The organism is Dyadobacter sp. AC419 (assembly GCF_979253085.1).
This window is the reverse complement of sequence record NZ_CEEDCD010000015.1, coordinates 398,015-455,103: the sequence shown is the minus strand read 5'-3', so window position 1 is coordinate 455,103 and position 57,089 is coordinate 398,015. Positions and strand designations below refer to the sequence as shown.

The window sequence follows — 57,089 nt, the reverse complement described above, 5'->3', positions numbered from 1 at the left end:
GGTTACACTTGTTTCATGATCCGGCACGATCCCACTCTTTTGCAAATTATAACAATGCAGCTGCACATCTGGCACTGGGCGCAGCTTTGGAAAATGCTTCACTCAAAGCCCGTCAGCTGGGATATTCGCCTGTAATAGCACTTTTTCCGCAAACATCAAATCTTGATTTAATAGCCTCAATAGATTTAGTCCAGACAAACGGAGAAGCACCATACATTGATTCCGAACTGGCCAATTTCATTGAAACGCGCGCAACCAATCGCTATCCCGGCATTCCTTACACATTGCACGAAACGGAGCTTAATTCGCTGCGCAATGCTGTCCAAAGTGTTGAAGGTGCTGAGGTGATTTTTATCCAACAAAAAGAGCAGCTTGCTGAAATGGGCCGCATTGTTGGTGCCGCGGAGCTGCTGCTTTTGCTAAATGAGGCGGGACATCAGGAGTTTTTTGAACGTAATACACGCTGGCCGGGCGACGCAGAAAGTGAGTTTGGGGACGGATATGCGATTCAATCCATCGTGACTTCGCCGCAGCAAATGGCCATTTTGAGCATATTAAAAGACAAGAAAATTGCACGCACACTACGTGCCGTTGGTGGCGGAAATGCGCTGGCAGAAGCCACTCGGGCAAGCATTGCTAATGCTTCCTGCATTGCGGTTGTGACCGTGCAGCCATCAAAAAACGAATATTTTGAAGGAGGAATTGCTTCGCAAAGACTTTGGCTGCGTGTAGAGCAGCTCGGTCTGGTCGGGCAACCCGTTACCACGCCACTGGTGCTTTTCGAGCGATTGGCCATCGGCGAAGGACTCGATGAGAACGAGATAGCAAAGCTGACAAGCTTAAAGCATGACTTTGAACACATTATAACGCAGCATAATCATAAGAACAAAGCAGTTTTCCTCCTTAAAATCAATAAATCTGAAATGCCCGCAGCAAAATCAAAGCGCCTTCCATTAAATGAAACTCTGTTTATAGTAAACGAAACAATTTAATGGTAGCAAAAATCAAGGCATACAAAGCCCCTGAAGATGTAGAAACCAGTTACCGGTATATCGACGAACACAGGAAAGTATTGGAGGCTTACGGCGTAAAACAAGTCACTTCCGCGAGCCACGACTGGTTAAATGATGAAAACACTTACGTGATCATTGTGGAATCAGAGGATGGTGAAAAAATCTTTGGTGGCGGCAGGATCCAGGTCCGCAACCATAAGATGCAGCTGCCCCTCGAAGGTGCGATCGCCAAAAAGGACGAGCGTATTTACAGTTACGTCGACAATCTGAAAGACAAGAAAATCGCTGAGTTCTGCGGCTTGTTTAATTCCAAAGAAGTGGCCGGTTATGGCATCGGAAGCATCTTTCTGGGTAGGATCGGCGTTGCAATTACTTCTCAAGTGGGTGTAGATCGATTACTAGCTTTGTGCTCACCACCCACATTAAGGCAATGCCTGCGGATCGGTTTTGACATCATCCGTGACCTCGGGAATAACGGGACATTTTATTATCCGAAAGAAGGCCTTATTGCTACGGCGATCATTGTGGATGACCTTAACGGCTTGCCTAATGCACACGAAGATGAGCGGAGCCGGATTTTCAATCTGCGTGAAGAACCCGTGCAATTTGCAGTCGAAAAAGGGCCTAAGGGTGAAATAGCATTACATTACAATCTCGACATGAAGATTCAGACTTTATGAGGTTTTTTACGCAGTTATTCATTTTCTTTTTATTGTCTACGCAGCTGGTTCGCAGCATGCCCGTGGATTTTCACGAAGGATCGGTAATCATTGGTAAACAACTTGAAATCCTCGAAGACCCGACTAATGCGCTTACATTTGAACAGGTCAGAGGATCAGAAAAGTTTGTCAAGAGCAATGATGACACGCCTAATATGGGCCTGAGCCAGTCTACATTCTGGATACGCTTTTCAATTGTCAACAAATCTTCCCGCCCTGCACTTTTTCTCAACTTGCGCACCCGCTCATTCACACCTGCGAGCTGTTTGAAATCACTGGTTCCTACGTCAAAACAGAGAAATATCTCGAAGACGCACCTTTTGACGACCGCAATATCAAGCATCAGAACCTGGTTTTTAACCTGAACATTACGCCCGGCGATCACAAAGATTATTATCTGAAAGTGAAGGGTTACAATCAGGTCATCCTGCCGATGATCATCCGTGATCAGGAAAACTTCTTCGAATCGGCGCAAATTGGCGAGACGATCAATGGAATTTTTGCTGGAATCATCATTGTAATGGTGCTTTACAACATTTTCATCTTTTTCTCCACTGGCGACAAAAGCTATCTTTTCTACGTGCTTTACGTATTATTCGTCGGCTCGGCGCAGACTGCGCTCTCGGGTTATGGATTTAAATACATCTGGCCTTACGCGCCAAGTTTCAATTCCGTTGCGACCATTTACTTTTCCGGGCTGGCAGGAATATGTGCCATGTTGTTTGTTAAAAACTTCTTGCAGCTCGACGAAAAGTGGCCTCCCGGAATTATAATAATAAATGTTATAATTATCCTTTATTCTTCGACAGGAATATTAAATTTGCTGGGCTTTGAATTGCTGAGCTTTCGCGCCGTGGACATTTCAGGAGCAGTTGGTGCGATCGGCCTTTTTATAATCGGATTAAAATTATCCAAGGAAAATTATCGGCCGGCCAAACTATTTCTTACGGCCTGGACGCTCTTTTTAATCGGGCTTTTTTTATTAGTGCTTCGTAATATCAATGTTTTGCCTTATAATGTGTTTACAACGTACACCATGCAGTTCGGTTCAATTGCAGAAGTAGTTTTACTATCGATTGCATTGGCTGACAAAATCAATATTTTCAAGCGGGACCGGGAAGAATCGCAAGCGCAGGCGCTGCGGATTTCGCTGGAAAACGAGAAGATCATTATGGAGCAAAATACATTTCTGGAAAAGAGCGTCAACGAGCGCACGGCAGAACTGCAGTTTGCAAACACTGAACTTAATGTTACACTAAACAAACTGAAAGACACACAAACACAGTTACTTGACTCTGAAAAAATGGCTTCGCTCGGTCAGTTGACGGCTGGCATCGCGCATGAGATCAATAATCCGATCAACTTTGTGAGCTCCAACATCAGGCCATTGCGGAGAGATATTGACGACGTGCTTGAAATTCTGGACTCTTACAACGAAATCGAAAGCATCGAATCCATTGACGGCATTCAAAGGAAGATTAAGGAAATTGAGAAGTTAAAAGAAGAGCTTGACCTTGATTACATTAAAACCGAACTCGGCACATTGCTGAAAGGCATGGAAGATGGAGCCAGCCGGACGGTTGAAATCGTGAAAGGATTAAAAATATTTTCCCGGGTGGATGAATCGGACCTTAATGTCGTCAACATTAATGAAGGAATCGAGTCGACACTCATTATATTGAATTATCAAATGGGCAATTCGATACGTTTGGTAAAAGAGCTTGGAAACATTCCGAGTATTGAGTGTTTCGCAGGCAAACTTAACCAGGTATTTATGAACATACTCAACAATTCAATATATGCCTTGTTGAAACATAAGTCGGAGGACAAAACGCCGACCATTTGGGTCAAATCCTGGTTGCGCGATCCCGACAACATTTCAATTTCCATCAAAGACAACGGCCCGGGCATGTCGCCGGAGGTCAGGGCTAAGATCTTTGAGCCATTCTTCACAACCAAACAGGTTGGCGACGGCACGGGACTTGGCTTATCTATAGTGTTCAAAATCATTGAAGTGCATAGCGGAAATATCCAGGTCAACACCGAAGTAGGCCAGGGAACAGAATTTTTAATCACACTACCAGTAAAACAAAAGGCTCGCCCTATCCAGGAATTCAATGAGTGATAAACCCATAACCATTCTGTACATTGACGACGAGGAGCATAACCTGCACTCGTTCAAAGCTTCGTTCAGGAAGCAGTACAGTATTACAGTAACCTCGTCAGTTGTAGAAGCAGAGGAAATTTTAGAGAAAAATGATTTTTGCATTATTCTGGCAGATCAGCGCATGCCGATCATGACCGGCGTGCAGTTTTTCGAAAAAATCAGAACAAAATACCCCGAAACCGATCCGCATTCTTATCACCGGGCATACGGACATCAGCGCGGCCATTGACGCCATCAACAAAGGCGAAGTTTTCAGGTTTATTGACAAGCCTTGGGATTACAATTACGTCGAAAATGCCATTGCGCATGCTTACGAAATTTACAAAACGCGGGAGGATCTCAAACAGCGTAATGTAGAGTTGCAAAAAGCCAATGAAGAGCTCGACAAGTTCGTTTACAGCGCATCGCACGATCTCAGGGCGCCGTTAATGTCGGTGCTGGGCATTGTGAATCTTGCCTTGCTGGAAGAGGATATTCAGTCACAAAATCGAATATCTGGAACTCATCCGGCAGTCTGTAAAAAAGCTGGATACGTTTATCATTAATATTATCGATTATTACAAAAACGCGCGTGGCGTGCCTGTGGTTACCGAGATTAACTTTGAAGAACTCGTAACAGAAGTGCAGGCTACGATCCAATATCTTCCCGAATATGGGAATCTGAAAATGACCACGGACATTGACCAATCGGGGATTTTCCAATCCGATGTGATGAAGCTGCGGATCATCTTCAATAATTTGATCAACAATGCCATTAAGTTTCAGGACAAGTCGAAACCCGGTCAGTTCGTTCATTTGACCATAAAATCGACTCCTGAGCATGCCACAATCATTGTTGAAGACAACGGAACCGGCATTAAAGATTCGGATCAGGATAAGATTTTCAAAATGTTCTACCGGGCCGGCGCAACCAACAGCGGATCAGGGATCGGCCTGTATATCGTGCACGAAGCGATAGCCAAGTTGGGTGGTGATATTAAAGTCTCGTCGAAGATTGGAGAAGGAAGTATTTTTGAAGTCAACATACCTTCTATTCATAAATAATAGTTATGAAGCCACTTCTACATTTCTTCTTAATAGATGATAGCGCTTTTGATCTATTCATATACGAAAAACTCCTTATCAAAAGCGGCATCACCACCTCGGTGAAGACCTTTAATTCGGCGCGCGATGCGCTCAAACATCTCATGAACCAGGGAGCCAGCCTGCCCGACAGCGTTATCCTTCTGGATTTGCAGATGCCGGATATGAACGGATTCGAATTCATCGACGAATTCGACAGCCTGCCTCAAATGCTGCAAGACAAAATCCGCATTTTCATGCTTTCCTCCACCATTGACACCCGTGACATTGACAAGGCAAAAGCCAGTCAGCACATCATTGACCTCCTCCCCAAGCCGCTCGAAATCGCCAATCTGAAAAAGAAACTGGGAATTTAAAACTATCATTTTACCAATGTGTGCTGCTCGTCTTAACAGGTGATTATGCCCTTAATTGCGCGCTTTGCATCATCCGGTGACACTGGAACAGATTTTTTACGGAGCCGGGGCCCAATTTCAAGCAGATCGAAAATGTGCCCGTCAGGCACATAGGGCAACTTTCCGTTATTGGTTAATTCCCACTTTGTCCAAAAATGTAACAATTTTTGTATGGTTTGATACACAACAGGCATAATGTTGGGAAAATACCGCCACACCCTATAATCTTTTATATTATTATTATAACATTTTTAATAATTATAAATTTTCCAGTAATGCGGGTACAGGTTTAATACATTTAAAAACCAAAAATTGTCGTAACCTTAACATCCCTTAATTGATGAAAACTGATAGCAAAACTCTGTCTGAGATCTTAAAGTTGCACGCGGAATACGTTAGAGAGGTGGAATTCAGTGGCATTAAGCCGTTGTCTATGGAGATTTACAAGACGAATTCTAACAATTTTGTACGCTGGATCAAAGACGAATTCAACCCGGGTAGCAAGTTGCGCAAGGGCGTTTTGAGTTAATTTAGCCGAAAAACAGGACATTCATACTCAACGTTTAGCCAAACTTACAACTACCAGAAGACGCGTTCTTCTGGTAGTTTTTTTATAGCCCAATTTTCCCTATGTTTGAATTAAGTTAACTGATCAAATACAATGATACTTTCAATCCTGAACCTGTTTAAAGGACGCTTTTCAAAAGAATCCATTAGTGAAGCAAAATCAAGCGACAAAAGAATGTCGCGGCAGGAAGCGCTGCAGCAAATGCGCAACATTGCCAGCCGACGTCCGGAAGACAAAAAATAGTTAACAGCCCTGCCCGTAGTAAGCATCTTTCCCGTGCTTACGGAAATAATGCTTGTCACACAGACTTTGTTTAATCGCCTCGCAAGACGGATTGATTGTTAACGTGAGATATGCCATTTTTGCAATTTCTTCTAAAACAATGGAATTGTAAATGGCCTTCGCGGGATCCTTTCCCCACGTAAATGGCCCGTGACAAGCCACAAGCACCATTTCCGTCTCTTCATAACTCAGATTTGCAGCAGCAAAAAGATCCAAAATCTGATTGCCCGTCTCCAATTCATAATCCCTTTCGATCATTTCGTCGGACATTACTGCCGTCACCGGCACTGAGGTTGTAAGGTGGTCGGCATGTGTTGTTCCGAGATTTGGAATGGGCTTAATCGCCTGCGCCCAGGCCACCGCATAAGTGGAATGCGTGTGACAAACGCCACCAATGGACGGAAAACTTTTGTACAGAAGCGTATGCGTTTTTGTATCCGACGACGGCCGCATGGCTCCTTCTACAACCTGGTTTTCAAGGTCTAAAATCACAATGTCCTCCACCCGCAGCCTGTGGTAAGGCACGCCGCTTGGTTTAATGCCAATAACGCCCGCATCCCGGTCAATTCCGCTTACATTGCCAAATGTGACAATGGCCAGATTTTCGCGCGGAATCTCCATATTGGCTTCATAAACCTGCTCTTTCAGATAAGTGTATTTTGACATGCGCTTTTATTTATACGAAGCCTCGCTCCATCTCAATTCATTTTTCAATTGCCTTAATGACGTATTTTTGTCGATTACAACCAATTCAACACCGGTCATTTCAGCAAACATTTCAATGTGATCCGTTGTCAGGTTCTGGCTGTAAACCGTATGATGCGCGCCGCCTGCATAGATCCACGCCGCACAACCCGTCGCCATATCAGGTGCAGGTTTCCATAACACGCGGGCAACAGGCAGCTTAGGAAGTGGTTCCGTAACGGCAACTGCCTCCACTTCATTGACCAAAAGCCGGAAACGGTTGCCCATATCAATGAGTGACACATTAATAGCCGGGCCGGCAGGCGCATCAAACACCAGTCGGACAGGATCTTCTTTTCCGCCAATTCCTAGCGGATGGATTTCGCAAGATGGCTTGGACGCGGCAATGGTCGGACAAATTTCAAGCATATGCGAGCCCAGCACGAGATTATTAGAAGGGTCAAAATGATATGTATAATCTTCCATGAAAGAATTTCCTCCCTTCAAACCGCTTCCCATCACTTTCAGCGCCCGCACCATCGCAGACGTCTTCCAGTCGCCCTCACCCGCATAACCATAACCCGCGGCCATCATTCGCTGCGACCCGATCCCGGGAAGCTGCTTCATGCCGTGTAAGTCTTCAAAAGTGTTGGTGTAACCCTTGAAATTGCCGTCCACAAGGAAATGTTTCAATCCCAGCTCAATGCGTGCCGCATCCCGAAGCGCCTCATGCCGCTCCTCCCCTTTCCGAATGCCCGCAGCCAGTTCATATTGCGCTCCATATTCATCGATCAGCCTGCCAACTTCCTCATCAGAAACCTGATTGATCACCGCCACAAGGTCACCCACAGCATGCGTATTGACCGAAAACCCGAAAGTCATTTCGGCTGCGACTTTGTCTCCATCCGTCACAGCAACTTCACGCATATTATCACCAAAGCGAACAAATTTGGCACCTTTCATGTCGTGCCGTGCGGCTGCCACGCGGCTCCATTGTGCAAGATCATTGATTACGTGTTCTTGCTGCCAATGTCCCACCACCACTTTCCTGTTAAGCCGCATGCGCGTCATCATAAATCCAAATTCCCTGTCGCCGTGCGCAGATTGGTTCAGATTCATGAAATCCATATCAATGTCCGCCCACGGAATGTCGCGGTTATATTGGGTGTGCAAATGCAGCAATGGTTTCTGCATGATCTGCAAGCCGCGGATCCACATTTTTGCAGGTGAAAAAGTATGCATCCAGGCAACAATGCCAATGCAGTTTTCCGTAACATTGGCATCCTGCATAATGTTAAAAATCTCGCCCGAGGATTTTACAACAGGCTTGAAAACCGTGCGAACTGGCATTTGAGCCGCATCATTGAAATGCCTGCTGATGATTTGCGCGTGTTCCGCCACCTGCCGCAATGTATCGGCTCCATATAAATCCTGGCTTCCTGTTACAAACCAGATTTCAAATTGTTTTAAATCAACCATTATGCGAAGGAAAATTGAGGCAAAAAGCTGTTTTCCAGAAAAGCCCCTGATTGTAAATATTTTTGATATAATGTATGATAAACAGCCGCCTGCGCCGGTCTGGGCGTGTAAACTGCGTCAAATCCCGAACTCATCGCTTCCTGCGCTTCGGGTAATGTCTGATAAATTCCGGATGCAACAGCCGCAAACATGGCCGCACCCAATGCGCAAGCCTGTTCCGATGCGGCGACTTTTATCGGCATATTGAGCACATCAGCCAATGTTTGCATGACAAAAGGCGACTTTTTCGCAACGCCGCCAATGGCAATCACCTGATTAATGGGGACGCCTTCATGCCGGAATCTTTCAACAATGCTTTTCGAGCCGTAAGCGGTTGCTTCAACCAATGCTTTGAAAATGCGAACGTGATCGCTGGCAAGGTTAAGACCGAGAATTGCCCCTTTTAATGTGTGCTTTGCATCCGGCGTTCTGCGACCGTTGAGCCAGTCGATGGCAATGATATCATGCTCGGTAACCGGTAATCTTTCAGCTTGTTTTGCTAAATGCGGGATCAGGTTCCGCGACATTTCCTGCGCCGCTTCTTCACCCAAAAGTGTTCGCACCGGCTCAATGATCAGCTTGGCAAACCATGCATAAATGTCTCCAAATGCAGATTGCCCGGCCTCCATGCCCAGCATTCCCGGAATAATGGAGCCGTCGACTTGTCCGCAGATTCCTTTGATCAGCAAATGTCCAGCCTCTTCATTTGGTGCGATTAGCATGTCGCAAGTAGAAGTGCCAATCACTTTGCACAAGGAATAAGGCTCAATCAGCGCACCGACCGCGCCCATATGCGCATCAAATGCACCCACCCCGATCACAACATTGTCGGGAACGCCTAATTTTTTCGCCCACTCGCCTGAAATGATGCCCATCGGTGCGTCAGAAGTTTCGGTTTCTGAAAACAACTGTTCGCGAATGCCGTCGAGAAGCGGATCGAGGTTTGCTAAAAACTCGTTGGGAGGCAATCCATCAAAATCCTGATGCCATAATGCTTTATGACCAGCCGCGCAGCGCGATCTTTTCAATGTCAGCGGATCGGTGTTTCCGGTTAGTTCCGGCGGAGATCCAATCACAATGTTCCACCCAAGAAAATGCCTTTTCACGCACTTCCGGATCCACGCGCAATGTTCTCAGTATTTTGGCCCAAAACCACTCCGAAGAATATATTCCGCCCACATATTTGGTGTAATCCGTCGAAAGGCTGTGCGCGAGCTCATTGATTTGCTCCGCCTCCGCATTGGCCGTATGATCCTTCCAAAGGATAAACATGCCGTTCGGATTTTCGGCGAATTCAGGCAGCAGTGAAAGTGGTGTTCACTTTCGATCCACGGCCACAGGCGTGGAGCCCGTAGTGTCAATGGAAATTCCGCGCACATTCTGGCGCGCATGGTACCCGGCTTTTTCCAATGCCTCGGTAACTGCTCCTTCCAGCCCTTCCAGATAGTCGAGCGGATGCTGGCGGAACTGGGAAAGCGACGCGTCGCAATATTTGCCTTGCTTCCATCGACTGTATTCCCTGACCGCCGTGCCAACCTGTTCGCCGCTTTGGGCATGCACCACAAACGCCCGCACCGAATCTGTCCCAAAATCAATTCCAATAACGTAGTCTTCTTTCATCGTGGATAGGATAAGATCAAGGCAATGATATGTTTTATTTCATTAATCAACCAACAAATATAATTTAATTTACTTCTAGTGTTAACTTGACACAATTAAAAATCGAGATATTTATCAAAACTATTCGCCTCAAAACAGGCATACATTATTGACTAAAATTCCCGCAATTAACCTAGGATTGCTTCATACTGTCAGGCATAAAATTCCAGAATGAATGAAATTTTTCCTTATAACGAACCTGATCCAGCTTATATAATGTCGCTTTTTTAGTTGTGCTGTTGCTGTTTTTTCTGCCAGTATCAATGAGTAAACCGGTGGAAAGCAGTTTGCGGCTGAAATTGCGCCGGTCCAGCGGAATGTTGTAAATGGCTTCGTAAAGTTTTTGGAGTTGCGGAATGGTGAAAAGTTCAGGAAGCAGCTCGAATCCGATCGGGTGCAATGCTGCTTTGTATTTTAAATGTTCAATGGCCTTGCAAACCATCTCCTCATGGTCAAATATCAATGCTGGCCTGTTTTCGAGCGTGATCCACGATGCATTATGGGTTCTTACCGCTTCGGAATCGTGGTCATCGATCTCAATCAATGCAAAGAAAACGACAGAAACGGTTCGTTCGGCCGGGTCCCGTTTTACTTTCCCGTACGTTTCGAGCTGTTCCACATAAATGTCTTTCAGGCCGGTGAGGTCGTATAAAATCCGTGCGGCGCCATCGGCAAGATCTTCCTCAGCATTCAGAAAGCCGCCCATAAGCGACCATTTTCCTTTTTCCGGCTCAAAATTACGTTTGATCAGCAGAAGCTTAATGTCCTTTCCGTCAAACCCAAAAATGATGCAATCGATCGCCAGCAGAATGCGGGAAGCCTGCGGATAATTATTCATTAAGATGTTATTGTGGCCGTATGTAATAAATGGTCTTAAAGGAACTACTAGTTACAAAAAATCCTGCGAACGGGAATACTTTAAATTATTATTAAGAAAAGTAAAAAAAAGAACGAGATTACTTAATCTGCTAAAAGAGTTAATCAGCAAATTATATCCGATTTTTACCGACTCTTTCAATGAGGCATCCAAGTTGTTAATGGAAAATCTTCGTTATGAACGCCATATATACAGACTGTTCCGATGAAAATATCCTTACGCTGATTCGCGAGCACGACGATCAGCTTGCTTTCGCTGCCTTGTATGACCGTTACTTTAATGTCCTTTTCAATTATGCTTACGGTAAGGTTAACGATCGCTTTTCTGCCCAGGAAATTGTTCAGGAGCTGTTTGTAAATCTTTGGAATAAAAGGCATCAGCTTGAAATCACCTGCTGTCGCTCATTCCTTTTTTCCATTGCCAAAAAGCAGGTCATTTCTTTTTACCGCAAAGAATTTACCCGAAAACAACATTATGAGCAATGGGAAACAATGCAGCTCCGCGTCACGGATTCTTCGGACCAGCCAACGCTGACGGCCGACCTGCAAAACCGTTATGAACAAGGGCTGCATTTGCTGTCTCCCAAATGTCAGGAAGTGTTTGTGCTCAGCCGCCAGGGCGTTTCCAATAAGCAAATCGGAAGCCAGCTGGCCATTGCGGAGAAAACCGTGGAGCAGCACATTTCCAAAGCCATACGCATTTTAAAGACCCATCTTAAAGAGCACATTGTGTCTGCGCTCATCTTTTTTTCAGTTTTTTAAAATTATTTTCCCTGCCTGCTAAGGGTTACGTTTCCGGCGCACGACTTAAAGTCAGATCCCATACTTTAAGCGATGAAGGCACCCGGAATTTCCCCTGTTTTACTTGAAAAATATCTTCTTGATCAATGCACTGACGCGGAAAAAGAGGAGGTTGAGGCTTGGTATGCCGCATTAAAAGGTGAACAGGAATATCTGGAAAGCCTGCCGGAGCCGGAACAGGCACTTTTAAAAGACGCTACGTTTGAAAATATCAAAACGGGGCTTGGTATGCAGGATGAGACGCCGGTCAGGAGCTTTCCGTGGCGCTGGATTTCGGGTATAGCAGCTTCCATTGTCATTGCGGCGGGAGTTTATTTCAATTATCCTTCCAAACAAAATCACGCGGTTTCGGTCGTTGAACAAATCCAGCAAAAAAAGCCGTCGGAGGTTGTCCATTTTGTAAATCAGGAGCGTAAAATCATCACGCATTTGCTTCCGGACGAGAGTTCGATCACCATGCATCCGCAAGCTTCCGTCACATATCCGGCAAAATTTGATGCAGACCAGCGCCTGGTTACCTTTTCAGGGGAAGGTTTTTTCAACATTAAAAAAGATAAAAAACGGCCATTCCTTATCCAGAGCGGCGAAATGGTCATCAAAGTGCTGGGAACGAGCTTTAATGTAAAAGCAGCAACGACAAACAAACTTTTCCAGGTTGATGTCGTGACGGGAAGTGTGGAAGTAACCACGCCGGATAGTGAAGCAAAACCACAGCAGATTATCCTGAAACCACAGGAGCAGGCACTTTTCGAAACAGATTCCAAACGCCTGACTTCCAAACAAATAACGACGCATGCAAAAAAGGAAATCTACGAACCGGCAACAGTCACATTTGAGCAAACACCTTTGAATCAAGTAATTGACCAGCTTGAAAAACGCTTTAATGTGCAAATAAGCCTTAGCGACCCGGCGGCGGCCTCGTGCAGTGTCTCAGGCAATTTTGAATCGCAGCCTTTTACCGCAATCCTTGAAATGCTATGCACAACGCTCGAAGCTTCTTACACCATTTCGGACAACAACATTCTATTAAAAGCAACGCCATGTGAATGATCATTATATGAAACACCCATCTGTTCCGCCATGAAAAAACCGGGAGTGTACCACCACCCCCGGTTCAAGATTCCATCCCTTTTGCATCGTACCACCGAATTAAAGGGATTTTTTACCCAACAGTGCTTAACCATCAGACAATCAAAATTATGCAAAAAACAGTACGTAACAAGCCCGTTAACTGGCGAATGATTATGCGCATTGGATTGCTTCAATGGCTTTTTGTTGCCTCACTGGCAGGCAGCAGCTTTGCAAAAGAGAGTTCCGCCCAGTCGATCCTGAGCAAGGATATGACGATCAGCCTGAAAAATGTTTCCCTTAAAGAAGCATTGGATGAAATTCAGGAAAAAGTAGATGCCAAATTTGTTTACAGCAGCAGGGTTTCCCTCAAAGAAAATGTAAGCATTGAGGCAAAACATCAAAAACTGTCGCAGGTGCTCGACCAGCTTCTGGTGCCGCGTGGCATCAATTATCGCCTCATCAACGGACAGATCGTGCTCGCGAGAGGTAAGGCATTGAAGGAAGAAAGCAACATTCCGGACCTGGAAGAAAAGCTGCAAAATTACATTCTGCCCGTCGAGATCAATGTAAAAGGAACGGTCACTTCCTCGGATGGCCAGGGCACATTGCCGGGTGTCAGCGTGGTTTTGAAAGGCAGTTCAACCGGAACAACCACAGACGGAAACGGAAACTTCGACCTCGTCGTCCCCAATGTTGAATCCGTGCTTGTGTTCAGTTTTGTGGGTTATATATCGCAGGAAATTGTGGTAGGCAACCGCTCGACGGTCAACGTAACGCTTGCGGCTGACAACAAGGCTTTGGAAGAACTGGTTGTAGTGGGTTACGGCACGCAAAAGCGCGTAAACCTGACCGGTTCGGTTACGCAAATTCAATCCAAGGAGCTGGAAAACAGGCCCTTGAATAACATGTCGCAGATTTTGCAGGGAATGGTTCCTAATCTGAACATTACATTCGGAACGGGACAGCCGGGGCAGGGCGGTAACCTCAATGTGCGGGGAGAAACGTCCATCAACGGCGGCGGTCCGCTGGTGCTCGTGGATGGGATTCCAGGCGACATTAACCGGATCAATCCCAATGATGTGGAATCGGTTTCTGTGTTAAAAGATGCGGCCGCTTCGGCCATTTATGGTGCCCGCGGAGCTTTCGGGGTGATTTTGGTAACCACAAAAAGTGCCAAAAACGGCAAAACAAGCGTAAGTTACAGCAACAACTTCGGCTGGTCCACGCCAACTGTCAGCACGGATTTCCTGACCAACGGCTACGATCACACGCGGATCAATGACGAAGCTTTCAAGCGTGCGACGGGAAACACTTACACGCGTTACTCGGAAGAAGATTATGCGGAGCTGGAAAAACGCCGTTATGATAAAACCGAGAATCCCGAACGTCCGTGGACGGTTGTGAAGAATGTAAATGGCAAAGACATTTACAACTATTACGGCAATTACGACTGGTGGAACACGGTTTTCAAGCAAACTGAACCGTCGATGCAGCATAACATCAGCCTTTCGGGCGGAACGGACAAAGTGAATTATTTCTTGTCGGGCTCGGCGTTTCAAAAGGATGGGATTATGCGGATCAACACGGACCGTTTCAATTCCTACACATTAAGAACCAAGGTCAATGCGCAGCTTACGCCCTGGCTGAAAGTGAGCAACAACACCCAATATTTCGATTCACGATACAAATATCCGGGTCTGGAAGGTGGTGCGAATGCGAACTTTGCAGCAATCACGGTGCATGCGCTTCCTGCTTATGCACCTCGCAATCCGGATGGAACAGCAACTTATAACACGCTAAAAAACAACTATTCAATCGGTGATGGATTGTTTGCAAACCTGCTGAAAGGCGTTGCCGGCGGCGAGAAGAAAGTGCATGAGCTGACGACCATTAACTCGGTTACCATTGATTTTACCAAAACCTGGAATTTCGTTGCCAATCACTCCTACTCGTTCTACATTACCGACGACTGGTATCGCTCGGCGGTTGCGCAATATTCGATCCAGCCTGGGATTTTGGCCACCGTTCCGAATTACAACACGGACCAGCTGAGAAAAACATTCTGGTTTGACCCGATGAATGTGATCAATGTTTTCAGCTCATTTAACAAAACAATGGGCAAGCATTATCTGGGTGTAACGGCTGGGATCAACTACGAATCTAAAAAACATCAGGTGCTTTTTGGTGCGCGCAGAAACTTGCTTTCAGAGGATATCAACGATCTGAACCTCGGAACGGGTGAGCAGCTTGTCTCGGGCGGATCTTATGAATATTCGCTGTTTGGAGCGTTTTTCAGGGCCAATTACGATTACATGGGCAAATATTTGTTCGAGATCAATGGCCGTTATGACGGAACTTCCCGCTTCGGTGCGGGCCGGCGTTACGGGTTTTTCCCATCGGTTTCAGCAGGATGGCGGTTGAGTGAAGAGCAGTTTTTTGAATCAGCAAAGAATGTGGTTAACAACCTGAAAATCCGCGCTTCTTACGGAACGCTCGGCAATCAGCTTCCACCGAATTTCAACAACAACCCTTCTTCCGCGAGCTTTTACCCATACATTTCCATTATGCCAACGGCGCTTTCGAGCTGGATAACGAATGGCCAGAAACTCTCTTATGTGGACAGTCCTAACCCGATTTCAGCTGGCCTGACCTGGGAATCGGCAACGACTTCGAACATTGGATTGGATGCGGATCTCTTGAAAAACCGCCTTAACATTGCCTTTGACGCATATATTAGAAAAACAACGGATATGCTGATTCCCGGCAAAGTGCTTCCGTCTGTTTATGGCGCAACGGTGCCGACAGAAAATGCGGGTGACCTGAGAACGAAGGGTTTTGAAATCTCCGTTGCTTGGCGCGACCAGTTCAAACTTGCCGGAAAAACATTCGCTTACAATGCGACATTCATGCTGTCCGACTACACGGCGAAGATTACGAAATACGACAACCCGAACAAGATCTTGTCGAGCCGCTATGAAGGCCAGACGCTTGGTGAAATGTGGGGTTACTCCATCGATGGCTATTTCAAAACCAATGATGAGGCGCAGGCATACACAGTTGACCAGACTTTGGTGAACAAACAACGCCTCAGCGCGCCGGGCGAATGGAGCAAGTTACAAGCCGGTGACCTCAAATTTCTGGATTTAAATGGTGACGGAAAAATCTCCGAAGGCGCGAACACATTTGCCGATCACGGCGATTTGAAAGTGATCGGGAACACGAATCCGCGCTTCCGTTACGGCGTAAATCTGGGTGCATCGTGGGGAGCATTTGATTTTTCAGCGCTCGCGCAAGGCATTTTGAGGCGGAACTGGTATCCGGGAGCCAATGCAGATAAATTCTGGGGCCCGTATTCTCGTCCATACTATTCATTTATTCCTGAAAATTTCGAGGACGATATCTGGACGCCTGAAAATACGGACGCATATTTTCCACTTTTGAGAGGTTATACGGCGCTGAATGGCGGCGGCGACCTCAATGCCCGCAACGACCGCTACATTCAGAATGTGGGTTATCTGAGATTGAAAAATGTAGTGCTCGGTTACACGATCCCGGAGAACATTACGAAAAAGGTCCGCATTCCAAGAGCGCGAATTTATGTAAGTGGTGAAAACCTGCTGACTTACACGCCGTTGCGCACCAAATACATTGATCCTGAACAGTTTGATGGCGATTTTACAAATGGCAGAACTTACCCGCTTTCCAAAACTTACTCTGCGGGTTTGAGCATCAATTTCTAATTCGTTTTTCAAAACATTAAAACTAAAACAATGAAAAAGCTCATATATATCCTGACGCTGGCAATCGGGCTTGCGTCATGCGACCTCGACCGGCTGCCGCTTGATGCCATTTCTCCGGAAACATTTTTCAAAACCGAAAACGACCTTTTGCTTTACACCAACTCATTTTATAACATGCTGCCCAGCGCAGAAGATGTGTACAACGAAGACGTAGATAATGTGGTCAAAAACAGCTTGCGCGACGAATTGCAAGGAACACGCATTGTGCCCACGAGCGGTGGCGGATGGGGCTGGGGAAATTTGCGGAACATTAATTATTTCCTTGCCAATTCGGGCAAAGTTCCTGACCAAAAGGCCGTTGCGAAATACAATGCTGTTGCCCGCTTCTTTCGCGCCTACTTTTATTTTTCAATGGTTAAGAGGTTCGGCGATGTGCCCTGGTATAGCAGCACCATTGAAGTGGAAGACGAAGATTTATTAACCAAACCACGCGATCCGCGCACATTGGTGATGGATTCCGTGATGGCCGACATTGACTACGCCATTGCAAATCTGGAAGGAACACGACAGGTTAGCACCATTACAAAATGGACTGCATTGGCTTTGAAATCTCGCATTGGACTGTATGAAGGCACATTTCGCAAATATCACCCGGAATTCAACCTGCCCGAGTCAGAGCGGTTTCTCGATGCCTGTATTTCGGCGTCTGAGGATTTGATGAAAAACAGCGGTTACACCATTTACAAATCAACACCGAAAACGGCTTATCAAATGTTCTTCGCGGCAGATAATGCCATTGCGGAAGAAGTGATTTTAGCACGAGATTTCAGTGATGCCTTGCAGGTTTATCACAACCTCAATTACTACACCATGACGGCTTCCTATGGCAAGCCGGGACTTGAAAAGAAGCTGGTTAACAGTTATTTAATGGCTGACGGAACGCGTTTCACCGACATGAAGGGTTATGAAACGATGCAGTTTTACGACGAAGTGCAGAACCGCGATCCGCGCTTATCGCAAACCATTCGCACCCCGGGATACACGCGCATTGGCGAGTCGACGCCTTTGGTTCCGGAATTTGGTGCAACGGTTACGGGTTACCAACTGATCAAATTCGTTTCCGAGCCGAAGTGGGACACATTTGGCAAAGACATTACGGACATGCCGATTTTCCGATATGCCGAAGTCCTGCTCAATTTTGCCGAAGCCAAAGCAGAAAAAGGCACATTAACGCAAGCCGATCTCGATATTTCGACCAAACTAACCCGCGACCGTGTGGGCATGGTGAACATTAATATGGCCAGTGCAAATGCGAAACCGGATCCTTATCAGGCGGCGCAATACACGAAACTATCCGGCAAAAACACAGGCGTAATCCTCGAAATTCGCCGCGAAAGACGCATTGAACTGGTGATGGAAAACTTCTTCCGCTGGGACGACATTATCCGCTGGAAAGAAGGCCAGTTGCTGACCAAAGTTTTCAAAGGAATGTATTTTCCTGGCCCCGGAAATTATGATCTGGACAAAAACGGAAAGGTGGATCTGGTTATTTACGAAGGCACTAAGCCTAATGTTCCAGGCGCTCAATTATTGAAACTGGGCAGTGACATTCTGCTTGAAAATGGAAATAAAGGCGGAAATATCGTTGTAAACGGGCATATCAACAAGAAGTTTGATGAGAGCCGCGATTATCTCTATCCGATTCCAAAACAAGAAATGTTGCTCAACACGGAACTCACCCAAAATCCTAACTGGGAGTAATTTCAATCCGCATTCTATTCCTAAACCCATAAAAAATGCTTTCAGACAGAAGATCGTTTCTTGAAAAAATGTCGCAGATCGGAGCGCTCAGCCTCCTGCCCTTTTCAGCGGCGCAAGCTGGCGATGCCATTGATTCCATTGAGGATAAAAATCATTTTGTTGCGGGCCCTTATTTGCAAAACATGGGCACCAATGAAGTGACGGTCATGTGGATTACGCACAAAAATTGTTTCAGCTGGGTCGAGTATGGCGCCGGCACTTATACGAGCAAGCGTGAATTTGGCTACAACAATGGTTTGATCGAAGCCAATAACCGCATTAATAAGGTCACATTAACGGGCCTTAATGCCGGAACGGAGCACAAATACAAGATCGTTTCAACGGAGATCACCGGTTATAAAGGCTCCAAAGTTGAGTTTGGCGAAACCATTACAAGTCCCATGTTCGGCTTCAAAACACCGGCTGAAAACGAGGAAGAATTCAAAATGGTGATCTTCAATGACATCCACGATCGTCCACAAATTATCCCGCAACTGCTTTACAGACACGGTTATACAGGCAATGTGCGCGATTACGATTTTGTGGTTTTCAATGGCGATTGCTTTGACTGGGTTACCGAGGAAAGTCAGATGGTTGACCACCTCATTAAACCTGCGACCGACATTTTTGCGTCCGAAATTCCGTTTATCCTGACACAGGGAAATCATGAATGCCGGGGCAGCTTTTCGCGCCATATTCCGGCCTATTATGCTTATCCCGAAAACAAATTCTATTACGCATTTACCCGCGGACCCGTGCGGTTTGTAATCCTAGATTCTGGCGAAGATAAGACGGATGACAGCGTGGAATATGGCGGGCTTTCGGCATTTGACCGTTATCGGGAAGTGCAGAAAAAGTGGCTCGAAAAAGAAGTTGAATCACCCGATTTCAAAAAGGCTGATTTCCGGATTGTGCTCATCCACATTTCGCCTTACCACTCGGGCGACTGGCACGGCACATTGCATTGCCGCGAGCATTTCGGGCCTGTTTTGAACAAAGCGAAAATTGATTTACAGATATCTGGCCACACGCATCGCTATGCCACGCACGAGCCCGACGCGACGCACAATTATCCCATCGTGATCGGCGGCGGACCACTCGAAGGCAAGCGGACATTGATCAAGCTGCACGCAACCAAAAAGCAGCTCGACCTGAAAATGGTCCGGGACGACGGCGAGATTGTAGGCAAATTTTTGCTTCCAAAACGGAAACAATAGCATAATGTCAAAAACACTATATTCGGGCCAATATTCAATAAACGCTTACAGAATGAAACGAATCCTTTTAGCACTTTCTTCACTTTTAGTATTATCGCAAAGTACGTTTGCACAAAAAAATACGATTAATGTTGCCTCTTATAACCTGCGCTACAACACGGCTAATGACGGCGTAAATGCCTGGCCTAACCGCAAGGAGAACGTGAAAGCGCTGATCCGGTTTCATGAATTTGACATCTTTGGTGTGCAGGAAGCATTGATCGGCCAACTTAAAGATGTTGCTGAATTACCAGAATTTGCTTTCTACGGCAAAGGCCGTGATGATGGTAAGGAAGGTGGAGAGCATTCTGCTATTTTTTATAAAAAAGACCGTTTTAAATTGTTGCAGTCGGGTGATTTCTGGCTCAGCGAAACGCCTGACAAACCGGGAAAAGGATGGGATGCGACTTGTTGTAACCGGATCTCTTCGTGGGGCAAATTCCAGGATCTTCAAAGCAAAAAAGAATTCTACTTTTTCAACGTCCACTTCGATCACCAGGGCGTGGAAGCGCGCAGACAATCGGGACATTTGATGGTTAAAAAGATCAAGGAAATCGCAGGAAAATCGACCGTAATCTTAACTGGTGACTTTAATTCAACCCCGGATACGGAACAAATGAAAACGATTCAAGGCTTGTTGAGCGACACGCATGAAGTTACAAAACAACCTCCATACGGTCCGGAAGGCACATTCAACAGTTTCAAGTTTGATGCGGCGATGGACAAGCGGATTGATTACATTTTTGTCAGCAAAAACATTGACGTCTTGAAATACGGTGTGCTCACGGATGCAAAAGAACAGCGCTATCCATCTGATCACCAGCCTGTTTTGGTAAAAATAGAGATCAAATAAGATTGCTGTCAAATGTTTTTCGGCGATCGGCTTCAAACAAGTTTTGATTTGCGTTTCAATATGAAGGATTAACAAATTTTCGTTAATTTAACTGCAAGGAAACCAATCAATTGTCTGAGGCCGATCGCTAACTTTTTTACAATGACCAAATATTTGCTGCTTACCCTTTCGGTGTTAGCGCTTTCGTTCTCTTCTTTTGGTCAGATCATCAGCATTAAAATCGTTAATCCGGATGGATTGAAGGGTCGGAAAGCAATTCTGCTGACCCGTGAAAAGGGTTTCGCTGCCACGGTGCATTCATTGAAATTGGGTCAGGATAGTGTCAACTTGCAAATGGACAGGGATCTTGTTCCGAACTTGTATCAAATGCAGGTTTCCCAATTGAAAGGGTCGCTTTTCTTCTTCCTGGAACCAGGCATTCGCATTCAACTGGACACCACAGATCTTTCCAAATCACACGTTAGCAACTCAAAAAGCAATGCGGAATGGCAATTGTTTTGGCAAAACATTCAAAAACCTTCCGACGACAGGCTTCAAATTTACGCCGCAGGCGAAGCACGCGCAAGAAAGAAAACCCAGGCGGACAGCATCGATTACTGGCGCGGATTACAATCCCTCGAAAGGCTTGATTTGCAAACTAGAACAAGCACTTTCATCCTCGATCACCGCGACTCATTTGTAAGTCTTTATCTCCTCAAAATCAACTGGTACGCACTCAAAGATCAAGGCATTTTTGAAAAGCTGGACCCTGTTTTAGCCCGCCACAGGACATACAAATTTTTAAAAGCGAAGACAAGAGGAAATAGTTAGCATTCACGATTAACAACATTCCGTTATGAAGATTTCTGCAACGTTACAAAGCAGCTTTGAGCAACACACCATTGTCGTGAAAACGGATGATAATGCAAAAGAAATGCACATTGCACCGAAATCGTCGGGTTATGGCTCGTCGTTAAACGGTGGTGAAATATTGATGGTTGCACTGGCGACCTGCTTCTGCAACGACATTTACAGAGAAGCCGCCAAAAGACAAATCGAAGTCAAAAGCGTCGAAGTAGAATTCCACTCCGACTTCGGCAGCGACGGAGAACCCGGCACCAATTTCCGCTACAAAGCCCAAGTAGATTCCACCGCCTCCCCCAAAGAAATCCAAGACCTAATCCACTACACCGATCAAATCGCCGAGATTCATAACACATTAAGAAAGGGCGTGAATGTGACACTGGAAGGGTGATTTAGGGATGTGGGATTTTCACGAAAGCAATGTGATTTTCAAGCTTGTGGCTTTCTGCAAATATTTGAAATCGGAATGATTGAATGTATAAAGCTCATCGCAATAGGACTCAGCGATGGCAGTATGAAGACAATCATTTACATTTTGATAACCGATCGTTTTGGCGAGATAACACGCCCTTTTAAAAGAACTTAGCTCATATCCAATGGGATTTGCTTGCAGAAAGACATCAAGTTTTTCGGTTATAATGTCATTCCTGACTTTAAGCTTGGCAAGGACAAATGAAACTTCCTGAAGGGATAATAAGGAAATAAAAAATCGCTGTTCCCTTGTCGCTTTTTGATACAGACTTGTTGCAAGCTGGTGCTTTGTTTCGTCCTGAACAACCAAATAGTTGATCAAGACATCCGAATCGAAGTAGATCATAGATTTACTTCATCATTCAAACCAGAGAGGTCAATATCCGGACTGACGCGAATAGGCGGATATTTTTGCTGCAAAGCCTCAGATTTTAGGAATAACTTGTACTGATCCTGATCCGCAGGCGTCTCCAATTGAACTGTTAATGTCACAGGATCGCTTGCTTTGAACATTGTCCTGATAGATTCAAGCAGATTCACATTAATATCGCCCGCTTTAATATGATAGGTTGTTTGCATAGGTGTGTATGATTTGAGATTAACATTTTTCAAATATAATAACATTTCACAACCCAGCAATATACTTCTGCCCGCCCAGATATCGCATTTGTCTTACGATTTGGCCGGTTCTTTTGTTTACGTACCCTGATGGGTTTTTGATTGAGAATCGGACGGGGTTGGGTAAAACGGCTGCTATGCGGGCGGATTCGTAGCGGGAAAGTTCTGCGGCGGATTTCTTGTAATAACGTTGGGATGCCGCTTCGACGCCGAAGGTCATTTTACCCATTTCGGCTACATTGAGATAAACTTCCAGAATCCGCTCTTTATCCCAGATCAACTCGATCAAAACCGTGAAATAAGCTTCCAAGCCTTTGCGGATAAAGCTCCTCCCATGCCACAAAAACACGTTTTTTGCCACTTGCTGTGAGATTGTACTCGCTCCGCGCGCACGCTTGCGCTTCTCTGTGACCGCATTATAAATCTGGTCAAAATCAAAACCCCAGTGTTTCGGAAAGTTCTGATCCTCAGATGCGACTACGGCCAGCGCAACTTCCTTCGAAATGTTCTCATAAGGCTCCCAGTCGTGATGGATTTCTGTGTCCTCGTCCTGCCGGAATGCTTCAATTTTTCTTGACAACATATAAGGCGTAACCCACACGGGTAAGAACTTCAAAATCAGCACCCAAATGATTGAAACAGCAAAAAAAGCAATGAGAAATCTAAGCGCAATGAATTGCAAACGGCGGAGCATAAAACTTTTTTACTTCTAATAACGAGACCAACAAACCAAATCAGCGTACAAAGAACAGAAACTAATCAGGTTTAGACAAAGAAAATAATGGTCATCACATTAAATATTTCTACACGCACCAACTCCCAAAACCTATGAATGAAGATATCCTGAGTTTTATATGGCGATTCCAATATTTCGCTTCCGTGAACCTGCAAACAGACGAAGGCTCGGCTTTGACCATCATGCGGACGGGATTTCGAAACGGCAATGCCGGTCCCGATTTTTCGGAAGCGAGGGTTGTGATCGATCATGTGCAGTGGATCGGCAATGTGGAAATTCATGTAAAATCGTCTGATTGGAGCGCTCATAACCATGAGAAAGATTCCGCTTATGAGACCGTTGTGCTGCATGTTGTCTGGGAAAATGACCGGCCCGTTATCAGGCTGGATGGGACGCTGCTTCCGACATTATCGCTCAAAAACATTGTGACAAATTCTGTTTTGCAGCGTTATCAGCTTTTGCAGGACCAGACAGAATCAATTCCTTGTGCGGCGATGTTTGCAGAGATTGCGGACATTCACAAGTTCAGCATGCTGGATCGCGTCTTACTTGAAAGACTTGATAAAAAGGCAGCGCAGGTGATGCATTTATTCGAGAGAAATAACAGCGATTGGGAAGAAACCACCTATCAATGGCTTGGAAAGCACTTTGGTTTTAAACAAAATGACGCAGCTTTTACCAGATTGACTGACATTGTAAACTGGCGCACAATCCGAAGGCAACACGGTAAGTTAATACAAATAGAAGCACTTCTGTTTGGCTGCGCAGGCCTGTTACCAGCAACCTCCGACGATATTTACATCACCCAATTGCGAACCGAATTTCAGTTTTTGAGTGCCAAATATGGGCTGAAAGGAAAAGAAATGAACGGCCATGAATGGAAGAATTTGCGCATGAGGCCGGCTGGCTTTCCAACGATCCGGATTGCGCAGTTCGCGGCAATGTTAAGCAAAACCACAAGTCTATTTTCAGAAATAGTCTCCGCCCCTGCTTTCGCCGATCTGAAAGCATTGTTCCAAGCCAGGCAGTCGGAATATTGGCAATCGCATTATTTGTTTGAAAAAGAATCCAATTCAAAGGTGCCATTTTTAGGAAAAGATGCTGCGAATTTGCTCATTATCAACGCCGCAGTCCCGCTCCTTGTCGCATATGCAAAGCATCGGCAGCAACCCGATATGCTGGAAAAGGCAATTGCCTGGTTGTCAGAAATTAATGCAGAAAATAATAAGATTACCCGGGAATGGGAGATTTTGGGAATAAAAGTGAAGACAGCCGCTGATTCGCAGGCACTTATCGAATGGTATAACAATTACTGTACACTCCGGAAGTGCCTGGAATGTACAGTTGGCGGAGCGCTGGTGCGCACGCCGTCAGCCTTTGACCAGGTTGACGCCCGTAAGCAGGAAAACGGTCCCGACTAAAAACGGAACAACCGATTCCCATTTAGAGACAGTAAGTCCTAAAACCGGTTTGTCAGATAAAAATGCAATGCACGCAAACAGCAGCACAGATATGCCAAGAATGGTTAAAAGTGCGCCGAAAAAGCGTTTAAATTGAGTATTGTTTTCCATTTAAAAATAATATGAGGGACAAATTATGATTGTAAAGTTAAACCCATTTTTTCGCCCTCTTTCACCATGTAAGCAAATGCAGGCTCGATTTCATTCGGAATAATGCCTTCCAGAATGGCTTCACGAATGATTTCTTTGATAATGCCGACTTCCTTGGCAGGTTTCAAGCCGAAAGCTTTCATGATCATTTCACCGGTAATGACGGGCTGGAAATTGCGCAGCTTATCACGCTCTTCCAGGTCCTTCAACTTCTGTTCCACCAGATCGAAATTGTGAAGGAAGCGCTTCACTTTATCCGGATTTTTGGAAGTGATGTCTGCCCGGCAGAGCTTCATTAATGCCTCAATGTCCTCCCCTGCTTCCACAAGCAGCCTTCGCATTGCCGAATCGGTGATTTCTTCTTTGGATAAAACGATAGGACGCAAATGCAGTCGAACGAGCTTTTGACAAACCGCATTTTCTCATTAAGCGGCAATTTCATGCGCCGGAAAATCACAGGAACCATCCTCGCGCCCACTTCTTCATGATTATGGAAAGACCAGCCGACGCGTTTGTCAAACTTCTTGGTAGCAGGCTTGGCAATGTCGTGAAGGATTGCTGCCCAGCGCAGCCAGAGATCATCTGTGTTTTGAGAAACATTATCGAGGACCTGCAATGTATGGTAAAAGTTATCCTTATGCCCCTTGCCATCAATGGTTTCCACGCCCAGCAGTTCAATCATTTCCGGGAAAATGATCTGCAAAATGCCCGCGTGATAAAGCAACTTGAAGCCGTAAGAAGGCGTCGGAGAAAGGATAATTTTGTTCAGCTCATCCGAAATGCGTTCCATGGAAACGATTTCAATGCGGTCTTTCATTTTGATGATCGCATCAAACGTATTCGGCTCGATATCGAAGTTGAGCTGGCTGGCAAAACGGATGGCACGCATCATGCGCAACGGATCGTCGGAGAATGTGATTTCAGGTTCAAGGGGCGTGCGGATGATCTTCTTTTTAAGATCGCGAATGCCGTCAAACGGATCGACGAGCTCGCCAAATGCAGTTTTATTAAGACTGATTCCCATTGCATTAATGGAGAAATCGCGCCTATTTTGGTCGTCTGCAAGCGTCCCGTCTTCTACGGCTGGCTTTCTGGAATCTGCACGATAAGATTCTTTTCGGGCGCCCACAAATTCAATTTCCAGATCACCCTGTCTGATCTGCGCCGTTCCGAAATTCTTATAAATGCTTACAAAAACATCCGGCCCAAGCTGGCCAGCGACCATTTCTGCCAATTCAATGCCACTCCCGATGGAGACAATGTCAATATCTTTGCTATTACGCTTAGAGTATCAGATCTCTTACAAATCCACCGATCACATACGCTTCCACACCCAGCTCAGCCGCAGCCTTCGCCACAATTTCAAGTATCGGATACTGGATTAACTGCTCTTTAAAATTCATGCGGCAAAGGTAAAGAACTTAACTAATCTCTGATAAAACTTGTTTAACCTTTCGGAATATTTAAATTTGTTTAAACCGGCTACAAAAATATTATGCTTACGCTGACGAAAAAACAAATCGGCAATTGGGTTTTGTTGGATTACTTAGCTCAAAGACAGCAATTTCAAGAAAAAATAAATCTTCTTGAAAAAAAATACAATGTTGGTTTACAGGCATTTGAAGCGCAAATCGAAACTGCTTCTTCCGAAAATTTCGAAGCTTGGGATGACCTTATCGAATGGAAAGCCTATACTCAGTTCCTATCAGAAGTAGACTCAAAAATAGCTGATATCAGGAATGGAGATTTTCAAATGGCTGGATGATAAAAACTTTGTTCAGGATGACTTTTCCAGAGGATAATGTTCCTTTTCGTAGTCATCAATGATCACCGCCAGCAAATCAGCTTCAAGGCTCTCAATTGAGCCGGCTTTCGCATCAAAAACAATTTCTAGCCTTTTCAATGCAGCTTGGTAATCTTCCGAGTTTAAGATTTTTGTTTCCATTTCTTCTAATTTATTTTAACACAATTACAGTGTTGAGACGTAAAAATAGAATTTGGTAACGGAAAATTGTTCGCCCCTCAACTATTAACCATAAAAAACGCCGTTCTCGGAAATCTGTTGAACAACTCGTCTTTGAGTTCGTTGCTGATGGGGAGGCTTCCTACTGCGGAGGACATGCATTGGAGCCAGGCGATGGCGTCGTCTTCGGTGATGACGTGCGGCATGTGGCGGGCGCGCATCATGGGGTGGCCATGCACATCTGAGTAGAGTTGCGGGCCACCGAGAAATTGCGTTAAAAACAGGCGCTGCTTTTCCTTAATCTCGTCTTTGTCGCTCTTGAAAAGTCTGGAAATCAGTTCATGCGAGAAAACCAGATCGTAGAATTTATCAGTTAGTTGTCTGAGCGCGGCATCGCCGCCAATGCGCTCATATAAAGAAGCTTCACTCATTTTTTATATTAATTTTCGAACCGCAAATGTTTAACCGATGCCCCGGATCTAGCGAGTTCCGTTAAAGACTCAATGCCGATCTCCAAATGCATTTTCACATAATTTGTGGTTACTTTTTTATCACTTTCTTCTGTTTTCACTCCCTCCGGAACCAGCGGATTGTCTGAAACTAATAACAATGCTCCGTGCGGAATGGAATTGGCAAAACCAACAATGAAAATCGTTGCCGTTTCCATATCAATGGCCATCGCCCGAATGTCTCGCAGATATTCCTTGAACGTGTCGTCGTGCTCCCAGATCCTGCGGTTCGTTGTGTAAACGGTCCCCGTCCAGTAATCCATTTTATGCTTCGCAATGCTGGCCGAAACCGTGCTTTGCAAGCGAAATGACGGCAATGCAGGAATTTCCGATGGCATATAATCATCGCTTGTCTCCTTCCCCGCGAATTGCCGCGATGGGCAAGATCAAATCGCCAACCTGCGTTTTTTTCAGACCGCCGCATTTACCCAAAAACAAAACAGCTTTTGGATTAATGGCTGACAGCAAGTCCATTACAGTTGCGGCCATCGGACTTCCCATTCCGAAATTGATGATGGTAATGTCTTTGGCGGTCGCCGTCTGCATGGCGCGTCCCTGACCCTTGACCGGCACGTCAAATTTCTCCGCGAACATGGTCACGTAGTTGCCGAAATTGGTCAGCAAAATGTAACTCCCGAAATCTTCAACAGCCGTTCCCGTGTAGCGCGGAAGCCAGTTTTCAACGATTTGTTCTTTGGTAGTCATGAAATCAATAGGTTTGTTGGCAGCGACTGTTGCGATGTGTATCTTCGTTCATGGAATCTTTGAACCTCCCTGAATTTGCCTACAAAGTTAAGCAGGTTAACGGGAAACCGCATATCTTCGACATCATCCGCCGCAAATTCGTGTCGCTTACGCCGGAGGAATGGGTCCGGCAGCATTTCATACATTTGCTCATTTCGGAATACGGTTATCCAAAGTCGCTGTTCGCTGTGGAAACCGGCATGCAATACAATTCGCTTGCCAAAAGAACGGACATTATGATCTTGTCCAGCGAGTCACTCCCGTTTCTTTTAGTAGAATGCAAAGCGCCGTTTATCTCCGTCAATGACGCCACCTTTGCGCAAATCAGCCGTTATAACTTCACATTACAACCTCAATATCTGGCAGTTACCAATGGTTTGAGCCACTATTGCTTCAAAGCCGTGAATGGCCAGATCCACTTCATGGACGATTTCCCAAAATACCCGGGATTTCAACAACTGATTTTTTTTGGCCTGAAAACACAAAAACCTGCCCGACAAGCTGTCGGACAGGTTACTAATCTTAGCCATGAAAATAAAAAATTGAATTATTTCGCAGCAACCAATTTCACGTCAATGGTGAAATCGTCGTTGATCATTTTGTCTCCAAGGTTTTCGAAGAAAGACTTAGAGTTGTATTTAATGTCATATTTCGAACGGTCAACTACCAATGTACCAGTCGCTTCTGCACCAGCAGCAGTTGTTTTCACAGTTACCGGGAAAGTTACAGGCTTTGTAATTCCTTTGATTGTCAGGTCGCCGGTTACTTCGTAAACGCCTGTTGCTTTTGGTGTTGCTTTTGTGATTACAAACGTTGCATTTGGATGTTTAGCAACGGAGAAGAAATCGTCTGACTTCAAGTGACCGATCAATTTTGCGTTATATTCTTTGTCTGTAAGGTCTGTACAAGTAATGCTGTTCAGGTCAGCAGTGAACTTTCCACCAGTCAATTTGGCGCCGTCCATTGTGATTGTTCCTTCTTTCAATGCGATTTTACCAGTGTGTTCGCCAGTTACTTTTTTGCCCAACCAGGTAAGTTCACTTTTAGTGGTGTTAACTTTCAAATTTGTAGCTTTTTTGCCATTGTCTTCTGCTGAAACAGAGCCAGAAACGAATAATGCAACTGCTAGGGAGGCGATAAAAAATTTCACAGATTTCATTGTAGTTTTCATTTTTAAAAAATAATTGATAATTAAATTATTGGGTTATTCAAGTGGTAATGCGTTCTTATTCAACTTATTGATTTGATTCTCTGAGCTTATCCAGTAATGCGCTCACTTGCTCCGCTTCCGCTTCTGTAAGCACATTAAAGCGGTCTTCCCATTCTTGCACATGCGGGTCAAGCTCTTCCAGCATTTTGAGGCCTTCTTCGGTGATCACAACATCCACAGCACGCCTGTCATTTGGACAAGAAGAGCGCTTCGCAAGGTTTTTTGCCAATAATTTGTCGACCAGCCTGGACGTGTTCGAATTTTTATCCAGCATTCTTTCCGTAATATCGCTTACCTTGATCGGCGTCATTTGCTGCCCACGCAGAATCCGAAGCACATTGTATTGCTGAATGGTTATATCGTAACCTTTGAAAAATTCCAGTTGCTTATATTCGAGCCAATTGCTTGTGTAAAGGAGGTTCAATGCAAGTCGCTGATAGACGCTTCGAAATTTTTTTTGTTTTATATCAGTTTCAATAGACATAGCTGACTCAAATGTAAATTATGATGTATATACATTTAATGTAGTAACATCTATTTACTTACGAATGGTTTCAGTTTGGTGAAAATATTTGAGAAATGAAATATGCTCAATTGACTTTTCATAGTATAACCTGCTGAATAAAAGCACAATAAATACATTTTATCAATAAATGATTTCCCTTAAAAAGCCATTAATCCTTGCGTCCAACTCACCCCGCCGACGCCAACTTCTGACAGATGCAGGTTTTGATTTTACCGTGGAAGTGCTGCCGACAGACGAAACCTATCCGGCTGATTTGCCAGCAGAACAAGTGGCTGCCCACATTTCAAGAGGAAAAGCGGAGATGTTTTTAAACGCACGTCCAGATTCCATCGTTTTGACGGCGGACACGATTGTCGTTGCAGCGCATGAGATCCTCGGAAAACCAGCCGACGATTCCGAAGCCTTTAAAATGCTGCTTACACTTTCGGGCACAAAACACACCGTAATTACATCGGTAAGCATGTTGTCGGACGGAGAAATTCGAACATTAACTGACGTGGCGGAAGTATATTTCCGTGAATTGGAAGATTGGGAAATAACTTATTATATTGAACAATGCAAACCCCTCGATAAAGCCGGGGCTTATGGCATTCAGGAATGGATCGGCATGACGGCCGTTGAAAAAATCGAGGGTTCATTTTACACGATTATGGGCTTGCCGGTGCACTTAGTGTATCAAATGTTAACGCCTTATTTCAACAAATAACCCGCTTAATGCCCCATTAAGGCATTTTTAAAATGATTGCAGACAAGTCAAAGTTTATTCCAAGAGTTTGCTACGAGATTTTTGTCCGCTCTTTCTGCGATTCAAATGGCGACGGCATCGGCGATATCAACGGCATTATTTCAAAACTTGACTACTTAACTGAGTTAGGCATCGAGGCGATATGGTTAACCCCGATCCATCCTTCTCCAAGTTATCATAAATATGATGTAACTGATTATTACGCCATTGAACCCGAGTACGGAACAATGGACGACTTCAAACGACTGCTCACCGCCGCGCACGAGCGCAACATTCAGATTTACCTGGATCTGATCATTAACCACACCAGCACGCTGCATCCGTGGTTTTCGGAAGCCAGAAAAAGCAATTCCAATGCTTTCCGAAATTATTACTGGTGGATGACGCCGCCGCAAATCGAGGCGCTGGGCATTTCCACGCGCGAGACTTCCGACGATTCGCAGGTGGTTTATCCCTGGCACGAAAACCCGGAAGATCCTGAAAAATACTACGGCCTTTTCTTTAAAGGCATGCCCGATCTGAATTACCATTCAGAAGCATTACGTGATGAATTGGAAAAAATTATCCGCTTCTGGCTGGTTGACGTCGGTGTTGACGGGTTCAGGCTGGATGCGGCGAGGCACATTTATCCCGATTGGGAGAAGGATTTGAGTGTTGAATTCTGGCAGTATTTTTCCAAAGTCGTTCAGGAAATCAAACCCGGTGCTTTCACGGTCGGGGAAGTTTGGGCTGAGACCGAGGAAGTTGCGCCTTATTTCAGATATCTGGATGCAACTTTCCATTTCGACCTCAGTTTTGCCTTACAACGGATGCTCATCGGTGAGCGGGACGAAGAAATCGTCGAAAAGCTGCAAGCCAGCTATGCGCTTTTCGAAAAATACAATCCCCTTTTTGTTGATGCCATCATGCTTACCAATCACGATCAGGACCGCATTGGAAGCGTTACGGGCAATCACAAAGCGAAAATTAAGCTCGCGGCAAGTATTTTGCTGACATTACCGGGCCAGCCTTACATTTATTACGGAGAAGAACTCGGCATGCTGGGCACCAAGCCTGATCCTTACATTAGGGAGCCGTTTTTATGGACAAATGATGAAACTGACAGCGGAAATACGAACTGGATTGATGCCCATTTTTCAACAACAAAAACGGTTACGCCGCTAGAAAGCCAGCGTGCAGATCCGGATTCTGTTTTCAATCATTATCGCGCGATCATTCGGCTGCGCAAATCGGAACCGGCACTTGCACAGATTTTCGCGCCCAACTTACACCGCGTTTGCTTGCATGATGACCAAATGCTTGCTTACCTGCGTCCGCACGTGGATAAGTCGCTGATAGTCATTCATAATCTCAGCCAGTCGACCAAACCAATATTAATGCCTGAGGACAAATCCGGTTTTGTTCACATTGTTTTTTCAAATGATCCTCAGCACGTCGGGCAGCTGACTAATATGGAGCTCGCTCCTTTTTCAACCCTCATTCTGGCTTCTGTTTCAGGTCGCTAGCAGCGCATTTTCGTTGCCAAACAGTAGGTTGTAGCGCCTTTTCTGCTTTACTGGACAATGTGCCCATGTCCCTAACCAATTGCACGAAAAGATGAAGCGCCACAATTCAGCACTGTTTTTCCTACTGACCCTTTCCACATTTGCTTTTGGCCAAAAGTCGTATCCGACGATGGGAAAGATTGTTTATGAAGATGCTGCATTTGAAAAGCTGCTTCCCCGCAATGCAAAAATTGAAGTGCTTGCTTCCGGTTTCGATTGGTCGGAAGGGCCCGTTTGGGTAAAGGACAGCAGCTTTCTGTTGTTTTCAGATGTGCCGAAAAACCGGGTTTATAAATGGGATGAGAAAAATGGCCTATCCGTTTTCCTTGAACCATCGGGCTACACCGGCTTAGGCGTTTACAGCGACGAACCCGGCAGCAACGGACTGATCATTGACAGCAAAGGAAGGCTCGTTTCCTGCGAACATGGCGACCGTCGTATTTCAGCCATGTCATTGAAAATAGGTGGAAAAATAACATTGGCAGATAACTTCGAGGGAAAGCGTTTCAACAGTCCTAATGACGTTACCGAGCATGCAAACGACAGTTATTACTTCACTGATCCGCCATATGGTTTGGCTAAAAAACATCTTGACCCAAACAGAGAAACGGACAAATTTGGCGTTTACCGCATTGCAAAAGATGGCAAATTGAGCTTACAAATTTCAGATTTGACCAGACCAAACGGCCTGGCGTTCTCTCCTGACGGCAAAATATTATATGTTGCGCAGTCTGATCCGGAGAAGGCGATCATTATGGCATACAATGTTGATGAAAGTGGCAATGTTGGAAAGGGAAAGCTTTTATATGATGCGACGCCCATGCTCAAAGCAGGCAAAACAGGCTTGCCCGATGGTCTTAAAATCGATAAGGACGGAAACTTATGGTCCTCAGGCCCGGGAGGAATGCTGATCCTGACACCTGCCGGGAAACTGATTGGCAGACTGGAAATGGGCGAATTAACTTCAAATTGTGCCTGGGGAAATGATGGTTCAACCCTGTACATGACCGTAGACGGCTATGTATGCAGGGTCAAAACCAATACAAAAGGCGCAGGCTGGTAATCAGCGATTTTCAACTCTCCGCACCGAACGCAAATCATTTTCCACATCTCTTTTTACCGACGTCCAGTTTGTTTTTCCGTTGCGGTAAATGTTCGTATAAGCGCGGTAAAGCACAAGTTGGTCAGCACCAATGCGGTCCAGCTGATCGGATAACAAGTCTTTCTGAGAAGATTTCGCTGATTTGTATTCATTGATCAGCACATTATAACGGCTTTCGAGATTATCAAGCTCGTACAACACAACTTCCGCCAGCTTATCCATTTCCTGATATTGCAAGACCAGTTGCTGGTTATAATCTGCACTTCCCGGCGAACTTGTGATTGGCGAATCGCTTCTGGAACCATCACTTAACACCTTGTCGTAATCCTTTTTGTAAGTGCCATTATTCGTCCGGTAATCGGTGTCGTAATTCCGTTCCGAGCCGTCGCGGCTGCTGGCGGAAGTGGTGCCGTGACGCTGGTCATAACGTCTTTGTAATTGCTGCGAACACGAGGAGCTGATGACCGTTAAGGCGGCGAAACAGCACATTAGATAGATTTTTTTCACGGGTTTTTGTTGTTAAAAGTTGTGTCGCAATCCAATGCTGAGATTGGGGTTGAAGTAAAAGAATTTTGGTATCAATTCAAGATATCCGCCGCCTTCCACGAAAAGAGAAGTTGGTTTTTGTGCAAAAAAGAATTCTAGTCCGGCCGTTCCGGATGGTCCGATAGAAATGTTGGTCGTGTAAACCGATTTCACATTTCGGTCCGGGTAATAACGTCGCGAATTCACTTGCAGTCCCGGTCCTGCATAAGCCGTCATGCGGTCGTTCAGAAAGTGCGTATACCAAAGATAGGTCGCATTAAAAGCAACGCCCACATTGCCCAGGTCGTCATTGCTTACCTTATAATTATCTTTGCTTTTAAAAAGTCCAATGTAAGTTCCTACGCTGATATCCAATGCATTACGGTCGCCATATTTACGAATGCTCACGGCGTTAGGTTCTCCAAGTTCAAATCCGATCGCCCATTTCCGGGTTTGAGAAAACGCTGGAATTACGCTGAATAACACGATTACTAAAAGAAAAAGCTTTTTCATACACAGTTCAAAATTAACTACAGCAACAAAAACAGTGCCATTATTCAGGCTAGGTGGCTGTGTTTCCTTTCGATCAAATTCACAGTGCGCTTTTGTTTCAGGATCAATTTCTTTCTAATATTGGGCCTCATTTCAGTAATTCAGCCGTTTCCAACAAACTTCAAACGCACGTGGCCGACCCGAAGAACAGTAAATTTTTTAATGCCAAAGATTTAATAGCTTATTTTATTGTCGCGGGGACGGGTGCTGTTATCCAGTTAATTTCCAGTAGTTTAATTCAGGATTGGTTTGATATTTCGTGGAGCGCATCTATCGTTCCATCCTATCTGGTCGGTTTAATCTGGGGTTTTACGCTTACCAAACTTTTCGCATTTAACGCACGTCAAAGCAATCAGACGCGCCGTGAAATGATCAAGTTTTTCATGGTCGCAATGGTTTCGATGTTTGTTACAAAACTTGGCGCAGACATTTCCTATGAAGTTGTTACCAATTATCTCGGTTATGGCATTTACGAAGCAAAGCTGCCTTTCGGAAAAAAAGATGTGAACATCACAGAAATGGCCTGCTATATTTTCGGACAAGGGTGCAGCTTTGTGAGCAACTATATTTTGCACAAAACATTCACCTTCAAAAGCACCGGATTTTACGATCGTCTGAAAGAATTGATCAAAGAATCTTAAAGTCTTTCGATAATAATTGCCGAAGCGCCGCCGCCGCCATTACAAATTGCAGCGAGACCAAATCTGCCGTTATTTCTCTCCAAAACATTTAATAAGGTCGTCACAATCCGCGCGCCGGATGCACCCAGCGGATGGCCCAGCGAAACTGCTCCGCCAAACACATTAACCTTGTTAATGTCTAATTCCAGCATATTAATGTACGCAAGTGCAACAACGGAAAAAGCTTCGTTCACTTCAAAATAATCAATGTCCGAAAGTGACATTCCAGCTTTTTTAAGCACTTTTTGCGTTGCCAAAACGGGTGTCGTCGTAAACCATGCCGGTTCCTGTTCCGCATCCGCATAAGCTACGATCCGTGCAATAGGCTTTGCATCCGCTTCATTCGCAAACTGACTGCTGCAAATAACCAGCGCCGCTGCACCGTCATTAATTGTGGAAGCATTTGCAGCCGTAACTGTGCCGTCTTTCGAAAACGCAGGTTTCAGATGCGGGATCTTCTCAAATTTTACCTTTTTAAATTCCTCATCTTCCGAAACAATCACCGGGTCACCGCCTTTTGGAGACGTGACTTCGACTGATGCGATCTCATTCTGGAAGAATCCATTCGCTGTGGATTCAGCACTTTTTGTATATGAACGGATCGCAAATGCGTCCTGATCTTCTCTTGAAATGTTGTATTTGGTCGCAGTCCGGTCGCCGCATAAGCCCATTCCGATCTGGTCATAAACGTCAGTAAGGCCATCTTTTAGCAATCCGTCAATAATCTCACCATTGCCATAACCATAGCCGTTCCTGGCTTTGGGCAAATAAAACGGAACCTGCGACATGTTCTCCATTCCACCCGCCACGATCACATCCGCATCACCGAGCTGAATGCTTTGCGCACCAAATACGAGTGCTTTCATACCCGAAGCACAAACTTTATTGACTGTTGTTGAGATGACATTGTCCGGAAGTCCGGCATATAACGCAGCCTGCCGGGCGGGCGCCTGGCCCAGATTGGCAGAAATCACATTTCCCATGATCACTTCCTGCACCTGGTCTGCGGAAATGTTCGCTTTTTGGATGGCGGCCTGAATGGCTGTTGCACCAAGTCGGGCCGCGTGAACGGTTGACAAGCTTCCTCCGAAACTGCCGATGGGCGTTCTGGCTGCGGACAAAATAAAAACTTCTTCTTTCATGGTTTCAGGCCGTCTGTTGATATCGTCAAAAATAGAAACTATCCCGACAAATCTACATCAACGAGCCAGAAAACCACAAAAGAAGAAGCTCCTTATGCTGTGTCTTTTAAAGATCAGACGAGCTGGTTGGCAGCTTATCGTATTCACCTTTCCAGCCGTAATAGCCAAAAATGACCAGCCCGGCACAGATCGGAATAAAAATCAGGATAATGATCGACCACTGCAGCGTCGTGTTCGTGCGTGCAATGCCTTCGGCCGCAAGCGCGATTTTCTCACTGGCTTGCATAAACAAAAACAGAATGATCACCGGCCCGAGCAGCATCCAGATTATCCCTAAAAATTTCTTTAAAGCATTCATATCGAATATGTTAATTTCTTTTTTAATCAAAAATAATGACGTTAATCCTCCACATTCTCGTCCCGTCGGTTATCTATATAAACGGCACCGATGACGAAGGAAAGTGCGGCTATGCCAATGGGATACCAAAGTCCGGATAATGGTGTGGAACCGCTGAACGAAGCAACGAGCGTGGCAATAAACGGCACCAGACCTCCAAAAACGCCATTTCCGATGTGATAAGGAAGCGACATTGAGGTGTAGCGGATCTTGGTTGGAAAAAGCTCAACAAGAAACGCTGCGATTGGCCCATAAACCATGGTTACCAATAAAACCTGGAAGAAAACGAGCGCAATGATGATGATGTAAGTGGAGCCCGAAAGCGTCACATCCTTGATCACCGTTTGCGGTCCGGGCATCGGCGCGAGCACATCATCCGGGATCATAACGACCGTCGCTTCCTTGAAAGTCATGCCGCTATTCAATGTTTTGAATGTTGTGGTGGTGATCAGCGAATCCTTCGTGTCCTTAATCAATGTCCGCTCTACAACCGGTTCAGAAGCACTTTTTAATTCCGTTTTCTCAAATTCCTTTACGTTAGTTGCATCAATAAAATATTGATAAATAGGTCGATAGCAAAGCACGCCAAGCAGCATTCCCGTCAGCATGATCCATTTTCTTCCGACTTTATCGCTCCATGAACCGAAGATTACGAAAAACGGCGTCGCAAAAAGAATTGCCCAAAGCAAGATGTAGCGCGACTCGTTGAAATCCAGCTTGCACGTATTTTCAAGAAATGATTGTGCATAAAACTGCCCCGTATACCAAACAACCCCCTGCCCCATCGTCGCGCCAAACAATGCTAGCAGCACCATTTTGAAGTTCGCTTTTTTCTGGAAGCTTTCTTTCAAAGGATTAGTAGAAACCTTGCCTTCGGCTTTTAATTTTGAGAAAACAGGCGATTCGTGCATTTTCATCCGGATGTAAATCGAAACGCCCACGAGTAATATTGACACGAGAAACGGAATCCGCCAGCCCCAGTCAGCAAATGCTTCTGCACCTAAAATGTTTTTGGTAAGCACAATCACACCCAGCGAAAGGAACAAACCCAAAGTCGCTGTGGTCTGGATCCAGCTTGTGAAAAATCCGCGTTTTCCCACAGGCGCATGCTCGGCCACATAAGTTGCAGCGCCACCATATTCACCGCCCAGCGCAAGGCCCTGAACGAGCCGTAAAATCAAAACGAGGATCGGCGCAGCATAACCAATGCTCGAATAGGAAGGGATCAATCCAATCAGAAAAGTAGAGCCGCCCATCAAAACCAGCGTCAGCAGAAAGGTGTATTTCCGCCCGATAAGGTCGCCTAACCGACCAAAAACCAATGCACCAAATGGCCTTACAATGAAACCAGCGGCGAAAATAGCCAGCGTATTAATTAATGCAGAAGCGCCCGCGTCGCTGGGGAAAAGCTGTTGGCCAATGATAACCGCCAGACTGCCAAAAATGTAGAAATCATACCATTCAATTAAAGTACCAAGTGACGAAGCAGCAATAACCTGGGTAATGCTTTGGGTAACACTCTTTTTCTGTGGACTGCATGGGTTAGGTAAAGGTGAGGACAATAACAATGTTCCTTATTTAGCTGGAAAAGCGGGAAGGCTGATATCATTACTCATTCCAAATGCAAAAAGCCCCCGGATCGTGGATCCGGGGGCTTTCTTTGCTATTTATGATGTAATGCAGTGACGGGCAGATTATAGCACGTCGTCGTCTTCATCATCATCTTCTCTGTCAATGATCTCGTCGCCGTCAACAATTACTGGCTCCTCGTCATCAAGCAAAGCATCGTCGTCATCATCTAATGCGTCTGCTGGCAGCACATCGTCTGCATCGTCATCTCCATCCTCATCGTCCTCGCGGAGCAATTCCGGATCGTCCGCAGCCGAACGGGTCGGGCGTGTGTTGGTTGGAAAATCAGGAAATACGGGTGCTTCCAAAATTGGTTTGCTGGTTTCAGCTATTGCGGGTTCTCCTCTTTCGCGTATCATAATATTTACAGTTAAAAGGTTTTTGTTTGTTATGATCGAAGTGTTAAATAATCATTCCAAAGATTTAGCGGCGATTTGGTAATATGTAAAAACCTAATGAACTTGCCAAAACCTACCACTGCGGGACTATTCCATTCCTAAACCACAAAATAATGTTGAAGAAATTCGTCCTCTGTATGTGGGCCGGAGCTTTGTTGGGTGCCAGCGCACTTACCTCCGCCGCCTTCGCGCGAAATCCTGATTCGTCCATGGTCATTAAGAAAACCACGGATTTTAAAGTTGACGGAGAGGGTAGCGCCGCAAATTGGGCAACCGCCAAAGCATTTGACATCACCGTTCAGAAAGGCCCAAATCAACCCGCACCGGGCAAGCAATTTCCCACCAAAGTAAAGATCCTGTATTCCGAAAAAGGCATGTATTTCCTTTTCGACTGCACGGATAACAAGCTGACAACGACCATTATGGAGGATTTTGGTTTACTTTTCAAAGAGGACGTTGTTGAAGTTTTTCTCTGGCCGGATACAAGCGTTCCCATTTATCTGGAATACGAACTTTCACCCCTCGATTACGAACTGCCCATCATCATTGCCAACATTAAAGGCAAAACCGAAGGCTGGAAAGCATGGCATTACACAGATCGAAACCGCGTGCAACACGCAACCAGCGCGCAAGGCGGACAGAAGAAAAGCATGGCTTCGGTGGAAGGCTGGAAAGCTGAATTTTTTATCCCCTACACATTAATGAGCCCAATGGTGACATCAGCTCCGAAGTCCGGCACAAAATGGCGGGGAAATTTTTACCGCATTGATTATGACACCGAAACGGCCTATTATTCATGGCAAAAAACCGGCGGAAGCTTTCACGAATTTAACAAATTCGGGACATTGATTTTTGAATAATGCATTAACAAACTATTCCCAAACCATGCGTAATACATTTTTTACATTCATTTTCTTCATCTCCGCGATCATGACATTTGCACAAAAATGCGACAAAAAGAGATCCTCTACATTGGAACCTACACCCAAAAAGGCGAAGGGATCTACGTGTATGAATTCGACAGAAGCAACTTGTCTTTCAAAGAATTACAAATTTTGACAAACAAAAACGAGTCCTTCTTTCCTCGAATTTCATCCCAGCAAAAAAGTCCTTTATTCGGCCAATGAAGGCAACAGCACTGTTTCTTCCTACGCCATTGACGCCGCCGGCAAACTCACAACGTTAAACTCCAAACCGTCTCTCGGCAAAGGCCCATGCCACGTGAGCGTCGATCCGAAAGGAAGGTTTTTATACGTTTACCGGATCCCGGAAGCGGTCAGCTTGGTGTGTATTTAATCAATAGCGACGGCACGATTGGCGCCGTTGCAGACAGCATTCAGGACAAAGGTGCGGCTTCGCAAAAACCGCATATGCACTCGGTAATCCCGTCAGCGGACGGAAAGTACGTTTACGCTTCGGATTTAGGCATTGATAAAATTATGGTTTACAGTGTTGATCCAAAAACCGGCAAACTCACTCCCGGCGCAGTGCCTTATGCCGAAGTAAAAGCAGGCGACGGGCCACGCCATTTCGCCATTCACCCGGAGCGGAAATTTTGGTTACTCGGCTTGTGAGCTGGCTTCTGTTGTCAATTCTTTCAAAATCGTGAAGAATTCCGGGGCACTGGTTCCTATGGAGCGCGTTTCGATGCTTCCAAAGGATTTCGCAGGAAAAAGCTTTGCTGCAGACATTCATTTTTCTCCGGACGGCAAGTTTTTATATGCTTCCAATCGCCGGCATGAAAGTCTGGCTATTTATGCCGTGGACGCGCAAACGGGTAAATTAACAGTTGCCGGACATGCCGAAACGCACGGAAAGCATCCACGCAATTTCATGATCGATGAAAAAGGCGAGCTGGCTATTGTGACCAACCGGGACGATGATAACGTCGTGTTTTTCAAACGAAATCGCCAACAGGCCAGCTTACTTACACCAATAAAGAGATCGGCATTTCCGTGCGCCAGTTCGTAAAACGACTTTTTATCAGATTAAAACAACCCTGCGGAATAATAAGGCGCCGAAATTCCCATTGGCCAAAGTTTATTTTTTAAATTTCATCATTCGAAAAAAATAATCTTATAAAAAAGAGTATCAGCATGCATTTCCTGCATCATTATAAATGTTGATCCTGTCAATGTAATGTTCAAGCCCTTATCACTTATCAAGTCCTTTCCGATATCATGATAAACCGTAGAGATCTAATCAAACACTTGTCCGCTGTGCCGTTGTTAGGCGGATTTTTGGGACAAGGCAGTGCGGAAGCTGCAACTTTCGCTGCCAAAGTTCCTGCCAGAAACCTCGCTAAGGAACTAGGGATAAGAACTTTTATTAACGCCGCGGGTACCTACACGGCCATGACGGGGTCGCTGATGCAGGACGAAGTTGTGGAAACGATCCAGGGCGCTGCGCAAAATTTCATGATCCTGGACGAGGTTCAGACGAAGGTTGGAGAAAAAATCGCCGCATTAACGCACGCTGAATCGGCGGTCGTAACTGCGGGTTTTCTTTCTGCATTGACATTGGGACTTGCAGGCGTGCTGACCGGCATGGATACGAAGCGCGTGGAAGACCTTGCCGCATTTGGAAGGAACCGGCATGAAATCCGAGGTGATGATTCAGAAAGGCCATAACATTGGCTACTCCCATGCATTGACCAACACAGGTTGCAAAATCATTGAAATTGAAACGGTTGAAGAACTGCAAAAGGCCATTAACGAGAAAACAGCATTGCTCTGGTTCCTGCACATTCAATCCGACAAAGGGCAGATCAAGCATGAGCAATCGGTGGAAATTGCCAAGAAGAATGGCATTGCAACCATGATCGATATGGCTGCGGATGTGCCGCCGGTGGAAAACCTTTGGCGATTTAATGATATGGGCTTCGACCTGGTGTGCGTTTCGGTGGAAAAGCCATGCGCGGACCACAAAGTGCAGGCATATTAATGGGTAAAAAACACCTGATCGACGCAGCCAGACTAAGCATGCCGCCTCGCGGATCGACAATTGGTCGCGGGATGAAAGTGAATAAGGAAGAGATTTTGGGCATGTATGTGGCGCTCGAAAAATTTGTCAAAATGGACCACAAGAAAGAGTGGAAAATGTGGGAAGACCGCGCCGCATTGATTGCGAATGCTGCAAAAAGCGTGGCTGGTGTGAATGTGGAGACATTTGCGCCTGAGCTGGGCAACCACACGCCTACTTTGCGCATTTCCTGGGACGCTGCCAAAGTAAGTTTGCCGGTTAAATTGTTGCAGGAAAACATGCGTAAAGGCGATCCATCCATCGAGATCATGCCGGGCGAAAACAACACATTAACCATCACAACCTGGTGCCTGAAACCGGGTGAAGAAAAAATAGTAGCAACCCGCCTGAAAGAAGAATTGTCGAAAGCGGTTGTTTAAGACTTTGCATTACCAAGAATACCTATTCCTAAGCCCTATAAAAAATGAAACACAGATTCCTGCTTATCTTTTTTCTGATATGCTGTCAAAGTTTTGCTGTTAACGCACAGACTTACAGCATATTGATCAAAGGCGGAACGGTCATTGACCCTAAAAATAATCTCAACCAGATGATGGATGTGGGGATATTTGAAGGGAAGATCAAGAAGGTTGCCAAGGACATTGATCCTAAGGAAGCCCGACAGGTTGTTGATGCCAAAGGCATGTATGTCACGCCCGGACTCATTGATATTCACGGACATGTGTTTTTCGGAACAGAACCAAACCATTATTTAAGTAATGGTTTGGTTGCGTTACCGCCCGATGGTTTCACTTTTCGCGTAGGCGTAACCACGATCGTAGACGCAGGCGGCGCGGGCTGGGATTCATTTTCTGAGTTTAAGAAGAATGTGATCTTCAATTCCAAAACGCGGGTGCTCTCCTTTCTCAACATTGTGGGCGAAGGCATGCGCGGCGGAAACTGGGAACAGGACACCGCCGATATGAACCCCGAACTTGCGGCGGGCGTAGCATTAAAAAACAAAAATGATGTAGTCGGTTTCAAAGTGGCGCATTTCATGGGCAATGACTGGAAACCGGTTGATAATGCGGTCAAGGCCGGAAAACTGGCAAATATGCCCGTTATGATCGATTTTGGCGGAAGCACACCGCCCTTGCCGTTGGAAGATCTGTTTCTGAAACACCTTCGTCCGGGCGACATATTTACACACACGTACACCTTGCTGGAAGGCAATGTGAGAGAAACCATTGTGGACGAAAAAGCGCGGAAAGTGCGGCCGTTCGTTCTCGAAGCGCGCAAGCGCGGCATCATTTTCGACGTCGGTTATGGCGGCGCGAGCTTCAATTATTCACAGGCGATTCCAGCCATTAAGCAAGGATTTTATCCCAACACCATTAGCACGGATTTGCATACAGGCAGCATGAACGGCTCCATGAAAGATATGTTGAGCATAATGTCCAAATTTTATGTCATGGGCATGGATCTGCCGACGGTTATCAAAGCCAGCACCTGGGAACCGGCGCAAGTGATTCATAGAGAAAACCTGGGACACATTTCAGAGAATGCCATTGCAGATGTCGCCATCTTTTCGATGCGCAAAGGCAATTTTGGTTTTTATGATAAAACCGGATTCAAGATGGAAGGCAAAGAGAAATTAGAATGTGAGATGACGATCATGGGCGGCAAAATCGTCTATGACCTGAATGGCATCGCTAAGCCGATTTATTTGAAATAAGCGAGCAGACTTCGGCTTTCAGCAATCAGCTGTCAACTTTATTAATAAATATTAAACTAAAAATCGAAAGCCGACTGCCGAATGCCAATTCTACTATCCCTAAACGCTATGCGGTTCAAATCTTTAAACCTTTCAGCTTCGCTTCTGCTGCTATTTGCATTGGGTTTTACCCAAAAGAGTGACCGGCAGAACAGTTTGGTGAATGACAAAAATGGCGGCTTATTTCTGCCGGATGGCTTCGAGGCAACCGTCGTTGTGGACAGCCTGCCCGGCCGCGCACGCCACATTGCCGTGAATGACAATGGTGATATTTATGTAAAAGCGCGTTTTTCCGGGAAAGGCAAATCCGTGATTGCGTTGCGCGACACCAATGGCGACGGCCGTGCAGACATTATTAAACATTTTGGTGGACGTGACGGTGAAGGTGTTTACGGAACTGCCATGCGCATTTACAAAGGTTATCTTTATTTCAGTTCAGAACTGATTGTTTCACGTTACAAACTGAACCCCGGCGAGCTCGTTCCAACGAGCGAAGAAGAAGTGATCCTGACCGACGATCACGCACACGGCATGCACGAGCACATTGCGAAACCCGTCACTTTCGACGACAAAGGATTTATGTATGTGCCTTTCGGGGCCAATTCCAATGCTTGCCAGGACGATAACCGCATTCCGTCATCCAGCGGATTGGACCCCTGCCCTATCCTCGAAGATCACGGCGGGATCTGGCGCTTCGATGCCAATAAAAAAGGTCAGTTACAGAAAGACGGCGTAAAATTCGCGACCGGATTGCGCAGCGTTGTGGCGCTCGACTGGAATTTTGCGGACAATAATTTATATGCATTGCAACACGGCCGCGACGATTTATTGCGCCTGTTTCCGCAAATTTTTTCGCCCTGGCAAAGCGCAATGCTGCCTTCCGAGGAATTTTTGAGAATTAAAGAAGGCACGCACGCAGGCTGGCCCTACTGCTATTGGGATCAAATGCAGGGCAAAAAAGTCCTTAACCCCGAATATGGCGGCGATGGAAAAGAGGTGGGTCGCTGCGGAGAATATGAGAAACCGTTGATCGGTTTTCCGGGCCATTGGGCGCCTAATGATATTCTATTTTACCAGGGAAACCATTTTCCGGAACGTTACAAAAACGGCTCATTCATCGCATTTCACGGCTCTACAAACCGCGCTCCTTATCCGCAATCGAGCTATTTTATCGGTTTTGTTCCTTTTAAAAACGGCCAGCCGTCGGGTGATTATGAGGTTTTTGCCGATGGTTTCGCCGGCGTCGATCCGATTGTGAATGTAAGTGATGCAAATTATCGGCCTATGGGGCTTGCTATGGGCCCGGATGGCGCACTTTACATTGCAGAAACGGAAAAAGGGAAGATTTGGAAAGTGACTTACAAAGGCGACAAGAAAAAGTTTGCAAAAACGGCTTTGGTCAAAATGGAAAAAAGAAAATCCATGTCCAACATCCGCACGCCAGACATTATTAACGACAATCTTGACAAAGACAAACCCGTTGCCGGCGGTAAAGTTTACAGCGTTTATTGTTCAGCTTGCCACCAGCGCAATGGCATGGGTGATATGCAGCGTTTTCCGCCACTGGGTGGCGCAGACTGGGTAACTGGCGATAAGGAGCGGCTTATTAAAGTATTACTGAAAGGGCTTGAGGGTCCGCTCGAAGTGAAAGGACAGTCTTATAACAATGTAATGCCGCAGCACAGCTTTTTAAAAGACGATGAAATTGCAGAAGTTCTGACCCACATCCGGAGTAATTTCGGAAACACTTCAAGCGCCGTAAGCGCCGATGAAGTGCGGAAAGTCAGGGCTTCGGTTGAAGATATGAAGTAGCGCTATTCTCCTTCCAACCTCGTTTAAGTGGATATTACTCTCCGGCAATTGAGTGTTCCTTTAAGGGGTTGGAGGGAGAAATGCAATGATGACAATTCACACTTTTCTTTTCCATATTAATGTTTGAAAACAAAGTTTTAGCCGCAAGTTTTATACTACTTACCGGAATTGTGCTCGCTGGATTCAACTCCACAACTTCAAATCCGCACCAAAGCCAGGATCCCTGGAAAGCCCCCGCATGGGCCGACACGCTGAAAAGTCCCTATCACGAAGAACCGCTGACATTGGCACAGGGAGAAGAACTTTTCACACTTTACTGCGCAACATGCCACGGTGACGCGGGTTATGGCGATGGCGCTGCGGGCGGCGCATTGGGACAAAAACCTGCCAATTTTCATGACACATTAGTAAAAGCACAGAGCGACGGGTCTTTGTTTTCGGAAAATCTCAAACGGACGCGGGAATATGCCGCCTTTCAAAGACGTTTTTACGGACGAACAGCGCTGGCAGCTTGTGGCTTACCTCCGGCATTTAGGCAAAACCGAATAGCAAAAATCTGAACCCATAACATAAAAATGCTGACTATTAGCCGCTATTTCAAACCCAAAGTCGCTGCATTCCTGCTTGCAACTATTGCAGGTCACACTTTTGCGCAGCCCAAAGAAACCGTCACCGCTACGCCGAAATCACTTCGTGACGACATTTACAATTGAGCATTACATGAAGATCGAGCCGGAAGCGGTGCGCATTATTCAGCATCCGGTTACGGGCGAAATTTACTATACAACGTTTTTTGGTGATGTTTTAAAAATCGTCACCACCAACGGTCAGCCCGAAAGCAAAAAGATACCTCAGCGCCGAAGATCACGGCATTACGCGTTTGCAGGGCGCTGCATTTAAAGGCAACACATTGTTTTTGGCGGGCAACATTAATGTCAATAACAACAAAGGGAACAAAGGCCGGATGGTTCGGTACGAGTTGAAAAATGGGGTAGATAAGCCTGAAATGACAGTTGTGTTTAACACGGTCGAATACGGCGCTAATAAAACCACATTCGATCACGGCTGGAATGCTTTGGAAATCAGTCCGGACGGCAAATATATTTTCGTGAATACAGGCGCCAGAACAGACCATGGCGAAGTGCAGGATAACGGCGGAGAATATCCGAATGCAAGAGATAACGCATTAACAGCCAATATTTTCCGTTTTCCAATCGACTCGAAAGATCTGCTGCTTTCTACGGACACACAGAAACTAAAAGCCGACGGTTACCTCTACGCAGAGGGCATCCGCAATGCATATGACATGGCATTTGATCCGAAAGGAAATTTGTTTGCAGTTTCCAACTCTGGCGATTACGATCATGCGGAAGATATGTTCTGGGTAAGACAAGGCCATCATTACGGCTTTCCTTGGGTGATGGGCGGCATTGATAACCCGCAACAATTCCCAGATTACCAGCCGAAACCCGGACACCGATCCGTTCCTGAGCAAATTTGCTTTTGCATGGCTGATGAAGTATTTTCACAACGACCCGGATTTTCCGAAAAGACCCGCAGGCGTTAAGTTCACACCCGGTGTTCAGAACATGGGCCCGGATGCCAACGAATACCGCGACCGCAAAACAGGCCAGGTTTACGATGGCGATTCGACAGGCATCGGCGTAAGCACATTCAACGCACATTCATCCCCGCTGGGATTGTTTTTCGACAATAAAAAAGAGCTCGGCAAAGACTTGACCGGCGATGGATTTGTAATTCGCTACGCAGGTGGCCCGAAACGGAGTTACCAACCCAAGCCCGCTTCGCAGACAAGGAAAAGACTTGCTGCACCTGGAAATGGAATATGACAAAGCGGCTGATAATTACAAGGTAAAAACGACGCGCATTATCGATGGATTTACCTCTCCTACTGATGCATTGCTAGTTGGTAACACATTGTATATCATTGAATATGGCGGCAAGCAGGGCGGTAACAAGTCCGGTGGAAGCATCTGGAAAGTAACGATGCCGACAAACGAGAAAATGGCTAAAAAGACCAAGAAGAAAAGAGCATAAACATCCTTTTAATAACCTTAATTATACCATCATGTCTGAAGAAGATCCATTCTAAAAAAATTATTCGCCTCTGTTGCGGGAGTTGCCGGAATTGGCGTTGCAGCCAAAGCAAAAGCAGATATTGCCCCTGCGGCACCGGAAAAGGAAGTCGGTGATGTTGTCATGTATCAGGATGTGCCTTTGTTTCAGGTCATACCAAATTCAATAATATGGTGTTCATCGCCGGAAAAGGCGCCCACTTCGAAGGCGACATCACAGCGCACACCAAGCACGTGCTGGACGAACTGGAAAAAGAATTGATCAAAGCAGGTTCTTCCATGGAAAAAGTGCTGAAATGCAGCGTTTTTCTCCACGACCTGAACGACTACAAAGCCATGAACGAAGCCTACAAAGGCCGCTTCGGCTCAAAACCCCCATGCCGCACAACAGTGGCAGTTTACGGCGGTGTGCCAGGTGATTCGTTGGTTGAGATTGATTGTATTGCTTATATATAGGATTTGTCCCTACCAAATGCAGCCGCGCGGTAGGAAAACGAATATCAATAAAAGCGGAAATCCCGGAGGGATGCAAGCTCGGTCAGGAAAACAAATGTCGATAAAATAGGGAAATCCCGGAGGGATGTAACAGCGTGTATGCCGTTGCATCCCTCCGGGATTCCATTTTGATGCTGGGTTTTGCTACCGCGCGGCGGCTACCAATATTTCATCCCTCTGGGATTTGCGTTTGTATCGACATTCATTTTGCAACCGTGCGGCGGTTAACGCGCGGCGGCCGCCAATATTATATCCCTCCGGGATTTGCGTTTTTATCGACATTCTTTTTCCTAACGCGGCGGCCGCCAGACATCACGCCCCTTTCCCCGGGATTGCTCGCTTACAAAATTATATAACCTCCCATCGCCCAACCTCCTAAAATCAAACTTATATTTTGATATAATACAATTAAGCCGAATCTAATTTTAAAATAAAAAATAAAGTCCCACTTATATTTTAAATTTCAGTGATTTAACGGTTACTTTTGTTATCTGACCCCAATAAGATTTGAACAAGAGACAACGCATCGCTGAGGAGAACGTTATTCTTCTGAATCTCTGGCACCAATCCCAAGCCGGCGACAGTCTTGCGTTCTGTCAACTCGCTGACAAGCAGTATCGGACGCTCTTCAATTACGCTACGAATTTCACCACTGACAGAGAGTTGTATTAAGGATTGGATTCAGGAATTGCTGATACACATTTGGGAAAAGCGGGAGACGATTAACATTCAGTTTGTTTCCATCTATTTCCTAAAAGCGCTTAGGAATCAGCTTTTGCAGGAATTCCCGGAGAAACAACTCTGCTAATTCACTGCTGGACATTGATGAAGTAGGTCAGCTCTCGGATTACAAAACGGTTGAGACGGAAATCGAGCAAAGTGAAATTTATTCGGAAAACCAGATCAAGGTCCGTTCGGCCATCGAAGAACTCCCCCGCCGCCAAAAAGAAGCCGTTTTCCTCAAATACTTCGAAGGAATGGACAACGAACAAATCGCCGACCTCATGCACGTCAACCGCCAATCGGTCGCTAATCTGCTTTTTAAGGCGATATCCTCATTAAAAACTCACATTCGAACAGTAACCAGTTTAATGTTGCTGATGTTCGTGCATCATGGTTGAAATGGTTTTTATCATTTCTAAACCTTATCTCTGCCTAATCTGGCAAACAACTTCCTCAAAAAATAATTTCCAAAAAAAGAGTATCGGCCGGAGGAAAATGCATCCTTAGATAAATTAGCCATACTATTATTTGCCCAATATGCATAATTACCGCAATTTTCTTCCGGAGCAACTCGCAGCCGATCCTTCATTTCGGCGCTGGACGTTGTTCGATGATCCTGAGGAGGATGCTGTCTGGGCGGAATGGCTTGAATTGAACCCGGATAAGCGGGAGCTTGTGAGAAAGCCAGAAATTTCCTGCTGAATACGGAGGCTGCATTCGACCAGATCTCGGAGGATGAAATTGCGAATGAAATTTACCGGCTGTCGCATTCGATTGGTGAAAATAAAGCTAAAAAGTCGGGCATATGGCGTCGTTTCAGGCCGAATTGGTATAATATGGCGGCCTCTGTTTTGCTGCTGATGTTTGCGGGATGGTGGTTTAACAAACAGACGCCTTCGCAGCAGCAATCGGATCAGTATAAGGTGATTTTGAGCCAGATTAAGGAGCCTTTGGTGAAGGAAGAGAACCTTACCGACAAAGCGCGCCTCGTCATTCTGGCTGATGGAAGTTCGGTTTTATTGCAGCCAAACAGCCGCATTACTTACCCTTCGAAATTTGAGGGGAATAAAAGAGAAGTTTTCCTGAGCGGTGAAGCGTTTTTTGAAGTAGCCAAGAACCCGGACAAACCCTTCTTCGTATACGCACACACATTGGCAACCAAAGTGCTGGGCACGAGCTTCAAAGTGAGCGCATTTGACGGTGCTAAAGAAGTGAAAGTTGTCGTTAAAACAGGTCGCGTTTCTGTTTTCCCGATGACAAAAGAGGCCATAGCAACCCAACAGGCGGATGACAAGCTTGGCAGGAATGGTACTTACGCCGAATCAGCAAATTGTATACGCTCCCAAGGAGTTAAGACTTACCCGCAGCCTCATTCCGGACCCGAAATTGCTTGAATTGCCGATTCAGAGTCAGTCTTTTGAATTCAAAGGCACGCCCATTACCGAAGTTTTTGAAACGCTGGAAAAGTCTTACGGCGTGAAGATCATACACGATGTGGATGTGATGAAGAACTGTTATCTGACCGCGTCCCTGTCCGACGAACCCTTGTTTGAAAAAATAAACCTGATCTGCAAAACGATCGGTGCTGAATATGAACAGCTGGATGCGAGCATCATCATCACCAGCAAAGGCTGCTACTGACATTCACTAACCCTTTAACCCCTAAAATTCAATTTTGCCTATGACGCTAATCTATTCCCCCTTACAAAAATGAGCCGATGATGCTGCAACACCACCGGCTCCGTTAATCCCCTGTTTTACTTCTTCTTACGGTCTTCGCCTAGCAGCGGCCGTGGGAATCATTGATGCCGAATTTTAACCCGACAAAAATCAAAATTATGTCAAAAACAGTACAATTTCACCATGCTTTACAGAAAATCATGCGCATTACGCTGTATCAAGCCATACTCTCTATCGCCGTCAGCACATTCGTGCACGCCAATGACGTACGCGGTCAGCGGGTTTTAGAACAAAAAGTGACTTTGCGTTTAACCAATGCCGAAATCGATCAGGCTTTGGAAAAAATTGAAAGTACAACGAAGGTCAAATTCATGTACAATCCGCAAATTTTCAATAACAATAAAGCGACTTACAAATTTCAGGACGAAGCATTGTCCGATGTGCTGGAAAAATTCTTGCCCCGCACAAAGTGACTTACGAAGTTGTGCAGGACCGCATTATTCTGAAACGCGAAACGGCTGCTTCGGAAACAGGCTCATCTTCTAAAGAAGCACCAAAACGCAATGTTACAGGTGTGATTACGGATGAAACCGGCGCGGGACTTCCGGGTGTAAGTGTGTTGGTAAAAGGCACGCAGCGCGGAACATCATCCGATGCGGAAGGAAAATTTTCGATGGACATTCCTGATGCGGAAGTTGCTTCTGCGGTGCTGATTTTCAGCTTCGTAGGTTACACGCCACAGGAAGTGCCGGTTGGAACGCAGACGACCATTACGGTTCAGCTAGCTCCTGAGGCGAAAGCTTTAAATGAGGTTGTTGTTACCGCCCTTGGTATTTCCAAAGAGAAAAAGGCGCTTGCCTATGCGGTGACGGAAGTGAAAGGTTCTGAATTCACGCAGGCCCGTGAAAATAACGTAGCGAATGCATTGACAGGTAAAATCGCCGGTGTAAATGCCACGGGTATGTCGACTGGTCCTGGCGGATCGAGCCGGATTATCATTCGTGGTAATGGTTCATTGAGCGGAAATAACCAGCCTTTGTATGTAATCAATGGTATGCCGATGGACAACAGCGTTCCAGGCGGTGGGAATGCATCCGACGGAAACGGTAACAATACGGACCGCGGTGACGGGATCGGCGGGATCAACCCGGACGACATTGAATCGATCAGCGTTTTGAAAGGCGGACCGGCAGCAGCTTTGTACGGTGCTCGTGCGGGTAATGGTGTTATTTTGATCACCACTAAAAAAGGTCGCGCGCAAAAAGGCATCGGTGTGGAATTCAACAGCAACTTCACAACGGAGAACCTGGCGATCATTCCCGACTGGCAATATGAATACGGACAAGGTGTGGATGGTGTAAAACCAATGACGCAAACGCAGGCAAAAAGTTCAGGCCGCTTGTCTTACGGTGCAAAAATGGATGGCACGGATGTGATTCAGTTTGACGGCCAGATGCGCCCCTATTCGCCTCAGAAAGACAATCTTAAAAACTTTTACAGAACGGGGACGAACTACATTAACTCCATCGCATTCACAGGTGGAAATGACAAGATCAACTTTCGTTTTGGTCTGAACAATACGAAATCAAACAGCATTGTCCCGAACTCTGATTTCACGAGAAGGATTGCAAACTTGAATGTGAATGCATTTTTGGGCAAAAAACTGAGCATTGAAACAGTAGTTCAATACAACATTGAAGACGGCCATAACCGTCCGAAAGTGGGTTACGCGGATTACAATCCGCACTGGGCGACGCACTTGATCGCTAACACAGTGGATATCAGAAGCCTTTCTCCTGGTTATGATGCAGTTACGGGCAAAGAAGTAGAATGGAACCCGGTTCCGGCTGCACCAAACCCTTACTTTGTCATCAATAAATTCAAAAACGACGACCGCAAGAACCGCTTTTTGGGACAGGCAAACATTCGCTATGACATTCTGGATAACCTGTTCATCAAAGGAAGCGTGAGCCAGGATTACTACAATTTCAAATACGAATTCATCGTGCCAACGGCCAATGCATACGAACCGCTTGGAAAATACGAATCGAACAGCACGACTTCGTCTGAAACGAACGGAATGCTGACATTGAACTACAATAAGGAATTCGAAAATTTCAGTTTCTCGGCATTGCTGGGCGGTAACACGCAGCGCAGCATTTACGATGAAATGGCTTACAGAGGCGCTGAATTCACAATTCCAGGTTTTTACAGCTTCACCAACCTTGCAACGACAACAACGACGCCAAGATATTTGAAAAGCGGAATCAACTCGGTTTTCGGATCGGTGGATTTGGGTTACAAAGGGTTGGCTTACCTGACCATGTCGGGCAGACAGGATTGGTTTTCTGTTTTGAACAAATCAAACAACAGCATTTTTTATCCCGCAGTTGGTGGAACGGTGATTCTTTCTGAGGCTATTGATATGCCTTCTGCGATCAGTTTTGCCAAAGTGCGTGCTTCGTGGGCGCAGGTGGGTGCTGTGAACGTGGATCCTTACCGGATTTACCAAAGCTATCAAATGGCGCAAGGCGGTCATAATGGTCGTCCCGTGCAGCAATTGGCTTCGGCATTGGTTCCTAACCCTGATTTGCGTCCGCTTACTTCCACCACTTATGAAGCTGGTTTGGAAGCACGTTTCCTGAACAACCGTTTTGGTCTTGACCTTACTTTCTACAATCGTAAGACCACCAATGACATTGTGCAAAGCAACATTGCATCGTCATCAGGATATACGCAGGCACTTTTGAATGTGGGTGAATTGAGCAACAAAGGCGTTGAGCTTTTGCTGACTGCAACACCGCTTCGCAAGAATAATTTTACCTGGGATATCAGCTACAACATGGCTTACAACCAAAGCAAGATCGTGAAACTGGCCGACAACCTGAAAACATTGAGCATCGGACTTGGTGTAGGCGGCGGTATGATCAATAACGTTGTCGGCGGGACTTACGGAGAAGTTTGGGGTTATAACAAGAAAACGGACGGCAACGGAAATGTGGTGTTCAACACAGCAAGCGGTTATGCAGTAAGAGGTGATCTGGAAAAACTGGGGAATGGAATTCCTCCGTTGACGATGGGTATCACCAACAATTTCAAATACAAAAACTTCTCGCTGAACATTCTTATCGACGGTAAATTCGGAAGCGTGGTTTACTCGAACATGTATCAATATGCGTATCGTTTTGGTTTGCCAAAAGAAACATTGCCAGGCCGCGAAACGGGTGTAACTGTGACGGGTGTAACGCCTGAGGGCGCTCCTTTTACCAAAACATGGGAGAAAAAGGACGTGGATACTTACTATGACAATGACAAAAACTACACGGGAATCTTCACTTTCAACAACGATTTCGTGAAGCTGCGCCAGGTGATTTTGAGCTACAACCTGAATGTAAGCAAAATGTCATTCCTGAAACTGCAATCTGCTTCTGTGTCGCTGGTTGGCCGTAACCTGCTGCTGCTTTACAAAGACAAGCGCAACAATTATTTCGATCCGGAATCGAGCTACACCAATGGTAATGCGCAAGGTCTGGAAGCATTCGGGGTTCCAAGAACGAGAAGTTTGGGTGTGAACCTTACAGTGAAGTTTTAATCATTAAAAAGAATTTTAGTGAATATGAAAAATTTAGTAAAAGTCCTATATCTGGCTCCGGCCCTATTTATTGCCTCCTGCGACAATGGGTTTGAAGAAATGAATGTCAACCCAAATGCCTCGACGGAAGTTGTGCCCGGCTTCCTTTTCACAAGGGCGCAGCTCGTGACGGTGAGCAACAATTTCACCGGCGCCGCTTACCTGACCATTGGCGGCTCGATGCAGCATTTCGCAACTTATAAAGAAGTGCCTGGCGCGGGTGATAAGTATTTCAATTTTAATTACAGCCAAGGCAGCTGGCAGCTTTATGGCGGCGATCCGGTTTCTCAAAGGTGCGGTGATCGACATTACACAGGTGATTGAAGCTGTTTCAGCCAATCCTGCCGACGTGAACAAGCTGTCGGTTTCAAGAATTTGGAAAGCTTATCTGTTCCATCGTTTGACGGATCTTTACGGCGACATTCCTTATTTTGAAGCGGGTAAGGCACTTTCGAGCCAGAATTTTACGCCGAAATACGATACGCAGCAAGCCATTTATGCGGATATGCTGAAAGAACTTGAAGAGTCGATCAATGCATTTGACGCCGCACAACCAACTTTCGGAACGGCTGACCTGATCTACGGCGGGGAAATTGCTAAATGGAAAAAATTCGGTTACTCACTGATGCTTCGTCTTGGCATGCGCCTGACAGAAGTGGATCCGGCCAGCGCTCAAACCTGGGTAAAAAAGGCCATTGCAGGCGGTGTGATCACTTCGGATACGGATATGGCGACCATCGCTTATGTTGACGGCTCCATCACAGCCAGCAGAAACTTCATCGCTGCGGGATTAATGAGCACAGATTACGTTTCACCGGGCGGCGACAATGTGGAAGGCGGAAAATTGGCCAAAACATTGGTTGACCATTTGAAAACAACCAAAGATCCACGCTTGAATGTAGTTTCTGTTGTTTGGACAAAAGCATCTGCAACAGCTCCTTACGTTGCCGACACAGCTACTGCTTTGCAAAAAGGAATGCCTAATGCTGCTTTCAACTCATTGCCCGCAGATTTTGATTCTTACTCCGAGCCAAATCCGAATACGATCTTGAAATACAATGCGCCCTTATTGGTCTTCACCCCTGCGGAAGTGCATTTGCTGCTTGCTGAGGCCGGTTTGAGAGGCTGGTATTCGGCTACAACGCCGGCTGCGGAATATGAAAGCGCCGTAACTTCAGGCATGAAGCAATGGGCTGCATTCGGTGCAGGCGGTGTCATTTCCGATGCCAAAATCGCTTCTTACCTGAAAGCAAATCCATACAAAGCAACCGGCACACTGGCTGAAAAAATGGAGCAGATCGGCACACAGAAGTGGGTTGCGCTGTTTTTGGAAGATGAATATGAAATCTGGTCCAATTGGAGACGCACCGGATACCCTAAGCTGACGCCTACCAACTATCCTGGTAACCTCACCGGCGGAAAAATCCCAACCCGTTTTGTAATTCCTGATTCGGAAGAGCAGTATAACCAGGCCAATTTCTACGAAGCAAGAACCAGACAAGGCGGCACGAATACGCTTTCCAGCATGGTTTGGTGGGATAAATAATTTTTAAAAAACAATGCACGATCAGACTTCCAGGCCACAAACCGGGAAGTCTGATTTATTCATATCAGGCCCTTCAACATTAAACACACAACCAGCATTAAAAACTACCGCTGAATTCCTTTAACTAGTTAATGCCCATATTCCTAAAACCTAAAATCATGACCAGTAAATTACGCTTAACCTGTTTGGCGCTCCTCTGCGCATTCACCTCCGTCAAAGCCCAGCAATATTCTGTGGTGATTAAAGGAGGTCATGTCATCGATCCTAAAAACAATGTGAACGCCATCATGGACGTGGCTTTGAAAGGCGACACCGTCATGCTCGTTGCCAAAAACATTGATCCCAAAGAAGGCATGCAAGTGGTGAATGCCAAAGGACTTTTCGTTACGCCCGGCCTCATCGACATGCACTCACACAACTTTTACGGCACAAAAATGGACCAGACTTACAGCAATGGTCCTAATGCATTGCCACCCGATGGATTCACCTTCCGCACGGGCGTAACCACGGTTGTGGACGCGGGCTGCGCAGGCTGGAAGTCTTTTCCTGATTTTAAAAAACAAACCATTGACATCTCCAAGACCCGCGTGCTCGCATTCCTGAACATTGTAGGAGAAGGCATGCGTGGCGGCGCTTACGAGCAGAATGTGGACGATATGGACGCAGCTGCAACGGCGAAAGTAGTGAAGGAAAATCCGGATTACATTGTCGGCATAAAACTCGCACATTACAACGGTTACAACTGGACGCCAACCGAACGCGCCGTGGAAGCCGGAAAGCTTGCTAATGTGCCTGTGATGGTTGATTTCGGTGGAAGCAAGCCTGTTTTGCCACTAGAAGAATTGTTCACCAAACATCTGCGCCCGGGCGATATTTTCACCCATTGTTTCGGCCAACTCAGCAGCCGGGAGCCGATTCTGGACGTTGCTACGGGCAAGATCAAGCCTTTCGTTTACGAAGCGCGCAAGAAAGGAATTCTTTTCGATGTGGGTTATGGTGGCATCAGCTTCGCGTTTTCACAGGCCATTCCAGCCGTTAAAAGCGGTTTTTATCCCAACACCATCAGCACCGACATTCACACGGGCAGCATGAACAATGCGATGAAAGACATGCTGAATGTTATGTCCAAGTTCCTGGCTATGGGCATGGATCTTCCAGCGGTTATCAAGGCAAGCACCTGGGCTCCCGCTCAGGCGATTCGCCACGAAGAGCTTGGAAACCTGTCGGTTGGCTCACGTGCAGATGTATCCGTTCTCAGGGTTTTGGATGGAAAATTTGCCTTGAACGACACAGGCACATTCGGCTTTTGGGATTACACGGGAACCAAGATCCAGGGTAAACAAAAGCTGGAAGCCGAGGTGACAATTCGCGCAGGGAAGGTTGTCTACGACCTGAACGGACTTACTGAACCGCTTGTGCTTACCAAAAGATAATTTGAATGATAAACCATTCCATGGATCTTTGACCTATAATTTGCCGCAATTTACAATTCAATTATGAGAGTACATTTTTTTGGGGTAATAGCCCTTTTAGCCCTCACTTTTAACGGTCTGCAAACGACGCGGGCGCAAATGATGCCCAAGGAAGAATTAATGTTCCTCACCTCCGAATGGAAGGGCGAACGCTTCCCTGACGGCCGCCCGAAAGTCTCCGACGAGCTCATTAACCGCGCCAAAAACATCTCCATCGAAGAAGCCTGGGTTGTGCTTCAAAATGAAGGCTATAACTGCCAGTTTGACGGAAATTGGAAGATCTTGAAAGACGATATCGTCATCACCGGCCGCGCATTAACAGCCCAGTTCATGCCTTCCCGCCCCGACGTTGAGAAGCTCGTAAAAGATCGTGGTAACAAAAACGGCATGTTAGGAAACACCAATTCCTGGCCCATCGACAAGCTTTCCAAAGGCGACGTTTACGTGGCCGACGGTTTTGGTAAAATCGC

General features: G+C 45.8%; 61 protein-coding genes and 8 pseudogenes (2 of these 69 running past the window's edge). 48 read left to right on the top strand and 21 right to left on the bottom strand.

Annotated elements, in window-relative coordinates:
- The 8 genes and pseudogenes from AC0IYG_RS09625 to AC0IYG_RS09590 form a co-directional block, all read left to right on the top strand.
- A protein-coding gene (locus AC0IYG_RS09625) for an Rv1355c family protein (protein ID WP_471710864.1) crosses the window boundary here: on the top strand, positions 1-992 show its end. It extends 1,291 nt beyond the left edge of the window; the window shows 992 of its 2,283 coding nt (coding positions 1,292-2,283); its start codon lies off the left edge, out of view; it ends in the stop codon at positions 990-992.
- On the top strand, positions 992-1,693 hold the full coding sequence (locus AC0IYG_RS09620) for a hypothetical protein (RefSeq protein WP_471710863.1): 702 nt from the start codon (positions 992-994) through the stop codon (positions 1,691-1,693). The genes AC0IYG_RS09625 and AC0IYG_RS09620 overlap by 1 nt, the downstream gene beginning before the upstream one ends.
- Positions 1,690-2,111: pseudogene (locus AC0IYG_RS09615) on the top strand (7TMR-DISMED2 domain-containing protein); the annotation flags it as partial. The gene AC0IYG_RS09620 and the pseudogene AC0IYG_RS09615, both read left to right, overlap by 4 nt.
- Before the next feature lie 24 nt (positions 2,112-2,135).
- Complete coding sequence (locus tag AC0IYG_RS09610) at positions 2,136-3,857, top strand: 7TM diverse intracellular signaling domain-containing protein (RefSeq protein ID WP_471710891.1); 1,722 nt, start codon at positions 2,136-2,138, stop codon at positions 3,855-3,857.
- Positions 3,850-4,128: a response regulator gene (locus AC0IYG_RS09605; RefSeq protein ID WP_471710862.1), complete on the top strand. Its 279-nt coding sequence runs from the start codon at positions 3,850-3,852 to the stop codon at positions 4,126-4,128. Before AC0IYG_RS09610 ends, AC0IYG_RS09605 begins: the two co-directional genes overlap by 8 nt.
- 224 nt (positions 4,129-4,352) lie before the next feature.
- Positions 4,353-4,943 carry a sensor histidine kinase gene (locus tag AC0IYG_RS09600; RefSeq protein WP_471710861.1) on the top strand — a complete coding sequence of 197 codons (591 nt, stop codon included), beginning with the start codon at positions 4,353-4,355 and terminating at the stop codon, positions 4,941-4,943.
- A gap of 5 nt (positions 4,944-4,948) precedes the next feature.
- A complete protein-coding gene (locus tag AC0IYG_RS09595) occupies positions 4,949-5,338 on the top strand; it encodes a response regulator (protein ID WP_471710860.1) in 390 nt (129 codons plus the stop codon).
- A 700-nt stretch (positions 5,339-6,038) separates the two neighbouring features.
- Positions 6,039-6,188, top strand: a complete 150-nt coding sequence (locus AC0IYG_RS09590) for a hypothetical protein (protein WP_471710859.1) — start codon at positions 6,039-6,041, stop codon at positions 6,186-6,188.
- Here the strand turns inward: AC0IYG_RS09590 and AC0IYG_RS09585 are convergent, their stop codons facing one another.
- The 4 genes and pseudogenes from AC0IYG_RS09585 to AC0IYG_RS09570 form a co-directional block, all read right to left on the bottom strand.
- Positions 6,189-6,893: an L-ribulose-5-phosphate 4-epimerase gene (locus AC0IYG_RS09585; RefSeq protein WP_471710858.1), complete on the bottom strand. Its 705-nt coding sequence runs from the start codon at positions 6,891-6,893 to the stop codon at positions 6,189-6,191.
- 6 nt (positions 6,894-6,899) lie between these two features.
- Positions 6,900-8,390: an L-arabinose isomerase gene (araA, locus tag AC0IYG_RS09580; RefSeq protein WP_471710857.1), complete on the bottom strand. Its 1,491-nt coding sequence runs from the start codon at positions 8,388-8,390 to the stop codon at positions 6,900-6,902.
- Positions 8,390-10,049, bottom strand: a pseudogene (locus tag AC0IYG_RS09575) (ribulokinase). The gene araA and the pseudogene AC0IYG_RS09575 overlap by 1 nt, the downstream one beginning before the upstream one ends.
- A gap of 172 nt (positions 10,050-10,221) precedes the next feature.
- Positions 10,222-10,926 (bottom strand): NUDIX hydrolase, encoded by a 705-nt coding sequence (locus AC0IYG_RS09570; RefSeq protein ID WP_471710856.1) that lies wholly within the window; start codon positions 10,924-10,926, stop codon positions 10,222-10,224.
- A 215-nt stretch (positions 10,927-11,141) separates the two neighbouring features.
- On the opposite strand from AC0IYG_RS09570, the gene AC0IYG_RS09565 reads away from it, so the two are divergent.
- From AC0IYG_RS09565 to AC0IYG_RS09530, 8 genes are all read left to right on the top strand, one after another.
- Positions 11,142-11,726: an RNA polymerase sigma factor gene (locus AC0IYG_RS09565; RefSeq protein ID WP_471710855.1), complete on the top strand. Its 585-nt coding sequence runs from the start codon at positions 11,142-11,144 to the stop codon at positions 11,724-11,726.
- Positions 11,727-11,798: 72 nt separating this feature from the next.
- Positions 11,799-12,815 (top strand): FecR family protein, encoded by a 1,017-nt coding sequence (locus AC0IYG_RS09560; protein ID WP_471710854.1) that lies wholly within the window; start codon positions 11,799-11,801, stop codon positions 12,813-12,815.
- Between the two features lie 149 nt (positions 12,816-12,964).
- The gene (locus AC0IYG_RS09555) at positions 12,965-16,576 is read left to right on the top strand and encodes a TonB-dependent receptor (protein ID WP_471710853.1); all 3,612 of its coding nucleotides are present in this window, start codon (positions 12,965-12,967) and stop codon (positions 16,574-16,576) included.
- 30 nt (positions 16,577-16,606) lie between these two features.
- On the top strand, positions 16,607-18,337 hold the full coding sequence (locus AC0IYG_RS09550) for a RagB/SusD family nutrient uptake outer membrane protein (protein WP_471710852.1): 1,731 nt from the start codon (positions 16,607-16,609) through the stop codon (positions 18,335-18,337).
- Positions 18,338-18,372: 35 nt separating this feature from the next.
- Positions 18,373-19,593 carry a purple acid phosphatase family protein gene (locus tag AC0IYG_RS09545; protein ID WP_471710851.1) on the top strand — a complete coding sequence of 407 codons (1,221 nt, stop codon included), beginning with the start codon at positions 18,373-18,375 and terminating at the stop codon, positions 19,591-19,593.
- Between the two features lie 52 nt (positions 19,594-19,645).
- The gene (locus AC0IYG_RS09540; protein ID WP_471710850.1) at positions 19,646-20,485 is read left to right on the top strand and encodes an endonuclease/exonuclease/phosphatase family protein; all 840 of its coding nucleotides are present in this window, start codon (positions 19,646-19,648) and stop codon (positions 20,483-20,485) included.
- Positions 20,486-20,626: 141 nt separating this feature from the next.
- A complete protein-coding gene (locus AC0IYG_RS09535; protein ID WP_471710849.1) occupies positions 20,627-21,295 on the top strand; it encodes a DUF4369 domain-containing protein in 669 nt (222 codons plus the stop codon).
- A gap of 25 nt (positions 21,296-21,320) precedes the next feature.
- Positions 21,321-21,719 (top strand): OsmC family protein, encoded by a 399-nt coding sequence (locus tag AC0IYG_RS09530; RefSeq protein WP_471710848.1) that lies wholly within the window; start codon positions 21,321-21,323, stop codon positions 21,717-21,719.
- Positions 21,720-21,737: 18 nt separating this feature from the next.
- Here the strand turns inward: AC0IYG_RS09530 and AC0IYG_RS09525 are convergent, their stop codons facing one another.
- Genes AC0IYG_RS09525 through mtgA form a run of 3 tightly spaced genes read right to left on the bottom strand, consistent with a single transcriptional unit; the run spans position 21,738 to position 23,111 of the window.
- On the bottom strand, positions 21,738-22,145 hold the full coding sequence (locus AC0IYG_RS09525; protein ID WP_471710847.1) for a type II toxin-antitoxin system VapC family toxin: 408 nt from the start codon (positions 22,143-22,145) through the stop codon (positions 21,738-21,740).
- Positions 22,142-22,378, bottom strand: a complete 237-nt coding sequence (locus tag AC0IYG_RS09520) for a hypothetical protein (RefSeq protein ID WP_471710846.1) — start codon at positions 22,376-22,378, stop codon at positions 22,142-22,144. The genes AC0IYG_RS09525 and AC0IYG_RS09520 overlap by 4 nt, the downstream gene beginning before the upstream one ends.
- A 46-nt stretch (positions 22,379-22,424) precedes the next feature.
- On the bottom strand, positions 22,425-23,111 hold the full coding sequence (mtgA, locus tag AC0IYG_RS09515; RefSeq protein WP_471710845.1) for a monofunctional biosynthetic peptidoglycan transglycosylase: 687 nt from the start codon (positions 23,109-23,111) through the stop codon (positions 22,425-22,427).
- 134 nt (positions 23,112-23,245) lie between these two features.
- Between mtgA and AC0IYG_RS09510 the strand changes: the two genes are divergently transcribed.
- The gene (locus tag AC0IYG_RS09510) at positions 23,246-24,574 is read left to right on the top strand and encodes a DUF2851 family protein (protein WP_471710844.1); all 1,329 of its coding nucleotides are present in this window, start codon (positions 23,246-23,248) and stop codon (positions 24,572-24,574) included.
- On the opposite strand, the gene AC0IYG_RS09505 is transcribed toward AC0IYG_RS09510, so the two are convergent.
- Together AC0IYG_RS09505 and AC0IYG_RS09500 are read right to left on the bottom strand one after the other, a co-directional pair.
- Positions 24,524-24,724, bottom strand: coding sequence for a hypothetical protein (locus AC0IYG_RS09505; protein WP_026630003.1), 201 nt, complete (start codon positions 24,722-24,724; stop codon positions 24,524-24,526). The two genes, AC0IYG_RS09510 and AC0IYG_RS09505, sit on opposite strands and share 51 nt — an antisense overlap.
- Before the next feature lie 23 nt (positions 24,725-24,747).
- Positions 24,748-26,166, bottom strand: a pseudogene (locus tag AC0IYG_RS09500) (CCA tRNA nucleotidyltransferase).
- 92 nt (positions 26,167-26,258) lie between these two features.
- Here AC0IYG_RS09500 and AC0IYG_RS09495 point away from each other — a divergent pair.
- Positions 26,259-26,528, top strand: a complete 270-nt coding sequence (locus AC0IYG_RS09495) for a hypothetical protein (RefSeq protein ID WP_471710843.1) — start codon at positions 26,259-26,261, stop codon at positions 26,526-26,528.
- 12 nt (positions 26,529-26,540) lie between these two features.
- Here AC0IYG_RS09495 and AC0IYG_RS09490 read toward each other — a convergent pair whose 3' ends face one another.
- From AC0IYG_RS09490 to AC0IYG_RS09480, 3 genes and pseudogenes are all read right to left on the bottom strand, one after another.
- Positions 26,541-26,708, bottom strand: coding sequence for a hypothetical protein (locus AC0IYG_RS09490; RefSeq protein ID WP_471710842.1), 168 nt, complete (start codon positions 26,706-26,708; stop codon positions 26,541-26,543).
- Positions 26,709-26,785: 77 nt separating this feature from the next.
- Positions 26,786-27,157, bottom strand: coding sequence for a globin domain-containing protein (locus tag AC0IYG_RS09485; RefSeq protein WP_471710841.1), 372 nt, complete (start codon positions 27,155-27,157; stop codon positions 26,786-26,788).
- An 8-nt stretch (positions 27,158-27,165) separates the two neighbouring features.
- Positions 27,166-27,940, bottom strand: a pseudogene (locus tag AC0IYG_RS09480) (AMP nucleosidase).
- A 50-nt stretch (positions 27,941-27,990) separates the two neighbouring features.
- Between AC0IYG_RS09480 and AC0IYG_RS09475 the strand changes: the two are divergent.
- Positions 27,991-28,356: pseudogene (locus AC0IYG_RS09475) on the top strand (type I restriction enzyme HsdR N-terminal domain-containing protein); the annotation flags it as partial.
- Here the strand turns inward: AC0IYG_RS09475 and AC0IYG_RS09470 are convergent.
- The 3 genes from AC0IYG_RS09470 to AC0IYG_RS09460 all read right to left on the bottom strand — a co-directional run bounded on the left by AC0IYG_RS09470 (position 28,324) and on the right by AC0IYG_RS09460 (position 29,673).
- Positions 28,324-28,509, bottom strand: a complete 186-nt coding sequence (locus AC0IYG_RS09470) for a hypothetical protein (protein ID WP_471710894.1) — start codon at positions 28,507-28,509, stop codon at positions 28,324-28,326. The pseudogene AC0IYG_RS09475 and the gene AC0IYG_RS09470 overlap by 33 nt on opposite strands.
- 17 nt (positions 28,510-28,526) lie before the next feature.
- Entirely contained in the window at positions 28,527-29,138 is a 612-nt protein-coding gene (locus AC0IYG_RS09465; RefSeq protein WP_471710890.1) for a YceI family protein, read from the bottom strand.
- Between the two features lie 76 nt (positions 29,139-29,214).
- Positions 29,215-29,673 carry a MarR family winged helix-turn-helix transcriptional regulator gene (locus tag AC0IYG_RS09460; protein WP_471710840.1) on the bottom strand — a complete coding sequence of 153 codons (459 nt, stop codon included), beginning with the start codon at positions 29,671-29,673 and terminating at the stop codon, positions 29,215-29,217.
- 169 nt (positions 29,674-29,842) lie between these two features.
- Here AC0IYG_RS09460 and AC0IYG_RS09455 point away from each other — a divergent pair, with 169 nt between their 5' ends.
- The 3 genes from AC0IYG_RS09455 to AC0IYG_RS09445 all read left to right on the top strand — a co-directional run bounded on the left by AC0IYG_RS09455 (position 29,843) and on the right by AC0IYG_RS09445 (position 33,067).
- Positions 29,843-30,421, top strand: a complete 579-nt coding sequence (locus AC0IYG_RS09455; protein WP_471710839.1) for a Maf family protein — start codon at positions 29,843-29,845, stop codon at positions 30,419-30,421.
- A gap of 32 nt (positions 30,422-30,453) precedes the next feature.
- Positions 30,454-31,965 carry an alpha-amylase family glycosyl hydrolase gene (locus AC0IYG_RS09450; RefSeq protein ID WP_471710838.1) on the top strand — a complete coding sequence of 504 codons (1,512 nt, stop codon included), beginning with the start codon at positions 30,454-30,456 and terminating at the stop codon, positions 31,963-31,965.
- A 169-nt stretch (positions 31,966-32,134) separates the two neighbouring features.
- A complete protein-coding gene (locus AC0IYG_RS09445; RefSeq protein ID WP_471710837.1) occupies positions 32,135-33,067 on the top strand; it encodes an SMP-30/gluconolactonase/LRE family protein in 933 nt (310 codons plus the stop codon).
- Here the strand turns inward: AC0IYG_RS09445 and AC0IYG_RS09440 are convergent, their stop codons facing one another.
- On the bottom strand, positions 33,068-33,613 hold the full coding sequence (locus AC0IYG_RS09440) for a hypothetical protein (RefSeq protein WP_471710836.1): 546 nt from the start codon (positions 33,611-33,613) through the stop codon (positions 33,068-33,070).
- Between the two features lie 12 nt (positions 33,614-33,625).
- Positions 33,626-34,144 (bottom strand): hypothetical protein, encoded by a 519-nt coding sequence (locus tag AC0IYG_RS09435; protein ID WP_471710835.1) that lies wholly within the window; start codon positions 34,142-34,144, stop codon positions 33,626-33,628.
- 170 nt (positions 34,145-34,314) lie between these two features.
- Between AC0IYG_RS09435 and AC0IYG_RS09430 the strand changes: the two genes are divergently transcribed.
- Positions 34,315-34,824, top strand: a complete 510-nt coding sequence (locus tag AC0IYG_RS09430) for a GtrA family protein (protein WP_471710834.1) — start codon at positions 34,315-34,317, stop codon at positions 34,822-34,824.
- On the opposite strand, the gene AC0IYG_RS09425 is transcribed toward AC0IYG_RS09430, so the two are convergent.
- The 4 genes from AC0IYG_RS09425 to AC0IYG_RS09410 all read right to left on the bottom strand — a co-directional run bounded on the left by AC0IYG_RS09425 (position 34,821) and on the right by AC0IYG_RS09410 (position 38,390).
- The gene (locus AC0IYG_RS09425) at positions 34,821-36,005 is read right to left on the bottom strand and encodes a thiolase family protein (RefSeq protein WP_471710833.1); all 1,185 of its coding nucleotides are present in this window, start codon (positions 36,003-36,005) and stop codon (positions 34,821-34,823) included. The genes AC0IYG_RS09430 and AC0IYG_RS09425 overlap by 4 nt on opposite strands.
- A gap of 106 nt (positions 36,006-36,111) precedes the next feature.
- Entirely contained in the window at positions 36,112-36,363 is a 252-nt protein-coding gene (locus AC0IYG_RS09420; protein WP_471710832.1) for a DUF6814 family protein, read from the bottom strand.
- A gap of 41 nt (positions 36,364-36,404) precedes the next feature.
- Positions 36,405-37,964, bottom strand: a complete 1,560-nt coding sequence (locus AC0IYG_RS09415) for an MFS transporter (protein ID WP_471710831.1) — start codon at positions 37,962-37,964, stop codon at positions 36,405-36,407.
- A gap of 132 nt (positions 37,965-38,096) precedes the next feature.
- Complete coding sequence (locus AC0IYG_RS09410; RefSeq protein WP_471710830.1) at positions 38,097-38,390, bottom strand: hypothetical protein; 294 nt, start codon at positions 38,388-38,390, stop codon at positions 38,097-38,099.
- Positions 38,391-38,542: 152 nt separating this feature from the next.
- On the opposite strand from AC0IYG_RS09410, the gene AC0IYG_RS09405 reads away from it, so the two are divergent.
- The 25 genes and pseudogenes from AC0IYG_RS09405 to AC0IYG_RS09285 all read left to right on the top strand — a co-directional run.
- Positions 38,543-39,289, top strand: a complete 747-nt coding sequence (locus AC0IYG_RS09405) for a carbohydrate-binding family 9-like protein (protein WP_471710829.1) — start codon at positions 38,543-38,545, stop codon at positions 39,287-39,289.
- Between the two features lie 268 nt (positions 39,290-39,557).
- Positions 39,558-39,626, top strand: a pseudogene (locus AC0IYG_RS09400) (hypothetical protein); the annotation flags it as partial.
- Between the two features lie 17 nt (positions 39,627-39,643).
- A complete protein-coding gene (locus AC0IYG_RS09395) occupies positions 39,644-40,003 on the top strand; it encodes a lactonase family protein (protein WP_471710828.1) in 360 nt (119 codons plus the stop codon).
- Positions 40,004-40,034: 31 nt separating this feature from the next.
- Positions 40,035-40,400 (top strand): lactonase family protein, encoded by a 366-nt coding sequence (locus AC0IYG_RS09390; protein WP_471710827.1) that lies wholly within the window; start codon positions 40,035-40,037, stop codon positions 40,398-40,400.
- Positions 40,401-40,609: 209 nt separating this feature from the next.
- Positions 40,610-41,830 (top strand): annotated as a pseudogene (locus AC0IYG_RS09385) (aminotransferase class V-fold PLP-dependent enzyme).
- A gap of 44 nt (positions 41,831-41,874) precedes the next feature.
- Positions 41,875-43,125, top strand: coding sequence for an amidohydrolase/deacetylase family metallohydrolase (locus AC0IYG_RS09380; RefSeq protein ID WP_471710826.1), 1,251 nt, complete (start codon positions 41,875-41,877; stop codon positions 43,123-43,125).
- A 108-nt stretch (positions 43,126-43,233) separates the two neighbouring features.
- On the top strand, positions 43,234-44,976 hold the full coding sequence (locus AC0IYG_RS09375; RefSeq protein WP_471710825.1) for a PQQ-dependent sugar dehydrogenase: 1,743 nt from the start codon (positions 43,234-43,236) through the stop codon (positions 44,974-44,976).
- Between the two features lie 119 nt (positions 44,977-45,095).
- Complete coding sequence (locus AC0IYG_RS09370) at positions 45,096-45,536, top strand: c-type cytochrome (RefSeq protein WP_471710824.1); 441 nt, start codon at positions 45,096-45,098, stop codon at positions 45,534-45,536.
- A 15-nt stretch (positions 45,537-45,551) separates the two neighbouring features.
- Positions 45,552-45,689, top strand: a complete 138-nt coding sequence (locus tag AC0IYG_RS09365) for a hypothetical protein (RefSeq protein WP_471710823.1) — start codon at positions 45,552-45,554, stop codon at positions 45,687-45,689.
- Positions 45,670-45,876: a hypothetical protein gene (locus AC0IYG_RS09360; protein WP_471710822.1), complete on the top strand. Its 207-nt coding sequence runs from the start codon at positions 45,670-45,672 to the stop codon at positions 45,874-45,876. The genes AC0IYG_RS09365 and AC0IYG_RS09360 overlap by 20 nt, the downstream gene beginning before the upstream one ends.
- Entirely contained in the window at positions 45,857-46,543 is a 687-nt protein-coding gene (locus AC0IYG_RS09355) for a PQQ-dependent sugar dehydrogenase (protein WP_471710821.1), read from the top strand. The genes AC0IYG_RS09360 and AC0IYG_RS09355 overlap by 20 nt, the downstream gene beginning before the upstream one ends.
- Positions 46,491-46,826: a hypothetical protein gene (locus tag AC0IYG_RS09350; protein ID WP_471710820.1), complete on the top strand. Its 336-nt coding sequence runs from the start codon at positions 46,491-46,493 to the stop codon at positions 46,824-46,826. Before AC0IYG_RS09355 ends, AC0IYG_RS09350 begins: the two co-directional genes overlap by 53 nt.
- Positions 46,816-47,034 (top strand): hypothetical protein, encoded by a 219-nt coding sequence (locus tag AC0IYG_RS09345; protein WP_471710819.1) that lies wholly within the window; start codon positions 46,816-46,818, stop codon positions 47,032-47,034. Before AC0IYG_RS09350 ends, AC0IYG_RS09345 begins: the two co-directional genes overlap by 11 nt.
- A 90-nt stretch (positions 47,035-47,124) precedes the next feature.
- A pseudogene (locus AC0IYG_RS09340) lies at positions 47,125-47,528 on the top strand (RidA family protein).
- Between the two features lie 625 nt (positions 47,529-48,153).
- Positions 48,154-48,375: a hypothetical protein gene (locus AC0IYG_RS09335; RefSeq protein WP_471710818.1), complete on the top strand. Its 222-nt coding sequence runs from the start codon at positions 48,154-48,156 to the stop codon at positions 48,373-48,375.
- On the top strand, positions 48,335-48,688 hold the full coding sequence (locus AC0IYG_RS09330; protein WP_471710889.1) for an RNA polymerase sigma factor: 354 nt from the start codon (positions 48,335-48,337) through the stop codon (positions 48,686-48,688). Before AC0IYG_RS09335 ends, AC0IYG_RS09330 begins: the two co-directional genes overlap by 41 nt.
- 139 nt (positions 48,689-48,827) lie before the next feature.
- Positions 48,828-48,992, top strand: a complete 165-nt coding sequence (locus AC0IYG_RS09325; protein WP_471710817.1) for a hypothetical protein — start codon at positions 48,828-48,830, stop codon at positions 48,990-48,992.
- A gap of 134 nt (positions 48,993-49,126) precedes the next feature.
- A complete protein-coding gene (locus AC0IYG_RS09320) occupies positions 49,127-49,684 on the top strand; it encodes a FecR family protein (protein ID WP_471710816.1) in 558 nt (185 codons plus the stop codon).
- On the top strand, positions 49,677-49,931 hold the full coding sequence (locus tag AC0IYG_RS09315) for a DUF4974 domain-containing protein (protein WP_471710815.1): 255 nt from the start codon (positions 49,677-49,679) through the stop codon (positions 49,929-49,931). Before AC0IYG_RS09320 ends, AC0IYG_RS09315 begins: the two co-directional genes overlap by 8 nt.
- 197 nt (positions 49,932-50,128) lie before the next feature.
- On the top strand, positions 50,129-50,443 hold the full coding sequence (locus tag AC0IYG_RS09310) for a hypothetical protein (RefSeq protein WP_471710814.1): 315 nt from the start codon (positions 50,129-50,131) through the stop codon (positions 50,441-50,443).
- Positions 50,440-53,562, top strand: a complete 3,123-nt coding sequence (locus AC0IYG_RS09305; RefSeq protein ID WP_471710813.1) for a SusC/RagA family TonB-linked outer membrane protein — start codon at positions 50,440-50,442, stop codon at positions 53,560-53,562. The genes AC0IYG_RS09310 and AC0IYG_RS09305 overlap by 4 nt, the downstream gene beginning before the upstream one ends.
- A gap of 24 nt (positions 53,563-53,586) precedes the next feature.
- Complete coding sequence (locus AC0IYG_RS09300; RefSeq protein WP_471710812.1) at positions 53,587-53,925, top strand: hypothetical protein; 339 nt, start codon at positions 53,587-53,589, stop codon at positions 53,923-53,925.
- On the top strand, positions 53,870-55,147 hold the full coding sequence (locus AC0IYG_RS09295; RefSeq protein WP_471710811.1) for a SusD/RagB family nutrient-binding outer membrane lipoprotein: 1,278 nt from the start codon (positions 53,870-53,872) through the stop codon (positions 55,145-55,147). The genes AC0IYG_RS09300 and AC0IYG_RS09295 overlap by 56 nt, the downstream gene beginning before the upstream one ends.
- Positions 55,148-55,305: 158 nt before the next feature.
- Complete coding sequence (locus tag AC0IYG_RS09290) at positions 55,306-56,580, top strand: amidohydrolase/deacetylase family metallohydrolase (RefSeq protein ID WP_471710810.1); 1,275 nt, start codon at positions 55,306-55,308, stop codon at positions 56,578-56,580.
- A 63-nt stretch (positions 56,581-56,643) separates the two neighbouring features.
- Positions 56,644-57,089, top strand: the 5' portion of a protein-coding gene (locus AC0IYG_RS09285) for an RraA family protein (protein WP_471710809.1). It continues 487 nt past the right edge of the window; 446 of the gene's 933 nt are visible here — the first part of the coding sequence; it begins with the start codon at positions 56,644-56,646; its stop codon lies off the right edge, out of view.

Coding starts and splice junctions, on each gene's coding strand:
- AC0IYG_RS09620 (WP_471710863.1), top strand. CDS start 992: ATGGTAGCAAAAATCAAGGCATACAAAGCCCCTGAAGATGTAGAAACC.
- AC0IYG_RS09605 (WP_471710862.1), top strand. CDS start 3,850: ATGAGTGATAAACCCATAACCATTCTGTACATTGACGACGAGGAGCAT.
- AC0IYG_RS09595 (WP_471710860.1), top strand. CDS start 4,949: ATGAAGCCACTTCTACATTTCTTCTTAATAGATGATAGCGCTTTTGAT.
- AC0IYG_RS09590 (WP_471710859.1), top strand. CDS start 6,039: ATGATACTTTCAATCCTGAACCTGTTTAAAGGACGCTTTTCAAAAGAA.
- AC0IYG_RS09585 (WP_471710858.1), bottom strand. CDS start 6,893: ATGTCAAAATACACTTATCTGAAAGAGCAGGTTTATGAAGCCAATATG.
- araA (WP_471710857.1), bottom strand. CDS start 8,390: ATGGTTGATTTAAAACAATTTGAAATCTGGTTTGTAACAGGAAGCCAG.
- AC0IYG_RS09570 (WP_471710856.1), bottom strand. CDS start 10,926: ATGAATAATTATCCGCAGGCTTCCCGCATTCTGCTGGCGATCGATTGC.
- AC0IYG_RS09565 (WP_471710855.1), top strand. CDS start 11,142: ATGAACGCCATATATACAGACTGTTCCGATGAAAATATCCTTACGCTG.
- AC0IYG_RS09560 (WP_471710854.1), top strand. CDS start 11,799: ATGAAGGCACCCGGAATTTCCCCTGTTTTACTTGAAAAATATCTTCTT.
- AC0IYG_RS09555 (WP_471710853.1), top strand. CDS start 12,965: ATGCAAAAAACAGTACGTAACAAGCCCGTTAACTGGCGAATGATTATG.
- AC0IYG_RS09550 (WP_471710852.1), top strand. CDS start 16,607: ATGAAAAAGCTCATATATATCCTGACGCTGGCAATCGGGCTTGCGTCA.
- AC0IYG_RS09545 (WP_471710851.1), top strand. CDS start 18,373: ATGCTTTCAGACAGAAGATCGTTTCTTGAAAAAATGTCGCAGATCGGA.
- AC0IYG_RS09540 (WP_471710850.1), top strand. CDS start 19,646: ATGAAACGAATCCTTTTAGCACTTTCTTCACTTTTAGTATTATCGCAA.
- AC0IYG_RS09535 (WP_471710849.1), top strand. CDS start 20,627: ATGACCAAATATTTGCTGCTTACCCTTTCGGTGTTAGCGCTTTCGTTC.
- AC0IYG_RS09530 (WP_471710848.1), top strand. CDS start 21,321: ATGAAGATTTCTGCAACGTTACAAAGCAGCTTTGAGCAACACACCATT.
- AC0IYG_RS09525 (WP_471710847.1), bottom strand. CDS start 22,145: ATGATCTACTTCGATTCGGATGTCTTGATCAACTATTTGGTTGTTCAG.
- AC0IYG_RS09520 (WP_471710846.1), bottom strand. CDS start 22,378: ATGCAAACAACCTATCATATTAAAGCGGGCGATATTAATGTGAATCTG.
- mtgA (WP_471710845.1), bottom strand. CDS start 23,111: ATGCTCCGCCGTTTGCAATTCATTGCGCTTAGATTTCTCATTGCTTTT.
- AC0IYG_RS09510 (WP_471710844.1), top strand. CDS start 23,246: ATGAATGAAGATATCCTGAGTTTTATATGGCGATTCCAATATTTCGCT.
- AC0IYG_RS09505 (WP_026630003.1), bottom strand. CDS start 24,724: ATGGAAAACAATACTCAATTTAAACGCTTTTTCGGCGCACTTTTAACC.
- AC0IYG_RS09495 (WP_471710843.1), top strand. CDS start 26,259: ATGCTTACGCTGACGAAAAAACAAATCGGCAATTGGGTTTTGTTGGAT.
- AC0IYG_RS09490 (WP_471710842.1), bottom strand. CDS start 26,708: ATGGAAACAAAAATCTTAAACTCGGAAGATTACCAAGCTGCATTGAAA.
- AC0IYG_RS09485 (WP_471710841.1), bottom strand. CDS start 27,157: ATGAGTGAAGCTTCTTTATATGAGCGCATTGGCGGCGATGCCGCGCTC.
- AC0IYG_RS09470 (WP_471710894.1), bottom strand. CDS start 28,509: ATGGCTAAGATTAGTAACCTGTCCGACAGCTTGTCGGGCAGGTTTTTG.
- AC0IYG_RS09465 (WP_471710890.1), bottom strand. CDS start 29,138: ATGAAATCTGTGAAATTTTTTATCGCCTCCCTAGCAGTTGCATTATTC.
- AC0IYG_RS09460 (WP_471710840.1), bottom strand. CDS start 29,673: ATGTCTATTGAAACTGATATAAAACAAAAAAAATTTCGAAGCGTCTAT.
- AC0IYG_RS09455 (WP_471710839.1), top strand. CDS start 29,843: ATGATTTCCCTTAAAAAGCCATTAATCCTTGCGTCCAACTCACCCCGC.
- AC0IYG_RS09450 (WP_471710838.1), top strand. CDS start 30,454: ATGATTGCAGACAAGTCAAAGTTTATTCCAAGAGTTTGCTACGAGATT.
- AC0IYG_RS09445 (WP_471710837.1), top strand. CDS start 32,135: ATGGGAAAGATTGTTTATGAAGATGCTGCATTTGAAAAGCTGCTTCCC.
- AC0IYG_RS09435 (WP_471710835.1), bottom strand. CDS start 34,144: ATGAAAAAGCTTTTTCTTTTAGTAATCGTGTTATTCAGCGTAATTCCA.
- AC0IYG_RS09425 (WP_471710833.1), bottom strand. CDS start 36,005: ATGAAAGAAGAAGTTTTTATTTTGTCCGCAGCCAGAACGCCCATCGGC.
- AC0IYG_RS09420 (WP_471710832.1), bottom strand. CDS start 36,363: ATGAATGCTTTAAAGAAATTTTTAGGGATAATCTGGATGCTGCTCGGG.
- AC0IYG_RS09410 (WP_471710830.1), bottom strand. CDS start 38,390: ATGATACGCGAAAGAGGAGAACCCGCAATAGCTGAAACCAGCAAACCA.
- AC0IYG_RS09405 (WP_471710829.1), top strand. CDS start 38,543: ATGTTGAAGAAATTCGTCCTCTGTATGTGGGCCGGAGCTTTGTTGGGT.
- AC0IYG_RS09395 (WP_471710828.1), top strand. CDS start 39,644: ATGCCACGTGAGCGTCGATCCGAAAGGAAGGTTTTTATACGTTTACCG.
- AC0IYG_RS09380 (WP_471710826.1), top strand. CDS start 41,875: ATGAAACACAGATTCCTGCTTATCTTTTTTCTGATATGCTGTCAAAGT.
- AC0IYG_RS09375 (WP_471710825.1), top strand. CDS start 43,234: ATGCGGTTCAAATCTTTAAACCTTTCAGCTTCGCTTCTGCTGCTATTT.
- AC0IYG_RS09370 (WP_471710824.1), top strand. CDS start 45,096: ATGTTTGAAAACAAAGTTTTAGCCGCAAGTTTTATACTACTTACCGGA.
- AC0IYG_RS09365 (WP_471710823.1), top strand. CDS start 45,552: ATGCTGACTATTAGCCGCTATTTCAAACCCAAAGTCGCTGCATTCCTG.
- AC0IYG_RS09350 (WP_471710820.1), top strand. CDS start 46,491: ATGAAGTATTTTCACAACGACCCGGATTTTCCGAAAAGACCCGCAGGC.
- AC0IYG_RS09345 (WP_471710819.1), top strand. CDS start 46,816: ATGGAATATGACAAAGCGGCTGATAATTACAAGGTAAAAACGACGCGC.
- AC0IYG_RS09325 (WP_471710817.1), top strand. CDS start 48,828: ATGCATAATTACCGCAATTTTCTTCCGGAGCAACTCGCAGCCGATCCT.
- AC0IYG_RS09320 (WP_471710816.1), top strand. CDS start 49,127: ATGGCGGCCTCTGTTTTGCTGCTGATGTTTGCGGGATGGTGGTTTAAC.
- AC0IYG_RS09310 (WP_471710814.1), top strand. CDS start 50,129: ATGTCAAAAACAGTACAATTTCACCATGCTTTACAGAAAATCATGCGC.
- AC0IYG_RS09300 (WP_471710812.1), top strand. CDS start 53,587: ATGAAAAATTTAGTAAAAGTCCTATATCTGGCTCCGGCCCTATTTATT.
- AC0IYG_RS09295 (WP_471710811.1), top strand. CDS start 53,870: ATGGCGGCGATCCGGTTTCTCAAAGGTGCGGTGATCGACATTACACAG.
- AC0IYG_RS09290 (WP_471710810.1), top strand. CDS start 55,306: ATGACCAGTAAATTACGCTTAACCTGTTTGGCGCTCCTCTGCGCATTC.